60 protein-coding genes (2 of these 60 only partly in view) are annotated in these 55611 nt (G+C 70.0%); 32 read left to right on the top strand and 28 right to left on the bottom strand.

The annotated features are described in order from the left end of the window. On the bottom strand, positions 1 to 676 hold the start of the coding sequence (locus ABD793_RS04340; protein ID WP_344855504.1) for a bifunctional 3-(3-hydroxy-phenyl)propionate/3-hydroxycinnamic acid hydroxylase. Its footprint begins 875 nt before the window's first position; the window shows 676 of its 1551 coding nt (coding positions 1-676); it begins with the start codon at positions 674 to 676; its stop codon lies off the left edge, out of view. A 36-nt stretch (positions 677 to 712) separates the two neighbouring features. Further along, positions 713 to 1675 (bottom strand): NADP-dependent oxidoreductase, encoded by a 963-nt coding sequence (locus ABD793_RS04335; RefSeq protein ID WP_344855503.1) that lies wholly within the window; start codon positions 1673 to 1675, stop codon positions 713 to 715. Between the two features lie 122 nt (positions 1676 to 1797). On the opposite strand from ABD793_RS04335, the gene ABD793_RS04330 reads away from it, so the two are divergent. The 3 genes from ABD793_RS04330 to ABD793_RS04320 all read left to right on the top strand — a co-directional run bounded on the left by ABD793_RS04330 (position 1798) and on the right by ABD793_RS04320 (position 3963). Continuing rightward, complete coding sequence (locus ABD793_RS04330; protein WP_344855502.1) at positions 1798 to 2742, top strand: LysR family transcriptional regulator; 945 nt, start codon at positions 1798 to 1800, stop codon at positions 2740 to 2742. A 98-nt stretch (positions 2743 to 2840) separates the two neighbouring features. Further along, a complete protein-coding gene (locus tag ABD793_RS04325) occupies positions 2841 to 3542 on the top strand; it encodes a Clp protease N-terminal domain-containing protein (protein WP_344855500.1) in 702 nt (233 codons plus the stop codon). A 292-nt stretch (positions 3543 to 3834) separates the two neighbouring features. Next, positions 3835 to 3963 (top strand): hypothetical protein, encoded by a 129-nt coding sequence (locus tag ABD793_RS04320; RefSeq protein ID WP_344855498.1) that lies wholly within the window; start codon positions 3835 to 3837, stop codon positions 3961 to 3963. Positions 3964 to 4068: 105 nt separating this feature from the next. On the opposite strand, the gene ABD793_RS04315 is transcribed toward ABD793_RS04320, so the two are convergent. The 4 genes from ABD793_RS04315 to ABD793_RS04300 form a co-directional block, all read right to left on the bottom strand. Continuing rightward, positions 4069 to 4800: an SDR family oxidoreductase gene (locus ABD793_RS04315; protein WP_344855496.1), complete on the bottom strand. Its 732-nt coding sequence runs from the start codon at positions 4798 to 4800 to the stop codon at positions 4069 to 4071. A gap of 149 nt (positions 4801 to 4949) precedes the next feature. Continuing rightward, positions 4950 to 5711, bottom strand: coding sequence for a FadR/GntR family transcriptional regulator (locus ABD793_RS04310; protein ID WP_344855494.1), 762 nt, complete (start codon positions 5709 to 5711; stop codon positions 4950 to 4952). A 144-nt stretch (positions 5712 to 5855) separates the two neighbouring features. Continuing rightward, positions 5856 to 6731, bottom strand: a complete 876-nt coding sequence (locus tag ABD793_RS04305) for a fumarylacetoacetate hydrolase family protein (RefSeq protein WP_344855491.1) — start codon at positions 6729 to 6731, stop codon at positions 5856 to 5858. Continuing rightward, the gene (locus ABD793_RS04300) at positions 6728 to 7810 is read right to left on the bottom strand and encodes a cupin domain-containing protein (protein WP_344855489.1); all 1083 of its coding nucleotides are present in this window, start codon (positions 7808 to 7810) and stop codon (positions 6728 to 6730) included. Before ABD793_RS04300 ends, ABD793_RS04305 begins: the two co-directional genes overlap by 4 nt. 219 nt (positions 7811 to 8029) lie before the next feature. On the opposite strand from ABD793_RS04300, the gene ABD793_RS04295 reads away from it, so the two are divergent. Continuing rightward, complete coding sequence (locus tag ABD793_RS04295) at positions 8030 to 9691, top strand: FAD-dependent oxidoreductase (RefSeq protein WP_344855487.1); 1662 nt, start codon at positions 8030 to 8032, stop codon at positions 9689 to 9691. A 135-nt stretch (positions 9692 to 9826) separates the two neighbouring features. Then, positions 9827 to 11134, top strand: coding sequence for an MFS transporter (locus ABD793_RS04290; RefSeq protein ID WP_344855485.1), 1308 nt, complete (start codon positions 9827 to 9829; stop codon positions 11132 to 11134). Positions 11135 to 11843: 709 nt separating this feature from the next. Here ABD793_RS04290 and ABD793_RS04285 read toward each other — a convergent pair. Next, positions 11844 to 12119 carry a hypothetical protein gene (locus ABD793_RS04285; RefSeq protein ID WP_344855483.1) on the bottom strand — a complete coding sequence of 92 codons (276 nt, stop codon included), beginning with the start codon at positions 12117 to 12119 and terminating at the stop codon, positions 11844 to 11846. A gap of 193 nt (positions 12120 to 12312) precedes the next feature. Here ABD793_RS04285 and ABD793_RS04280 point away from each other — a divergent pair, with 193 nt between their 5' ends. Both ABD793_RS04280 and ABD793_RS04275 read left to right on the top strand, forming a co-directional pair. Further along, a complete protein-coding gene (locus ABD793_RS04280) occupies positions 12313 to 13488 on the top strand; it encodes a S53 family peptidase (protein WP_344855481.1) in 1176 nt (391 codons plus the stop codon). A gap of 184 nt (positions 13489 to 13672) precedes the next feature. Further along, positions 13673 to 14662, top strand: a complete 990-nt coding sequence (locus ABD793_RS04275; RefSeq protein ID WP_344855478.1) for a hypothetical protein — start codon at positions 13673 to 13675, stop codon at positions 14660 to 14662. A gap of 496 nt (positions 14663 to 15158) precedes the next feature. Here ABD793_RS04275 and ABD793_RS04270 read toward each other — a convergent pair whose 3' ends face one another. From ABD793_RS04270 to ABD793_RS04255, 4 genes are read right to left on the bottom strand one after another with little or no spacing between them, the layout of a single operon-like run. After that, positions 15159 to 15956, bottom strand: a complete 798-nt coding sequence (locus tag ABD793_RS04270; protein ID WP_344855476.1) for an IclR family transcriptional regulator — start codon at positions 15954 to 15956, stop codon at positions 15159 to 15161. A gap of 21 nt (positions 15957 to 15977) precedes the next feature. Then, a complete protein-coding gene (locus ABD793_RS04265) occupies positions 15978 to 16919 on the bottom strand; it encodes a PDR/VanB family oxidoreductase (protein WP_344855474.1) in 942 nt (313 codons plus the stop codon). A 9-nt stretch (positions 16920 to 16928) separates the two neighbouring features. Further along, positions 16929 to 17141, bottom strand: a complete 213-nt coding sequence (locus ABD793_RS04260) for a hypothetical protein (protein WP_344855470.1) — start codon at positions 17139 to 17141, stop codon at positions 16929 to 16931. After that, complete coding sequence (locus ABD793_RS04255; protein WP_344855468.1) at positions 17138 to 18184, bottom strand: aromatic ring-hydroxylating dioxygenase subunit alpha; 1047 nt, start codon at positions 18182 to 18184, stop codon at positions 17138 to 17140. The genes ABD793_RS04260 and ABD793_RS04255 overlap by 4 nt, the downstream gene beginning before the upstream one ends. 189 nt (positions 18185 to 18373) lie before the next feature. Between ABD793_RS04255 and ABD793_RS04250 the strand changes: the two genes are divergently transcribed. From ABD793_RS04250 to ABD793_RS04140, 23 genes are all read left to right on the top strand, one after another. Beyond that, a complete protein-coding gene (locus ABD793_RS04250) occupies positions 18374 to 18847 on the top strand; it encodes a MarR family winged helix-turn-helix transcriptional regulator (RefSeq protein ID WP_344855466.1) in 474 nt (157 codons plus the stop codon). Positions 18848 to 18928: 81 nt separating this feature from the next. Then, complete coding sequence (locus ABD793_RS04245) at positions 18929 to 20320, top strand: MFS transporter (protein ID WP_344855464.1); 1392 nt, start codon at positions 18929 to 18931, stop codon at positions 20318 to 20320. Between the two features lie 30 nt (positions 20321 to 20350). Beyond that, positions 20351 to 21523 (top strand): M24 family metallopeptidase, encoded by a 1173-nt coding sequence (locus tag ABD793_RS04240; protein ID WP_344855462.1) that lies wholly within the window; start codon positions 20351 to 20353, stop codon positions 21521 to 21523. Continuing rightward, the gene (locus ABD793_RS04235) at positions 21520 to 22566 is read left to right on the top strand and encodes an aminopeptidase P family N-terminal domain-containing protein (RefSeq protein WP_344855460.1); all 1047 of its coding nucleotides are present in this window, start codon (positions 21520 to 21522) and stop codon (positions 22564 to 22566) included. The genes ABD793_RS04240 and ABD793_RS04235 overlap by 4 nt, the downstream gene beginning before the upstream one ends. Further along, positions 22563 to 23642, top strand: coding sequence for an ornithine cyclodeaminase family protein (locus tag ABD793_RS04230; protein ID WP_344855458.1), 1080 nt, complete (start codon positions 22563 to 22565; stop codon positions 23640 to 23642). The genes ABD793_RS04235 and ABD793_RS04230 overlap by 4 nt, the downstream gene beginning before the upstream one ends. Before the next feature lie 36 nt (positions 23643 to 23678). Next, positions 23679 to 24191, top strand: coding sequence for a LeuD/DmdB family oxidoreductase small subunit (locus tag ABD793_RS04225; protein ID WP_344855456.1), 513 nt, complete (start codon positions 23679 to 23681; stop codon positions 24189 to 24191). Continuing rightward, positions 24188 to 25468 (top strand): aconitase/3-isopropylmalate dehydratase large subunit family protein, encoded by a 1281-nt coding sequence (locus ABD793_RS04220; RefSeq protein ID WP_344855454.1) that lies wholly within the window; start codon positions 24188 to 24190, stop codon positions 25466 to 25468. The genes ABD793_RS04225 and ABD793_RS04220 overlap by 4 nt, the downstream gene beginning before the upstream one ends. Then, entirely contained in the window at positions 25465 to 26733 is a 1269-nt protein-coding gene (locus ABD793_RS04215) for a 3-isopropylmalate dehydratase large subunit (RefSeq protein WP_344855452.1), read from the top strand. The genes ABD793_RS04220 and ABD793_RS04215 overlap by 4 nt, the downstream gene beginning before the upstream one ends. Beyond that, positions 26730 to 27227, top strand: coding sequence for a LeuD/DmdB family oxidoreductase small subunit (locus ABD793_RS04210; RefSeq protein ID WP_344855450.1), 498 nt, complete (start codon positions 26730 to 26732; stop codon positions 27225 to 27227). The genes ABD793_RS04215 and ABD793_RS04210 overlap by 4 nt, the downstream gene beginning before the upstream one ends. 272 nt (positions 27228 to 27499) lie before the next feature. Continuing rightward, the gene (locus ABD793_RS04205) at positions 27500 to 28477 is read left to right on the top strand and encodes an ABC transporter substrate-binding protein (protein ID WP_344855448.1); all 978 of its coding nucleotides are present in this window, start codon (positions 27500 to 27502) and stop codon (positions 28475 to 28477) included. Positions 28478 to 28489: 12 nt separating this feature from the next. Beyond that, a complete protein-coding gene (locus ABD793_RS04200; RefSeq protein WP_344855446.1) occupies positions 28490 to 29269 on the top strand; it encodes an ABC transporter ATP-binding protein in 780 nt (259 codons plus the stop codon). Then, on the top strand, positions 29266 to 30093 hold the full coding sequence (locus ABD793_RS04195) for an ABC transporter permease (protein WP_344855444.1): 828 nt from the start codon (positions 29266 to 29268) through the stop codon (positions 30091 to 30093). Before ABD793_RS04200 ends, ABD793_RS04195 begins: the two co-directional genes overlap by 4 nt. Positions 30094 to 30097: 4 nt before the next feature. Beyond that, a complete protein-coding gene (locus ABD793_RS04190) occupies positions 30098 to 30892 on the top strand; it encodes an ABC transporter permease (protein ID WP_344855442.1) in 795 nt (264 codons plus the stop codon). A gap of 24 nt (positions 30893 to 30916) precedes the next feature. Continuing rightward, entirely contained in the window at positions 30917 to 32986 is a 2070-nt protein-coding gene (locus ABD793_RS04185) for a hydantoinase/oxoprolinase family protein (protein WP_344855440.1), read from the top strand. Then, the gene (locus tag ABD793_RS04180) at positions 32983 to 34731 is read left to right on the top strand and encodes a hydantoinase B/oxoprolinase family protein (protein ID WP_344855438.1); all 1749 of its coding nucleotides are present in this window, start codon (positions 32983 to 32985) and stop codon (positions 34729 to 34731) included. The genes ABD793_RS04185 and ABD793_RS04180 overlap by 4 nt, the downstream gene beginning before the upstream one ends. Next, positions 34715 to 36070: an MmgE/PrpD family protein gene (locus ABD793_RS04175; RefSeq protein ID WP_344855436.1), complete on the top strand. Its 1356-nt coding sequence runs from the start codon at positions 34715 to 34717 to the stop codon at positions 36068 to 36070. Before ABD793_RS04180 ends, ABD793_RS04175 begins: the two co-directional genes overlap by 17 nt. Before the next feature lie 50 nt (positions 36071 to 36120). Beyond that, a complete protein-coding gene (locus ABD793_RS04170; protein ID WP_344855434.1) occupies positions 36121 to 36909 on the top strand; it encodes a PaaX family transcriptional regulator in 789 nt (262 codons plus the stop codon). An 11-nt stretch (positions 36910 to 36920) separates the two neighbouring features. After that, complete coding sequence (locus ABD793_RS04165) at positions 36921 to 37901, top strand: amidohydrolase family protein (protein ID WP_344855432.1); 981 nt, start codon at positions 36921 to 36923, stop codon at positions 37899 to 37901. Positions 37902 to 38074: 173 nt separating this feature from the next. Next, a complete protein-coding gene (locus tag ABD793_RS04160; protein WP_344855430.1) occupies positions 38075 to 38341 on the top strand; it encodes a hypothetical protein in 267 nt (88 codons plus the stop codon). A 65-nt stretch (positions 38342 to 38406) separates the two neighbouring features. Then, the gene (locus ABD793_RS04155; RefSeq protein WP_344855428.1) at positions 38407 to 39300 is read left to right on the top strand and encodes an AAA family ATPase; all 894 of its coding nucleotides are present in this window, start codon (positions 38407 to 38409) and stop codon (positions 39298 to 39300) included. Then, the gene (locus tag ABD793_RS04150; RefSeq protein ID WP_344855426.1) at positions 39293 to 40459 is read left to right on the top strand and encodes a vWA domain-containing protein; all 1167 of its coding nucleotides are present in this window, start codon (positions 39293 to 39295) and stop codon (positions 40457 to 40459) included. The genes ABD793_RS04155 and ABD793_RS04150 overlap by 8 nt, the downstream gene beginning before the upstream one ends. 37 nt (positions 40460 to 40496) lie before the next feature. Further along, complete coding sequence (locus tag ABD793_RS04145; RefSeq protein ID WP_344855424.1) at positions 40497 to 40781, top strand: hypothetical protein; 285 nt, start codon at positions 40497 to 40499, stop codon at positions 40779 to 40781. Further along, on the top strand, positions 40778 to 41230 hold the full coding sequence (locus ABD793_RS04140; protein WP_344855421.1) for a hypothetical protein: 453 nt from the start codon (positions 40778 to 40780) through the stop codon (positions 41228 to 41230). The genes ABD793_RS04145 and ABD793_RS04140 overlap by 4 nt, the downstream gene beginning before the upstream one ends. 114 nt (positions 41231 to 41344) lie before the next feature. Here ABD793_RS04140 and ABD793_RS04135 read toward each other — a convergent pair whose 3' ends face one another. From ABD793_RS04135 to ABD793_RS04080, 12 genes are read right to left on the bottom strand one after another with little or no spacing between them, the layout of a single operon-like run. Continuing rightward, the gene (locus ABD793_RS04135) at positions 41345 to 41734 is read right to left on the bottom strand and encodes a hypothetical protein (RefSeq protein WP_344855419.1); all 390 of its coding nucleotides are present in this window, start codon (positions 41732 to 41734) and stop codon (positions 41345 to 41347) included. 4 nt (positions 41735 to 41738) lie between these two features. After that, entirely contained in the window at positions 41739 to 42035 is a 297-nt protein-coding gene (locus tag ABD793_RS04130) for a hypothetical protein (RefSeq protein ID WP_344855417.1), read from the bottom strand. A gap of 2 nt (positions 42036 to 42037) precedes the next feature. Further along, positions 42038 to 42277: a hypothetical protein gene (locus tag ABD793_RS04125; RefSeq protein WP_344855415.1), complete on the bottom strand. Its 240-nt coding sequence runs from the start codon at positions 42275 to 42277 to the stop codon at positions 42038 to 42040. Next, on the bottom strand, positions 42274 to 42477 hold the full coding sequence (locus ABD793_RS04120) for a DUF1059 domain-containing protein (RefSeq protein ID WP_344855413.1): 204 nt from the start codon (positions 42475 to 42477) through the stop codon (positions 42274 to 42276). The genes ABD793_RS04125 and ABD793_RS04120 overlap by 4 nt, the downstream gene beginning before the upstream one ends. Positions 42478 to 42487: 10 nt before the next feature. Beyond that, positions 42488 to 42715, bottom strand: a complete 228-nt coding sequence (locus ABD793_RS04115) for a hypothetical protein (protein WP_344855411.1) — start codon at positions 42713 to 42715, stop codon at positions 42488 to 42490. A gap of 18 nt (positions 42716 to 42733) precedes the next feature. Further along, positions 42734 to 42988 (bottom strand): hypothetical protein, encoded by a 255-nt coding sequence (locus tag ABD793_RS04110; RefSeq protein WP_344855409.1) that lies wholly within the window; start codon positions 42986 to 42988, stop codon positions 42734 to 42736. 15 nt (positions 42989 to 43003) lie between these two features. After that, positions 43004 to 43588, bottom strand: coding sequence for an SRPBCC family protein (locus tag ABD793_RS04105; protein ID WP_344855407.1), 585 nt, complete (start codon positions 43586 to 43588; stop codon positions 43004 to 43006). Beyond that, the gene (locus ABD793_RS04100) at positions 43588 to 44553 is read right to left on the bottom strand and encodes an XdhC family protein (protein ID WP_344855405.1); all 966 of its coding nucleotides are present in this window, start codon (positions 44551 to 44553) and stop codon (positions 43588 to 43590) included. Before ABD793_RS04100 ends, ABD793_RS04105 begins: the two co-directional genes overlap by 1 nt. 22 nt (positions 44554 to 44575) lie before the next feature. Then, positions 44576 to 46924: an aerobic carbon-monoxide dehydrogenase large subunit gene (locus tag ABD793_RS04095; RefSeq protein WP_344855782.1), complete on the bottom strand. Its 2349-nt coding sequence runs from the start codon at positions 46922 to 46924 to the stop codon at positions 44576 to 44578. 44 nt (positions 46925 to 46968) lie between these two features. After that, on the bottom strand, positions 46969 to 47505 hold the full coding sequence (locus tag ABD793_RS04090; protein WP_344855403.1) for a (2Fe-2S)-binding protein: 537 nt from the start codon (positions 47503 to 47505) through the stop codon (positions 46969 to 46971). Between the two features lie 28 nt (positions 47506 to 47533). After that, the gene (locus tag ABD793_RS04085) at positions 47534 to 48409 is read right to left on the bottom strand and encodes an FAD binding domain-containing protein (protein WP_344855401.1); all 876 of its coding nucleotides are present in this window, start codon (positions 48407 to 48409) and stop codon (positions 47534 to 47536) included. A gap of 43 nt (positions 48410 to 48452) precedes the next feature. Further along, positions 48453 to 48725 (bottom strand): hypothetical protein, encoded by a 273-nt coding sequence (locus ABD793_RS04080; RefSeq protein WP_344855399.1) that lies wholly within the window; start codon positions 48723 to 48725, stop codon positions 48453 to 48455. 158 nt (positions 48726 to 48883) lie between these two features. Between ABD793_RS04080 and tsaA the strand changes: the two genes are divergently transcribed. Next, positions 48884 to 49438, top strand: a complete 555-nt coding sequence (gene tsaA / locus ABD793_RS04075; protein WP_344855397.1) for a tRNA (N6-threonylcarbamoyladenosine(37)-N6)-methyltransferase TrmO — start codon at positions 48884 to 48886, stop codon at positions 49436 to 49438. 68 nt (positions 49439 to 49506) lie between these two features. Further along, a complete protein-coding gene (locus ABD793_RS04070; RefSeq protein WP_344855395.1) occupies positions 49507 to 50463 on the top strand; it encodes a LysR family transcriptional regulator in 957 nt (318 codons plus the stop codon). Here ABD793_RS04070 and ABD793_RS04065 read toward each other — a convergent pair. The 5 genes from ABD793_RS04065 to ABD793_RS04045 all read right to left on the bottom strand — a co-directional run. Continuing rightward, positions 50429 to 51646 (bottom strand): VWA domain-containing protein, encoded by a 1218-nt coding sequence (locus ABD793_RS04065; RefSeq protein WP_344855393.1) that lies wholly within the window; start codon positions 51644 to 51646, stop codon positions 50429 to 50431. The genes ABD793_RS04070 and ABD793_RS04065 overlap by 35 nt on opposite strands. Further along, on the bottom strand, positions 51633 to 52538 hold the full coding sequence (locus ABD793_RS04060) for an AAA family ATPase (RefSeq protein WP_344855391.1): 906 nt from the start codon (positions 52536 to 52538) through the stop codon (positions 51633 to 51635). Before ABD793_RS04060 ends, ABD793_RS04065 begins: the two co-directional genes overlap by 14 nt. Next, positions 52535 to 54853, bottom strand: coding sequence for an aerobic carbon-monoxide dehydrogenase large subunit (locus ABD793_RS04055; protein ID WP_344855780.1), 2319 nt, complete (start codon positions 54851 to 54853; stop codon positions 52535 to 52537). The genes ABD793_RS04060 and ABD793_RS04055 overlap by 4 nt, the downstream gene beginning before the upstream one ends. Positions 54854 to 54918: 65 nt before the next feature. After that, positions 54919 to 55407: a (2Fe-2S)-binding protein gene (locus tag ABD793_RS04050; RefSeq protein ID WP_344855389.1), complete on the bottom strand. Its 489-nt coding sequence runs from the start codon at positions 55405 to 55407 to the stop codon at positions 54919 to 54921. A 3-nt stretch (positions 55408 to 55410) separates the two neighbouring features. Then, a protein-coding gene (locus tag ABD793_RS04045) for an FAD binding domain-containing protein (RefSeq protein WP_344855387.1) crosses the window boundary here: on the bottom strand, positions 55411 to 55611 show its 3' portion. 675 nt of this gene lie beyond the right edge of the window; the window shows 201 of its 876 coding nt (coding positions 676-876); the start codon falls outside the window, past its right edge; its stop codon occupies positions 55411 to 55413.

The raw sequence follows: 55611 nt of genomic DNA, 5'->3' as shown, positions 1-55611 counted from the left end.
TCGTCGTGGGCTCCTCGGGATCGCCGATCTGCAGGGCCGAGGGCAGGCCCAGTTCCGCGGCGGGACGCCGGAGCTTGAAGTCGCACACCAGCCACGGCTCGGCGAAGCCGAGATCGTCCTGCTCGATGCCGAGCTCCGCCCGGACAAAGCTGTTGCCGCCGTCGCAGCCCACGACGTAGTGCGCACGCACCGTCCCGCCCGCGGCCGTGCCGACCCGGACCTCTTCCTCGGTCTGGCCGAGGCCGGTCACGGTGGCACCGTGCCGGACCTCGACCGTCGGCAGCGACGCACACCGCGCGTGCAGTGCTCGTTCGAAGTCGGGCTGGTGGAACGTGACCATGTCGGGCCAGCCGCTGTCGCCGACGAGCCGGCTCTGCATGCTGAGCAGAATCTCGCCGGCGGCGTTGCTCCAGTCGTAGGAGGTGTGCACGTGCAGAGTGGGCCACAGCTCTTCCAGCGCACCGAGTTCGGCGAGCAGCCGGAGGATCTCGCCGTCGAAACTGGCGGCACGCGGCAGGCCGTAGAGCCCGGGATAGCGCTCCAGCACCACCACGGACCGACCGGCCTGCCCCAGCAACGCCGCCAGCGTCAGGCCCACCGGCCCCGCACCCACCACCGCCACATCGGCGACATCGACACCCGGTGCCGATCCGTCGTCCGGTTCCTGCCCGGTCATCGTCTCGCTGTCCTTTCCTGCCAACCGATCTGCTGATCAAGGGATGAGCACGAGCTTGCCGGGACCGTGCCCGGCGATACCGACCTCGTGCGCCTTCGCGGCTTCGATGAGCGGGAAGGTGGCGTCGACGACTACACGAAGGGCACCGGACCCGGCACGGTCGACGAGTTCACCACGGGCGGCGCCACGGATCTCGGCGCCCGCGTCCTGCCCCGGGCCGTAACCGAGCAGCTTGATACCGGCCTCGGCACGGCGCGGCGACCCGGTGATCGAGGCGATGCGGCTGCGGTCGGCCACCAGTTCCAGCGAGACGTCGAGCGCCTCGTCGGTACCGGCGAAGTCGACCGCTGCACTGACGCCCTGCGGCGCGGCAGCGCGCACCCGGTCGGCGAGCCCTTGGCCGTAGACAACGGGAGTTGCGCCGAGTTCACGCAGCAACGCGTGGTTGCGTTCGGCTGCGGTGGCGATCACCGTCGCCCCTGCCGCGGCGGCCAGTTGCACCCCCATCAGGCCGACCCCACCGGCCCCGCCGTGGACGAGCACCGTGTCGCCGGCCGCCACCCCGGCGGCGTGCAACGCGTGGACCGCGGTGGTGCCGGTCAGCATCAGCGACCCGGCCTCGGCCCACCCCAGCCCGGCGGGCTTGACGAGGATCGAGGTGGCCGGGGCCGTGACGTAGTCGGCGTAGGCGGCCGTCACCGGATACACGATGACCTCGTCGCCGATCCGCACCCCGGTCACTTCCGAACCGGCCTCGGTGACGACACCCGCGCACTCCAGACCGAGCGACGGCATCGAGGCGGCGATCCCGGCGGCGTCCTTCTGGTCGTCGTCGACGGCGTGGAAAGCCCCGCTGTAGAGCTTCCAGTCGATCGGGTTGACCCCGGCCGCCCGGACCTCGACGACCACGCCGTCGAGGTCCGCGTGCGGCGTCGGCGCCTCGGTCACGGCGAGCACGTCGGGCGTGCCGTAGGCGGTCGGTCGCACGATCCTGGGCATGACTGAACTCCTGTCGTTGTCGTGAAGGGCTCCGGTAAAACCAGTATTGGTCCGCCCAGGCATAATTCCCAGTGCATTATTGGTACTGAGTACTTGCGTCGTACGCACGAATGGGGACGGCCGTGCCGGAGGAACTGGATCTCAATCTGCTGCGCGTGTTCGACGCGCTGTTGGACACCGGCAGCGTCAAGGAGGCCGCCGTACGGCTGCACCTGTCCGCACCGGCAACCAGCCGGGCGCTGAGCCGGCTGCGGCGCGTGATGAACGACCCGATCCTGGTCCGCGCGGGCCGCGGGCTGGTTCCCACACCGTTCGCTCTCCGCTCGGCCGGCACGGTCAAAACCCTGCTGGACACCGCGGACCGGCTGCGGACCGAGCCCGCCGGCAGCGACCCGCGCTCCTGGCGGCGCACCTTCTCGATCCGCCTCAACGACGGCCTCGTGCCGGTTCTCGCCCCGCGCCTCACCCGCCGGATCGCCGACGAGGCGCCCGGCGTCCGTCTGCTGTTCGTCCGCCAAGACTCCAAGGAACCCGACCCCCTGCGGGACGGCTCGATCGACCTCGATGTCACGGTCGCCGGCCCGCCACCACCCGACGTACACACCTCCACCTTGTTCACCGACCACTTCGTCGCCGCCGTCGCCGCCGACTCACCACTGGGCCGGATCCCACAGCTGACCCTCGACGACCTCTGCCACACACCCCACGTCTCAGCCTCACGACGCGGCCTCACCCGCGGCCCGCTCGACGACGCCCTCGAACGAACCGGCCGTTCGCGGCACGTCGTCGCCGTCGTACCCACCTACGCCGTGGGTGCACTCATGGCACTCGAACACAACGTGATCTGCCTCGTACCGCGCATAACAGCCACACACCTGATCGAACGAGGCGTCCCCCTACGCCAACACGACGTCCCCGTCGACCTACCCACCTCCGACGTCGAACTGCGCTGGCACCGCCGCCTCCACAACGACCCCCCGGCACGGTGGCTCCGCGACTGCGTCCACGACGCCATCCGCCCGCTCACCACCGCACTCGACCTCGAATCCACCTGGTGCGAAAAGTAGCCGGGGAACGACCTGCAATTTCAATCGCGGTCGGCGGGCATCGCCGGACCGTCAACCTTCGATTGACAGCGGCCGATCGACAACCTAAGGTTGACGGCATGACGCACACCACTACGCCGGTCAGGCTCGACGACCTGATCACGGCGATCACCGAGAGCAACAACGACGCCCTCGACCAGCTGACCGAAGCCATGCAGATGGCCGACCGCATCGGCGAGGTCGCCGACCACCTCATCGGTCACTTCGTCGACCGGGCCCGCCATTCCGGGGCGTCCTGGACCGACATCGGCCGCAGGATGGGCGTATCCAAGCAGGCCGTGCAGAAACGGTTCGTCGGCAAGCCGGCCTCCCCTCGGCCCGCCTTCGACAAGCTCACCAAGCCCGCCCACAGCGCGGTCGTCGCGGGCATGAACGAGGCCAAGCTCGCCGGCAACGCCGAGATCGTGCCCGCACATCTCGTCCTCGGTCTGCTCGGCGCCGAGGGCACCGCGGTCGCCGCGCTGCGGGCCCAGAACGTCGACCTCGGCCAGGCAAGGGACGCGGCAGTGGCAGCCGTGCCGGCGCGCAGCGACGCCGACCCGGTGATGATCCCGTATGGCGCCCGCGCGAAGAAAGCACTCGAACTGACCTTCCGGACGGCGCTACGGCTCGACGACGACGGGGTCGGCACCGGCCACGTTCTCCTGGGATTACTGGAGGAGGAGAACGGAACCGGGTTGTTGCACTCGCTGGGGATCGACGCGGAGGCGGCCGAACAGTTCGTCGCCGAAGCCGGGGACGAAGCGCCCGTCACCCGGTAGCGGAGCCGCCGAGCAGGCGGTATCCGACGGTGCAGAGGCCGTTCGCGCCGTCGACGGTGCCGACCGCGACTCAGTGCCGGAATGCGTCACCGCGAGCGGCCGCCGGTTCCGTCACGCCGGTAGCCGACGCGGTGCCCGCTGCGGCCCGACAGCAAGCTGATCTGCCACGCCCCGGCGCCGCAGGGTGCGCGGCCCGCCCGTCGACGATCTGACCAGCGGGCCGTGGGGCGGGCGGCCGGGCGAGCCAGGACGACGTGGTCGAGGAGACGCCGCGCCTGGAGTCCCGCTGAACATGCAGTCGCCGCGGTTCGCCGTGGAGGCCTCTCCGCAGCAGCTCGACTTGCAGGGCGCGTTCATCATGAACGGGCACCGCACGTTGCCCGTGCTGCCGGCGGCTGCGCCGGTTCCGGCCGCCGCTTGAGCACCGCTCCCCTCTGCCGTACCTGTCCGCAGCGAAGCCGCGGTGGACAGGTACGGCATTTCTCGTGCACCGCCGCGATGTCCGGCAGCGCCGGGACGTGCCGGGTCAGAACACGCCGCCGCCCGCGTGCAGTGCCTGGCCGGTGATCCAACGGCCGTCGTGGCCGGCCAGGAAGGCAACGACATCGGCCACGTCCTGAGGTTCACCGATCCGGCCGAGCGGGACCTCTGCGGCAAGTCGTTCAAGAACCTCCGCCAGCTGGCTGGCGGTGAGTGCCTCGGTACGCGTCGCGCCCGGCAGCACACTGTTGACCGTGATCCCCCGCGACCCGAGTTCCCCGGCGAGTACCCGGACGAGCTCGTCCCCGGCGGCCTTGCTCGCCGCGTACAGACCGGCACCGCGCCGATGCGTGGCCACCACGCCACTGGACACCACGACGATACGACCGCCGTCATTGAGCCGATTCGCCGCCGCACGCAATACCGCAAAGGTGGTACGGGTGTTCATGGTGAAGTTGCGTTCGTAATCCTCGTCAGTGGCCTCGGCAATCGAGGAGAACCACGGCTTCCCGACATTGCTGACCACGATGTCGATACCACCGAATTCCCGCTCGGCAGTATCGAAGAGACTACGAACCTGCCCGGTATCGGTAACGTCACCCTGTACGGACAAGGCATCTCCGCCACCTGCCCGGATTGCGGTCACCACCGATTCCGCCGCGGCCCGTTCCCCGTGGTAGTTGACCAGCACCCGGACCCCGTCGGCGCCAAGCCGCCGCGCGATGGCTCTCCCGATGCCACGCGAGCTTCCGGTAACGATCGCGACCTTTCCTGCCATCCGCGCCCCCGCGTGAGAAACTCGTAACCGGTCGGCTCGCATCCTTTTCTCGTCAACCGGAACGGTCAACTCCTGCCCACTTCATGGACGCACCCGCCGGCGCGGCGCGGCGGAAGCGGCCGCCGAATCCGGCTGCCCCGCCGGGCCGCTCACGCCCCGATTACCCGCTCGGCCGTCGCCATCGACTCCTCCAACGCGATCAGGTGCCGCGTGATCTCCCCGATCGCCGACTCCGAGTCGCCCGCCCGGATGTAGCCGACGATGCGCCGGCGGAGCTCGCCGACCCGCCGGTTGACCGGCGGCCCACCGCGCAACAGCCGCACGTGCACGGCCTGGGCAAGGGAATCGGTGAGGATGACGAGGACCTTGTTGTGGGTTGCCTCGGCCAGCAGCCGGTAGAACCGGGTGATCTGGAAGGTGCGCTGCGCACCGGGCTGGAGCACTTCGCGTTCGGTGACGAGGATGTCGTCCTCAATCCGCTTCAGATCCTCCTCGGTCGCGCGCTCGCAGGCCAGCCGCAGCACATCCGAGGTGAGCAGGATCCTCGCCTCGAGCACGTTCTCCGGAGGGAGCGCACCGAGGGACGCGAGATCGCGCACGGATCTACTCACAGTCTGGGGGTCCCCGGCGGCCACGAAGACCCCGCCGTGCACCCCGATCCGGATCTCGACAAGCCCGGAGGATTCGAGGCTACGGATAGCCTCGCGGACGCCGTTGCGGCTTACCTCGAAGATTTCGGCCATCTCCCGTTCGGTGGGGAGCCGGTCGCCTGGCTTGTACCGTCGGGTGGCGATGGCGTCGCGAACCTGTTCTGCGATGTACTCGTAGCCGCGCTTCGCACGTGCGACCGGGGTGAAGGCGTGCCTGCCGTCGCCGATGGACTCGGCCGCTCCCGGCTGGGACTGCTGCATCGATGCGACCCCCGAAAACGCGCAATTGGCTGGACCATTCTAACACTGAGAACGTCCGACCGTCGGTCGTGCCGAACGGTCGGACGCTCCCGCGTGGAAGACGCGAGCGCTGGTATCGGTCCTCGAGCTGGTCGAGGTGAGGTGTCAGAAGGGGCGCGGCGAAGGCGGCGCTTCACTCACGGCAAGGGTCATCCGCCCGACGCCGTCGACCTCGATCGTCACCTCGTCACCAGGCCGGATCGGGCCCACACCCCGCGGTGTGCCACTCGCGATGAGGTCACCGGGCTGTATGTCGACCACTGAGCTGACGAGCTCGATCGCCTCGTCGACTCCGACGATCATGTTCTTGAGGTCGGCCTGCTGGCGTTGCTCGCCGTTGACGAGCAGCCGCGAGCTCAGTGCCGCGACGTCGGGCACCTCGTCGGCGGTCACGAGATAGGGGCCGACGGGGGTGAAGGAGCGGAACGACTTGCGCAGTGAGCGGTCCTCCTCGAACTCGCCCTTTTCGATGCGCATCGTGATGTCAATCAGGCAGGTGTAGCCGAAGACGTGGTCGAAAGCGTGCGCGCGGGAGATGTTGCGGCCGCCCCGTCCGATCACGACACCGAGTTCGCACTCGTGGTCGAAGCGGCGGGCCGAGCCGGCCGGAAGGGCGATCGGCTCGCTGGCACCGCTGACCGAGCCTGCCGCCTTGAGGAAGAAGCCGGCCTGCTTGGCGGACTTGCCCTTCGCCGTGATCGCACGGGATCCGAGCTCGCCGATGTGGGCCTGGAAGTTCGCCGGGATGGCGAACAGCTGAGGCGGAGCCGGGTTGACCGCACCCAGGGTGACCCGCTCGACTTGCACGGCCGGGTAGCCGTCGAGCTCCGCGAGACGCGGCCCCGCCTCGGCCCAGTTGCGGATGAGCCAGTTGACCCGCTGTTCGGGCCAGCAGCTGTCCGGCACCACGGAGGTGACGTCGTGGATCGTCGTGCCCTGCACGACACCGACCCGCAGGTCGTCGAAGACTGCGATCTTCATCGGCCGTTGTTCTGCTCGGAGGTGTCGAGGATCTGCTCGTGATAGGCGTTGAGGGCACGCAGGATCGCGCTGTCGTCCACGCGGAACAGCCGTGCCTCGGCGTCGTGGGGGTTGCTGTGGCGCACGGTGGACCACGGCGGGACCGCGAGGAAGTCGCCTGCGCCCCAGTCGAAGCGGGAACCGTCGACCTCGGTGACACCCGCTCCCTCGACGACCCAGTACACCTTGCTGCCACTGTGGCGGTGCGGCAGTCCACCGAAGCCGGGACGCAGGATCTGCGACTTCAACGACAGCGCCGGCGTCGCCGGGCGCCCGGTCGTGGGGTCCTGGTACTCGAGGATGACGTCGTCGCACGGGTCCGGCCGCAGCCCCTTGGCCCGCTCGAGCGCCTCGGTGGTCTGTGCGTTGCCGTAGACCAGCAGCGGGTTGACCGCACGCGACTGCGTCGGCCCGACCGGCCGCAGCAGACCCGATCCGAACTCCTGGAACGTGCGCTGCGACTGCCCGGAGACTGGCTGCACGTCCTCCGGGTACGGATCGAAGAACACGTTCTGCAGCGACCGCATCAGCGAGATGTCCAGCACGTCCAGCCAGATCATCGGCTCCGTGCCCTCGTGGACGTGGTCGTGCCAGGCCCAGGACGGCGTGAGGACCAGATCGCCCTCTGCCATGTGGTAGTTCTCGCCATCGACCGTGGTACTGCACCCGGTTCCGCGCATCACGAAGCGGAAGGCCGACGCCGTGTGACGGTGCGCGGTCGCGACCTCACCCGGGTTGATGTACTGGATCGACGCCCAGAACGTGGGTGTGGTGCCGTACTCCAGTCCGGGGTTGGACAGCCGCAGCGTCCGGCGGGCGCCGCCCGCCTCCAGATCCACGACCCGGCCGAGCTCCTCCAGATATCCCTGCAGATCGGCCCAGCGCCAGTGGACGGGCTCCATCGCCGTCTCCGGCTCCCGGGTGAACAGCGGCCGATCTCCGGGCCGGTGGATGGTGATGGAGTCCTTGTGCAACTGCCCAAGCAGTTGCTCGCGGGCGAGATCTCGCTCGTCGCTGCGATGCACGGACGTGCTGGTCATGGCAGGCCTCCTCGTCTGGACGACGTGGGTCGGAGCCTGAGCTCCGCTCTTGACGTTGAAAGGTTCTACCTTTAGCGTCGCGGTCGACGGTGGCGTTGTCAACCGGACGACGGCCCCCGGACTCCGGACTCCGGACTCCGGACTCCGGCGGACGTACAGGCCATCCCTGCCCCAGTGCAGCCGAGAGAGCTGTTTTCGATGCGGAAGGACGGTTTCGGAATGGTCGAGCGTGTGCCCGTACTGATCGTGGGCGCCGGGCCGGTCGGACTGGCGCTGGCCAGCGATCTCGGCTGGCGCGGGGTCGAGTCCATGCTGGTGGAGCGCCGGTCCGGCTCGGTATTCCAGCCGAAGATGGACATGGTCGGCATTCGGACCATGGAGTTCTGCCGGCGCTGGGGGATCGCCGACGATGTCGAGGCGGCGGGCTACAACCGCGCCTACACCCAGGACTGCGCGTGGGTGACCGATCTCAACGGCCTCGAGTTCGGCCGCGAAGAGCTGCCCGCGCCGCAGGACGAGCAGTGCCCGCCGCAGAGCCCGCAGCACCGGGAACGTTGCCCCCAGAACTTCTTCGACCCCGTTCTCAAGCGCTTCGCCGCACACACCGGCAACGTGGATGTCCGCTACCGGACCGAACTGGTCACCTTCACCGACCTCGGCCACCACGTGACCGCGGTCCTGAAGTCATGCGAGACCGGGTACCACTACGAGGTCGAGGCCGATTACCTGGTCGGCTCGGACGGCGGCGCCAGTGCCGTCCGTGAGGCGCTGGGCATCCCGATGCTCGGCGAGGGGACCCTGACCCACAGCACGAACGCGATCTTCCGGTGCGAAGGTTTCGAGCAGCTGCACACCACCCGCCCGGCCTACCGGTACATCTTCATCGGGCCGGAGGGCACCTGGGCAACCCTGGTCGCGATCAACGGCCGCGACCAGTGGCGTTTCTCGCTGATCGGCGACGACCAGGAGCGGGAGGCGACCGAAGAGGAGATGCGGTCGGCGATCGTGCGTGCGGTCGGCCGGGAGTTCGACTTCGAGATCCTTTCCATGCTGCCTTGGGAGCGTCGCCAGCTCGTCGCCCAGTCCTATCGCAAGGGCCGGGCCTTCCTCGTCGGAGACGCCGCCCACCTGACCTCGCCGACGGGCGGGTTCGGTATGAACACCGGCGTTCTCGACGCGGTCAACCTCTCCTGGAAGCTGGCAGCGGCTGTCGAGGGCTGGGGAGGGGAAACACTTCTGGACAGCTACCAGATCGAGCAGCGGCCGGTCGCCGAGCGCAACGTAGGCGAGGCCAGCAAGAACCTGCGGCGCATGCTCGCACCGCGGTTGGCGAATCCGGACCCCGCGCTGTTCGACGTGACGGACTCCAGCCCCGCGGCCGTCGAAGCGCGCCGCCGGTTCGGAGACGAGTACTCCGCCGAGATGGCCCGGGAGTGGTACACCATCGGCATCCACCTCGGCTACCTCTACGAGGATTCGCCGGTCGTGGTGCCCGACGGGACGCCCGCGCCCGTGCCGGCCGTCTCCTCCTACGAACAGACGGCGCGACCGGGCTCCCGGGCCCCGCACGCCTGGCTCGACAGCAATCAGACGAAGTCCACTCTCGACCTATTCGGGCGGGCGTTCGTGCTCCTGCGCTTCGACCCAACCGCCGACGCGGACGCCCTCGTGAGCGCCGCTGCCACGGCTGGCGTCCCGTTCCGGTTGGTCGACATCGACGATGCGGCGATCGCGACGCTGTACGGGTCTGCGCTCGTCCTCGTCCGGCCGGACGGCCAGGTGGCCTGGCGGGCAGACGCGATCGATGACGCAGCGGGGCTTCTGGGCACGGTCATCGGCCGGCCCGCACGGGTGAGCGCCGCGCTCGTCGCCGGTCACTGACTCCCCCGACCCGAGCACTCCACACCGGGACACCTCACCGACTGCCTGGTGAACCGCCACGTCTCGCGTGCTTTGGCGGCTCGGCGCTCTACCTCCCAGTTCACCAACTCGATGAAGAGGGGCTGTGACCACGTCATGAGCGAAGTCGCCGCGGAGAAGCTGCAACCGGCGGTCCCGGAGACGGTGGGCCGCAAGCCCGTCCAGGCCTGGAGCCTGACCGGCATGCTCGTCCTGCTGTACATGATCAACTATGCCGACAAGGCGACGATCGGGCTCGTCGCCCAACCGCTCGCCCAGGAGTTCGGGCTCTCCGCCTCGACCATCGGTCTGGTCAGCGGTCTGTTCTACCTGACCTTCACCATCGGTGGCTTCGGCGCCGGGCTGCTCAATCGGTGGGCCGGGCTACGGTGGTCCATCGCGCTGCTCGGCCTGACGTGGGCAGCGTGCATGCTGCCGATCGCGATCGCAGGCGGGTTCGCGGTCCTGCTCGTCTCCCGGATCCTGCTCGGGCTGGCCGAAGGCCCCTCCAGTGCCCTGCTGCACACCGCGGCCTACTCCTGGCACCCGCCGGAGAAGCGCAGTATCCCCGGCGCCTGGATCACCGCCGGCGGCTCGTTCGGCAAGATCGCGCTCACTCCCCTGCTGGCGCTGGTCATCTTCCACTGGGGATGGCGCGCAGCCTTCCTCGTGATGACCGCCGTCGGCGTCGCCTGGTGCATTGTCTGGCTGCTGACCTGGCGCGACGGCCCCTTCATCCGGGCCAACACCAGCAAAACCGGCGCCACCGAGGGGCCGCAGGTCCCGTGGCGGCGGATCATCCTCACCCCCACCTTCCTCGGCGGCGCCGTAGCGGTCTGTGCGGTGTACTCCTTGGTGACGATCGTGCTGACCTGGCTGCCGTCCTACTTCGAGCTCGGCCTCGGCTACAGCCGGCTCGAGGCGGGGAGCATGTTCGGGTTCCCGAGTATCGCCGGTGTCGTCGCTCTGTTCCTGCTCGGCATGTTCAGCGACCGGGTGCTGCGCCACCTCGGTGGACGCTGGGCCCGTGGCATCGTCCCCGCCATTTCCATGCTGATCAGCGGACTCGCTCTGGCGCTGCTGCCGCTGATCTCCGGTGCCTGGCAGTCCGTGCTCGTCGTGTCCATCGGCTACGGGTTCGGCATGGCCGTGCTGCCGCTGTTCAACGCGGCAATCCAGCAGATCTGCCCGCCTGAGCGCATCGCAGGCGCGCTCGGCGTCTTCCTCGCCCTCATGGCGGTCGGTGGTCTCGTTGCGCCCTACATCACCGGCGCGATCGTCGACGCCGCCGCCAGCCCCGCCGAAGGCTACGTGACGGCCTTCCAGATCTTCGGCATGGTCGTCCTCGTCGGCGGGATCATCGCCCTGCTGACGGTCGACCCCGTCCGCGACTCCGCCAAGATCGGGATCCCCAGCAAGGCCTGAGCGCAGCCACCACGCAGGCGGTGAGCATGCAGCTGAGGTACCTGGTTACACCCTCGACAATGGCGTCCGCCCCGGACGGATTGGAGGTCGGTTGCGCGAGCGGCGTAACGGCGCTATTCGCACACGGAACAGTCACCTCGTCGCCGCTGAATTCCAGGAATAGCGTGGGCATGTGCACGCCGGCCGCGCACCGCTCGAAGTCGGCGTTCGTGCTGATTCCCGACCGAATCGACAGCCACGAGTACGACGTCGTGATCCGGCCGGAGCGGACCTGTCCGTGGTTGACCAGATCAGGCCGCCTGCCGAACAACGAGTCGTAGTGTCGGTCGTTCGGGTCGAGTGTCGCGCGGATCGACGTCGGTGCGGTAGGCGGTGATGATTCGATCGGCCCGGGTGCACCAGACCCAGCCAGCCGTTCACCGGTTCCAGGGCAGCCGCCTCGGGCAGGTACACGTTGTTCGGGTACGCGTCGGGCGCGGGTGAGGGCGGCACCACCATCCGGCCAGCACGCCGGTAATAGATCCGGTGCTCACGAGGCGTCCCCCATCAGCCGCTGACAGTGTCCACAGTGGACATCCCAGTGGCATAATCGATGTGCGGCAGTCCTCTTTTTGAGCTGTTTAGTGTAGTAACCCCATTGTCTCAATAAGCGGGGCGTCGTTTACGGCAACACGACGAACGGTGAGAGTTTATCCTTCGCGAATAGGCCTCATTGACGTGACAAGCGGTCTTCAGCTGATCGCCCCAGCGTATCGTCGGCGCGGAACGCTTCGCCCACCACCGGATGCGGACTGCGCGTGATCACGAAGTACGCGACCGGCGCAAACGGGGCGCGTTGTGGCCGAGGAACCCGGCCCGAACCCAACGTCATGCCAGTGTGGCCGGCTTGATCAGTGCGGCGATCGGCAACGTCCGGCGCCGCGGCGGGCTGCTGCACCCTGGACGGGAGCTCCTTCAACGGCGCACCCGCCATCGTCGGCGCCACCAGCCGACGATGGCGGGTGGCAGGGCAACCCGGACAGCTTGGCTGCCGGACCGGCCGGGACATCACGGAATGCAGTTTTTACGGCTTTACGACTGTCCGTTGAAAGGCACCTACTATCGGCCCGTTGTTCGCCCGGCGCCCCGCATCAATTATTGATGGTGAATTATTCACCACTGAGTCGGGAGCAAAATCAATGCGCAGGAAATTGATCGCAGGCGGCGTCTTCGCCGTCGCGCTCGCCCTCACAACCGGTGGAACTGCCACCGCGCAGCAGTTCTCCGCGGCCCCCGCGGCCACCGGTGGTCCGACGGTGAAAAACGCCTGTGCGCAGGTGCGCGCAGCGGGCCACATGTCCTGCTTCGCACAGGTGCGCACCGACGTCCAGCAGGCCCGGCTCGCCCCGAACGCCGCCCCCGAAGGCTACGGCCCCGCAGACCTGCAGGCCGCCTACCAGCTGAAGGCCGACGGCGGTGAGGGCCAGACGATCGCCGTCACCGAGTCCGGCGATTACCCCTCGCTCAAAGAGGATCTGGCCGCCTACCGCAAGCAGTTCGGACTGCCTGCGGGCGACGTCCAGATCGTGAACGAAAACGGCCAGGAGAGCCCGCTGCCGACCGAGGACCCGGACTGGGCCGTCGAGACTGCGCTCGACGTCGACATGATCGCGGCAACCGCGCCGAAGGCCAAGATCCTCGTGGTCGAGGCCGACCAGGCCAGCACCGACGACCTCGGCAAGGCCGTGGACACCGCAGTGAAGCTCGGTGCGAAGTTCGTCTCCAACAGCTGGGGCGGCGACGAGTCCGACGGTAGCGCGGGCGACGCACATTTCAAGCACCCCGGCGTCGCGATCACCGCGTCCAGCGGTGACAGCGGCTACGGCGCGAGCTGGCCGGCGTCCTCCCCCTACGCCGTCGGCGTCGGCGGCACGACCCTGAAGAGCAGCGGCGACTCCTACACCGAGACGGCGTGGGACGGCGCGGGCTCGGGCTGCTCCAGCTACGCAGCGAAGCCCGACTTCCAGACCGACGCGACCGGCTGCGACAAAAAGGCCATCGCGGACGTCTCCGCGGTCGCCGACCCGGCCACCGGTGTCGCGGTGTACGACACCTTCCAGCAGAGCGGTTGGCAGGTCGTCGGCGGTACCAGTGCTTCGTCGCCGATCATCGCGAGCATCTACGCCGACGCCGGCACCCCGGGTGCGCAGGACTGGCCCGCCCAGTACCCGTGGTCGCACACCGACCAGCTGACCGACGTCACCTCGGGCAGCAACGGCAGCTGCGACACCAAGCAGTGGTGCAACGCGGGCACCGGCTGGGACGGCCCGACCGGGCTGGGCACCCCGAAGGGCACCGCCGCCTTCACCAAGTAGGAATCGACAATTCCAGGTAATTCACCTTAATCGGGCATAATAACGACCAGTGGTCGGGCGGAACAAATAAGACGTTCCCCCCGATCACTGGTCGTTACCTTTGTCTGGACCCCTTCACCCGATAGAGTTTCGAACAGGGGAAGGCGCCACAAGGCACAGGGAGTCGCACCGGAGGTGACGCGCATTGACGCTGCACGATTATTCGAATGCGCTGCACAATCCCGATCAGCGGAACAGCTTCGACTCCCTCGACCCGGCCACGGCACCCGCCGAGACCTCCTTCGCCGAAACGCTGCGCGGCGCGATCGATGCCAGCGGCCTCACCCTGGAACGCATCCGGGCCAGGCTGACCCAGCGTGGCAGCCGGGTCAGCCTGGCCACGCTGAGCAACTGGCAGTCCGGCAGCCGCCAGCCCGAACAACGCCGGTCGCTCGAAGCGGTGCGCCAGCTCGAGAGCGTCCTCGAACTGCCGATGGGCAGGCTGTCCGGCAGGCTGGGCCCGCCCCGGCCGAGGGGCAGGCAGGTCGCCGCCGAGGAGTCCGCGGTACCCGACGAGCAGTGGCTGGATTCCAGCGCTCTGTCGGCGCTGATGACCGACGCCGACATCGCACCGCAGAACGGACTGCGCCGGATCAGCCTGCACCTGCGCTGTCACCTCGATTCCGGGCGGGCTGTGCACCGGATCAGCTACCGGCACGTCCTGCGGGCCGAACGGGACGGCATCAGCCACGACCTCAACCTGCTGGAAATCGCCCCCGGCGCCCGTCGGCGGCCCACGCTCACCTCGACGCACAACTGCCGGCTGGGCCGCCAGTCGGTGAGCGAAGAGAAACATCTGATGGTCACCGAACTGCTCTTCGACAGTGAGCTGCGCCGCGGCGAAACCGTGGTCTTCGAATACGAGGTCGAGCTGTACCCCGAACCGGGACAGCCGTCCGACAACGGCTGGACCGCCAGTTTCCGGCTGCCGATCCAGGAACTGCTGATCGAGGCCCGGTTCGATCCCGGCACCGTCCCGGTCCGCTGCCGGGAGATCCGCCGCCCGTTCAGCGATCCGAGCCCGACCGAACGCCCGGTGCGCATCAGCGAATCAGCCAACACGCACGCCGTCATGCTCGGACTGCGCGCCGGGGTATACGGGCTCGAATGGGACTGGCCCGAGCAACCAGGCTGACCGCGCAAGCCCCCGCGCGGCGGAACCGCTCTCCCCCGCCCGCACCGCCAGCCATGCTCGGCTCCGTCGAAGGTCGGTGGACCTTCGCCGGCTCGTCCGTGGCGCGGCCGGTTGGTTTGCTGGTTGCGGCGTTGGGGAATCGTAGCCGGGGTATGTCGTCGGCGCGGGTGGGAACGGATGGTCCGGCTGGAGTAGCCCGTGTCCGCCAGCGCCCTGTTCGGCCGGGTCGGCGGACGAGCCGAACCCGGACGGCGGAACTCGATTCCCGTTGTGACCTGGATGAACAAGGTGCGCGGTACGCGACCAGCGCCAGAACCTGTTGCAGACCGTCGTCGCCGGCCCGTACCGTTCCCGGCCAGATCAGGTCAGGATCCCGGGCACGGCTTCGTGGCGGTCTCGCGTAGTCGTGGCGGCGTTCCCTTCGACATGAGTGCCGTCGCGCAAGTCGACGAGTTCTCGCACCTTCGTTGAATCAGGTTCGAGTGTGCCGCAGCCGTTACCGCCGGATGCGGCCGCTCGGGAAGACTCGGGTGGCTCCGCCCGACAGCGAGCGGTGGATACCTCGCGCCGCTGCCATCACCAGCGGTGCCAGGGATCCTGGTTGCGCCCCGTCGGCGCGGACGACGAGGGACACCGCGGCCGCGACCGAACCGTCGGCGGCGTGGACCGGGGCACCGACGGACAGCGCGTCGATGGTCACCTGACCGTCGCTCACGGCGTATCCGAGCTTCCGGACCTCCGCGAGCACCCGGCGCAACCGCACGGGGTCGGACACGGTCTTCTCGGTGTAGCTCTGCAACGGGGAACCCAACACCTCCTCCTGCACGGCCGCGGGGGCGTTGGCGAGCAGCACGAGCCCGACTCCGGTGGCGTGCAAGGCGAACCGCCCGCCGACGCGGGTCCAGACCGGCACCGCGTCGCGGCCGGCGATACGCTCGACGAACACCACCTCGAGCCCTTCACGCACGGCGAGCTGCACATTCTCGTGCGTCACCTCGTACAGGTCTTCGAGGAACGGCATCGCGGCGTCACGCAGGCCGAGCCCACGCGGAGCGAGCGCCGCGACCTCCCACAGCCGCAGGCCGACGCGGTAGCGGCCGGCGGCATCGCGTTCCAGCGCGCCCCACTCGACGAGCTCGGCCGCGCGGCGGTGCGCGGTCGCGAGCGAAACACCCGAGCGCCGGGCCAGCTCGCTCAGGCTGAGGTCCGTGGCGTCCGGGGTGAACGCCTCCAGCAGCGCCAGCACCTTGCTCGTCACCGAGGTGCCGGCGTCGCGCTCGGCCCGCCGCGTCATCCCGTCACGCTACCCGGCACGTCACAGATCCAGAACCAACCGCGGACCGGCCGAACGCGATACGCAGATCATCATCACGTCGCCGGCCTCCCCTTCGTCCGGGGTCAGCACGGAGTCGCGGTGGTCGGGCTTGCCGGCCAGCACACCGGTCTCGCAGGTGCCGCACGTGCCTTCCCGGCACGACGACAGCACCGGGACCCCGGACTCCTCCACCACGGCGAGGATCGACCGGTCCGCCGGCACCGCGAGCGTGCGGCCCGACTGCGCCAGCTCCACCTCGAACGCGGCATTCGGCCCAGTACCGGGCTTCGCGGTGAACCGCTCGACGCGCAGCGAATCCGGCGCACACCGCTGCGTCATCGCCGCCAGCAGCGGTTCAGGGCCGCAGCAGTACACGGCCGCCCCCGGCGCGGCGGCCAGCGCCGCGTCCAGGTCGAGCAAGCCGCGCTCGTCCTGGGGCACGAGCTCGACCCGGTCGCCGTAGCGGTCCCGCAGTTCGGCGGCAAACGCCATCGACGCGCGAGTCCGGCCGCCGTACAGCAGCCGCCATTCGGCGCCCGAGGCCTCGGCCGCGGCGACCATCGGCACGAGCGGCGTGATGCCGATCCCACCCGCCACGAACAGGTAGCGCGGCGACGGCACGAGCGCGAAGTGGTTGCGCGGACCGCGGATGCGAAGGGTTGCGCCGGGCGCCAGCTTTTCGTGGACGTAGGCCGATCCCCCGCGGCCCGCCGGCTCTCGCAGCACGGCCACCTGCCACACCGACCGGTCCGCCGGATCGCCGCACAACGAGTACTGCCGCACGAGATCCGGCCCGAGCACAAGGTCCACGTGCGCACCCGGTTGCCACGCAGGCAACATCGCGCCCGACGGATCCCGCAGGCTCAGCCCGACGACGTCGTCGGCGAGCTGTGCCCGCGCGGCCAGCACGAGGTCGAGCTCCAGGTCGGTCGCCACGCTCATCTTCTCCCCCTACGCCCGCGCCGCCGACAACACCGGTTCGCGCGGGAAGACCGGCGCGCCGTGCCCGTTGGGGTGGGCGAGCAGCCACTCCCACAGCTCGACCGGGTCCTCGGACTCGTGTTCGGCGCCGCAGTGGCATACGCCGACGAGCACGTCGGTACCGAGCTTCCAGTGGATGCGGACCACCTTGTCGCCGGACAACATCGCCACGCGTTCGCTCACGACGGCACGACCTGCACCCGCTCGCCGGCCAGTTTCGCCAGGATGCGCCGTGCGGCCAGCCCGCCGGTGTCGATGTTGACCGAAAGCTCCTGGTACCCCTCGGGTTCCGTGGCGATCACACGCTCGAGGATGTCGAGCGCGCGCACGTCCTGCAGCACGACGGTGCGGTTGTTCTCCGCGAGGAAGTCGGACACGCTCTGGTCCTCGAGCGCGAAGTCCCTTGCCACCGCCCAGAAGTCGTGCGTACTGTGCTCGGTCTCCGGGGTGATCGCGTAGACCACCTCGACGTGGAAACCGCCGGGGTCCGCGCCGTCTTCCTCCGGCAGCACACCGACCGGCGCGATCCGGCTGTGCAGCAGGTAAAGACACGGCGGCCGGTATTCGATGTCCTGCCAGCGCGTGATCCGGCCCTCGATGCCGGTGGACTTCGCGTAGAACGGCGGACACGCCGCATCGGCCATGTGCCTGCTCACGTAGATGATGCCCCGGTCCTCGTCCACTTCCGTGGTGATCGGCGTGTTCGCGACCTCCGGCGTGCCGATGTAGCCGCCGTGCAGGTACGTCTCGTGCGACAGGTCGAGCAGGTTGTCCACGAGCAGTTCGTAGCGCGCGGCAAGCGGCTCCATCCCGCTCACCGTGGTGTAGGCCGGATCCGCCAGCCACGGCGCGCGCGGAACCGCCGCCGGGTCGGCCAGTTCCCGCTCGCCGATCCAGACCCACACGAACGAGTCCTGCTCCACCACCGGATAGGACCGGACCCGCGCGGTACGCGGAATCCTGGCCTGCCCCGGCACGAACACGCACGAACCCGCGCGGTCGTAGGTGAAACCGTGGTAGCCGCAGACGATCCGGTCACCGTCGAGGCGGCTCTCCGACAGCGGGTAGCGCCGGTGCACACAGCGATCGGCGAATCCGACGACGTCGCCGGATTCCGTGCGGTAGAAGACAATCGGCTCACCGAGCACGGTACGCGCGAACAGCTCGCGGCCGACCTCGCGACCATAAGCGGCGACGTACCACTGGTTTCGGGCGAACGCTGCCATCGCACCTCAGAGCTCCTTCGGTCGGGGTCGGCATCCGAAGCTCTCACCCGCACCGCAACGGCGGCCATCCGGCTTTTCACTGGCTGAAAGACTCCGTCGGGCACGAAATCACCCCTTCCCAGCGGGCACCCGGCGGACGTACAGTCGGCTCCGACGTTATTTCGGGTACCGGAACGTACGGGGACCAAAATGACTACTCGCGACACCGAGACGTTCGACGAACTGGGTCCGGATGCCACCCTCGGCGAGGTCCTGCTCGCACTGGGCGGACGACTCACCCGGCTCCAGACGGAACTGCTGGCCGCCCTCGAGCGGCCGCTCACCATCCGGCAGTACCGGATCCTGTCGAGGGTCGGCGCCGGCCACACCTCGCTCACCGCGCTGTGCAAGCTCGCGCACCGCAACCCCTCGACCATGTCCGAAAGCGTCGACAAGATGGTCAACCAGGGATTCCTGTCCCGCCGCCCGTCCGCGACGAGCCGGCGCACCATGCAGCTCGAGCTCACCGGCAAGGGGGTGAACGCCCGCGACAGCGCGCGGCGCGCGCTCGACAAGTTCGCCGCCGAGCTCACCGCGGGGCTGCGCCCCGAGCTCCGCGACCAGCTCCTGCCCGTTCTTTCCCAGCTCTACTTCGGCGTCCAGGGCAACCTCGACGACCGCTGACGACGAAGACCCGAGGAGTCCGCAGAGCGCACCGCACCGGGTTTCCAGCCGCTGGTCCATGCCACAAGGAGGTGGCCCGCCATGCCCCCGTCTCCCGCTTCCCCGTCCCGCTCGCTGCTCGGCAGGCTCGACGAGTCGGCGTTCACCGCACGGCACCTGAGGATCTATCTCACCGTCCTCATCGGACACTTCCTGTGCGGGTTCGTGATCAACCTGACCGGCGTGATCCTGCCGGGTGTCGTCAAGACCTTCCACCTCACCAGCGAGACCGCCGGAGTGTTCTCCTCGGCGCTGTTCGCGGGCATGCTCGTCGGCGCAGCCGTCGCGGGCACGGTGTCCGACCGGTTCGGCCGCAGGGTTCCGCTGGCGATCACGGTCATCGGCTACGCAGTGTTCTCGCTGGCCGCGGTGTTCGCACCCAGTTTCGGCACGCTCGTCGCTTTCCGGGCGCTGCAGGGCATCGGGCTCGGCGCGGAGATCGCCGTGGTGCTGCCCTACATCGCCGAGTTCGTGCCCTCGCGCCACCGCGGTCCGCTCGTCACCGCGGCGACCGCGGCGTGGCTGATCGGGTTGCCGACGGCGGCCGCGGTCGGCACGGCGGTGGTGCCCGCATTCGGCTGGCGGGCGATGTTCGTGATCGCCACCGCGGCGATCATCGTCGGCTTCTTCATGCTGGCCACACTTCCCGAGTCGGTCCGTTACCTGCTGCGCCGCGGACGCGTCCAGGCCGCGGAAGCGGTCGTCGGCGCGTTGTGCCCGGATCCCGCGGGGACCACGGCACATCGGGAGTCCGACCTGGTGCCGGAAACCGCCGGCACCGTGCGCACGCTCGTCACCCGGCGCTATCTGCGCTACACGATCGCGATCTGGTTCATGGAGGTCTGCGCCGGCGCGTTCCTCTACGGCCTGTCGAGCTGGCTGCCCTCGGTGCTGGAAGGCCAAGGCGTGGACCTGCTCAAGAGCTTCGGCTACACCGCGATCATCACCGCCGCCGGCGTCGTCGGCGCGATCCTCGCCGGACAGCTGATCAACCGGATCGGCCGGCGGGTGGTGCTCGGCGGTGCATTCGTCCTCAGTGGACTGTTCTGTCTCGCCTGGGGCACCACCGCCGCGACTGCCGCAGTGGTCATCCTCGGCTCGCTCGCCACGTTCTTCGGCAGCGGCCTCGCCGGCAGCACACTGTTCGCCTACGCCAGTGAGCTCTACCCCACCGCGAGCCGCGCGACCGGGCTCGGCTGGGCGGCTGCGTGGCAGAAGGTCGGCGGCCTCATCATGCCCGTGCTGGTCGGATTCGTGCTCGCCCTGCACGCCTCGCAGTTCCTGTTCTTCCTGCTCTTCGGGATCATCTCGATCGTCGCCGGGATCGCCGCGCTCACCGCGACCTTCGAAACCCGCGGGCGCACCGTCGAGCAGATCACCGAGGAGATCGCCGGGCGACGGCCGGAGACCGCGCCCGCCGTCGCCCGCTCCTGAACCGGCCACCCACCACACCGTGGAGGAACGATGACGATCGACCACGCCCCGGCATCCGCCGGAGCGGTCCTGTCCCCCGGCGACCGCGCCGAACTCGAGCTGCGCCATCGCAAGATCCGCGAAGCGATGGCCGAACAGGGCCTCGACGTGGTGCTCGCCTACGGGCCCGCGTGGCGGCGCGAGAACATCCGCTACTTCACCGACGTGACCCCGGCCGGCAGCGCGGCACTCGTGGTGTTCCCGGCCGAGGGTGAAGCGGTGGCCTTTTCGACCCGGCCATCGGACCTCGCGGCGTTCACGGCACAGGGGTGGGTGGACCGTGCCCGGCGGCTGGACCCGGCGAACCCGGCCGGGCTGGGCGTGGTCCTCGAGGAACTCGCACCGCGGCGCATCGGCATCGCGCACCACGAACTCGTGCCGCTCGTGCTCATGGAGACGATCCGCTCCGCGGCACCCGGTGCCGAGGTGGTGTCGGCGACGACGTTGCTCGACACCGCGCGGCTCGTGAAGAGCGAGTGGGAACTGGCCCGCATGCGCCGCAGCGCGGTCGTGTGCGCCGCGGGCTGGGAGGCGTTCGTCGACGTGCTCGAACCGGGGCTGCCGGAGTACCGGATCGTCGCGGAGGTCGAAGCACGGCTGAAGAACCTCGGCGCCGAGGACAACTTCATGCTCATCGCATCCGGCCGCGACGAGGTGCGCGGGATGACCCCGCCCGGTGACCGGCTGCTCGAAGCCGGCGACCTGGTGCGGACCGAACTCACCCCCAAAATGGACGGTTACTGGCTGCAGATCTGCCGTTCCGCCGTGGTGGGCAAGGCCGACGACGGGCAGCGCAAGTCGTTCGACCTGTTCAACGAAGCCGTCGAGGCAGGTATCTCGGTGGTGCGGCCCGGTATCACCGCGCACGAGGTGGCGGTGGCCGAGAACGACGTGTTCCGCAAGTACGGCTACGGCGAGTACTGCACGAGTCAGTACACCCGGGTGCGCGGCCACGGGCACGGCCTGCACCTCGACGAGACACCGATCATCGAGGGTAATCACACGGTGCTGCCCGAGAACTCCGTGTTCATCATCCACCCCAACACCTACACGCCGCTGGCCGGTTATCACGTGCTCGGCGACCCGGTGCGCGTGACCGCGGACGGCTGCGAAGTGCTCATCACGACCGAGCGGAAACTGTTCGAGACAGGAGACGTGGCGTGAAACGAGGTCTGCACGTACTCGATCCCGCGGAGACCCCCGACCGGGAGTGGCAGGAACGCGTCGCCACACTGCAGCGGGCGATGGCCGCGCACGGCGTCGATGTCGCCCTCGTCTACGGCGACGTCTCCCGCTCCGACGACATCGCCTACCTCACCAACCTCTGCATCTACTGGAACGAGGGCGTGCTGGCGATTCCCGCCGAAGGGCCCGTCACCTTCCTCACCAAGCTCTCGCTCCGCGTGCAGAACTGGATGAAGGCCTCGTCGAAGGTCACGGAGTTCAGTGGCGGCAGGAACTTTGCCGACCTCGTCGCGAAGTACCTGCTCGGCCGGAAAACCGGCGTACTGGGCCTGGTCGACGCCGCGTTGTGGCCGGCCGACGTGGCCGGCGAGATCGGGGCCGCGGTGCCCGGCTGGGAAGTTCGCCGCCTCGCGGGGCTGGTGCGTGCGCAGCGGCTGGTGCCGTCGGCGGCCGAGACCGAACTCCTCCGGGCGGCGGGCCGGATCCTGGACCACGCCGCCGCCGCGGCCACCGTCGAGGGGAGCACCGCCGGCAGCCGGGTCGAGACCGTGGAACGCGCGTTGCGCGGCGGCGGATTCCTCGACCTGTACCCGAACTCGCTGACCACTTCGGACGGTGTCACCTCGTTCGGTGTCACCGGCCAGTTCCGCACGGGCTGGGTCCATACGAGCCGCGTGCTCGGCGACGGCGACGGCTGGGCGGGCACGCTGAACGAGGCACTGGCCCAGGCGATCTCCGCGACCAAGGCGGGCGCGACCGTCGGTGCACTTGCCGAGGCGGCCGCCGCGGCGCTGGCGACCCTGCCCGGCGGCGCAACGGCCGAGGTCCGCTGGGTCAACCAGGCCGATCTGTCCACCGGCGGCGAGTTCCGCACGCACGACCCCGCCGCGGTGCTGGCCGACGGCGAGGCGGGCGCGGTGTCCGTGGAGGTCGTGTTCGCCGACGGTGGCAACGCGGCCGTGGCGGAAACCGTCCGCGTCACCGAAGGCGAACCCGAACACCTGACAGGAGCACAGCGGTGAGGATCCTTTCCAACAACGAGATCGAACAGGTACTCACCGCCGGTGAGACGCTCGACGCGCTCGAAACGGCCTACCGGGAGCTCTCGTCCGGTCAGGGCGCCAACCGGCCGCGCAACCACACCTACTTCCCGGTCGAGGACAGCCGCAACCCGGGCTTTCGCTTCCGGTTCAAGTCGCAGGAGGGCGGCAACGTCTCCAGCGGCGTGTGGGCATTGCGGATCACCTCCGACATCGCCGGTGTGGAGACGCTGCCCAGCGGCGTGCAGCGGCGCAGGCTGATCCCGGCCGCGCCCGGTGGCCGGTACGTCGGGCTCGTCACGCTCTACAGCCTGACCACGCTCGAGCCGCTGGCCATCCTGCACGACAGCTTCATCCAGAAGATGCGCGTGGGCGCCACCTCGGCGCTCGGCATCCGCGAGCTGGCTGCCCCGGACGCGACCGTCGCCGGCATGTTCGGCTCCGGCTGGCAGGCCGAAGCGCATCTGGAATGCCTGCTGATGGTGCGACCCGGAATCGAAGAGGTCCGTGTCTACAGCCCCACGCCGGAGCACCGCGAGGATTTCGCCCGCGTGTGGAGCGAAAAGACCGGGCGCAAGATCGTGGCCGTCGACGAGCGGCGCGACGCCGTGGCGGGCTGCCACGTCGTCACCTGTGCCACCGCCGCGATGGAGCCGTGCTTCGACGGGGCCTGGCTGGACCCGGGCACCCACGTCACGGCCATCACGTCACCGGACGGCACCGCCACCCGGCGTGAGCTCGACGACACGACGTTCGACCGCGCGGCCAGCATCACCGTGCTCTCGCGCGAACAGGTGCACCACGACAAGCAATACGACATCCTCGGGCCGGTCGAGCGCGGGCGGATGCAGTGGGACGAGATCCGAGAACTCGGCGACCTGCTGCTGGACGACGCGCCCGCCCGCACGAGCCCAGGGGACATCACCGTGTTCGCCAACAACACCGGCATGGGGGTGCAGTTCGCGGCCGTGTGCGCACGGGCGCTCGCACTCGCCGAGCAGCGCGACCTCGGGCACACGGTGCCGACCGACTGGTTCCTCGAGGAGACCAGTCCCTGACCGGCCAGCACCGCAACTTGGAGCGGAGACCTTTGCATGGGCAGCGAACACCGTGTCGGGGGCAGGATCATCGCCTTCGGCGAAAACGTGAACACCGATGTCATCATCCCCGGCCGTTACCTGGTCAGCATCGACCCGGCTGAGCTGGCCGAGCACGCGTTCGAACCGCTGGGGCCGGAAACGCAGAACCGGCTGCGGGCGAGCGACGTCGTGGTCGCCGGCCGCAACTTCGGCTGCGGCAGCGCGCGGGAACAGGCGGCCACCTGCCTGCTCGGCACCGGGATCAAGGCGGTCGTCGCGGCCTCCTTCTCCCGGGTCTTCTTCCGCAACGCGATCAACACCGGGCTCGTCGCGGTCGAATCGCCCGCAGCGGCGGAAGCGGCCGCCGACAACGGCGAGATGTGGGTCGATTACGACGCGGGAACGGTCGAAACGGACGGGCGGACCTTCCCGTTCAGCCCGTACCCCGAGGTGCTGCGGGAGATCATGGCCGACGGCGGCCTGATCCCGCACCTGATGGCGAGTTTCGCCGCGGGAGGCAAACAGTGACTGGCAAGACGTTCGCGCAGAAGGCGATCGAGCGTGCGTCCGGAGTCGTGGACCTCGCGGCCGGGCAGATCGTCGACGCGTACCCGGACCTGTACATGAGCCACACCGCGAGCTGGCGGTGCATCCGGACGCTGGAGAAGATGGGCGTCGAGCAGCTCTACGACGTCGATCGCGTAGCGATGGTGATGGACCACCTCTCCCCCGCCATGAACGCGAAGACCGCCGCGGACCACGCGCTGTGCCGCGAGTTCGCGAAGAAGAAAGGCGTGCGGAACTTCTTCGACGTCAACAGCGGCATCGCGCACATCGTGCTCATGGAACACGGGCTCGTCCGGCCGGGTCAGTTCATCATCGGCACCGATTCGCACTCCACGATCTACGGTGCGCTCGGCGCGTTCGGCACCGGCGTCGGGTTCAGCGAGATCACTGCTGCATGGGTGACCGGGAAACTGTGGGTCAAAGTGCCCGAGTCGGTGCGTGTCGTGATCGACGGCGACCTCGCCCCGGGCGTCTACGCCAAGGACATCATGCTCAAGCTCATCGGTGACCTCGGCGCCGACGGGCTGACGTACGAGTCGGTCGAGTTCTCCGGCTCCTACGTCGAAGGCATGTCCGTGTCGGAGCGCATGACGTTCTGCAACCTGGCCATGGAGATGGGCGCGAAGAACGCCTTCGTGGCCCCGGACGGCACGACGCTCGGCTACCTCGACGACGCCGGCGTGCCACGGGACGAACTCGAGGTCCTGCTGCCGGACGAGGACGCGACCTACCGCGCGACCGTACGGCTCGACGGGCCGGCACTTTCCCCGCAGATCTCCGTGCCGCACACGGTGGACAATGTGGTGGGCGTCGGCGACGTCGCCGGCACCAAGCTCGACCAGGTGTTCATCGGCTCGTGCGCCAACGCGAAGTACGACGACCTGGTGATTGCCGCCGACGTGCTCGCAGGGCACCGCGTGGCGCCGGGCCTCCGGCTGATCGTCACACCCGCGTCGGCGAAGATCATGGCGCAAGCGTCGGAGAGCGGGGTGCTCACGAAGCTGATCGAGGCAGGCGCGATGATCACCAACCCGGGCTGCGGCGCGTGCGCGGGCAGCGGCGGCGCGATGGCCGACGGCGAGGCCACGCTCTCCACTGCCAATCGCAACTTCCAGGGCCGCATGGGCAGCTACCACTCGAAGATCTTCCTCGCCAGCCCGGCGACGGCCGCGGCGTCCGCGATCCGCGGCGCCATCGCCGACCCACGTGAACTCGTCGCCGCGGCGGTGCTCGCGTGAACCTCGTCGAGAAGATCCTCGCCCGCGCGAGCGGCCGGGAGTCGGTGGAACCGGGCGAGATCGTGGTCGCGAAGGTCGACCGGCTGATCATGCACGACCTGTCCGGTTACCTCACGTCGCAGGTGTTCGAGAAACGCGTGCACACGCCCATTCCCGACCCCGAGCGCGCCGTGCTGGTGTTCGACCACCATTTCTCACCACCCACCGAACAGCAGGCCGATGTGCTGCGGCACAACCGGCAGTGGGCGCACAAGCACGGCATCAAGCTGTACGACTGCGGCAACGGCAACCTGCACCACGCGGCCGTCCGTTATGGACACATCAAGCCCGGCATGATCGTGGTCGGCTCCGACAGCCACACGCCGGTGCACGGCACGCTGGGCGCGCTCGCCGTGGCGCTTGGCAACGACTCGCACGCCGGAACCGTGCTGCCGTACGGCAAAGCGTGGTTCAAGGTGCCGGAGACCACTCGCGTGCATCTGCAAGGCACGCCGAAACCCGGTGTCACGCCGCGCGACGTGGCGCTCTGGCTGGTCGGCCGGATCGGCGAAGGAGAGCTGAACTACCGGGCCGTGGAGTTCGGCGGCCCGTACGTGCGCGGACTGTCCTTCTGGGACCGCTGGCTCTTCCCGCTGCTGTGCGTGGATCTCGGAGCGAAGTGCAGTTTCGTCGAACCCGACGAGGTGACCGAGGCGTTCGTGCGCACGCTGCCCGGCGACGCGCCGGATGTGCTGGTGCACGGCGACGGCGAGGCTGCGCAGGTGCTGCGGTTCGATGTCGGCGAGGTGGAGGTACAGGTTGCGTGCCCGCCGACGGTCGGCAACGTCAAGCCGGTCGGCGAAGTCGCCGGCACCCCGATCCAGTACGCCGAACTGGGCGGGCACGGTGGCGGACGGCTCGAGGACTTCCGCGCGGCGGCCGAGGTACTGGCCGGCCGGAAGGTCCACCCGGACGTCCGGTTCCAGCTCGTGCCCTCCAGCCGTGCGGTGTTCGCCGAGGCCGTGCGCGAGGGACTGGTGCTCGCGCTGCACGAGGCGGGCGCCACGTGGTTCCCGCCCAGCACGGGCTCGAACCAGGCCTACAACATGGGCGCGCTGGCCTCGGAGGAGGCGATGATCTCCACCCACGCCCGCAACTTCCCCGGCCGCAACGGCAGCTCGGACGCATCGATGTACCTCGCGTCCTCGGCGACCGTCGCCGCATCGGCACTGGCGGGAGCCATCGCCGGGAACGTCCGCGGTGGCCGGACAGGAGGCGCTGCGTGAAGTTCGAGGGCCGCTGCTGGCGGTTCGGGGACAACATCCCGACCGACCGGCTGGTGAAGACGCAGTACGTGTTCGAACCGATGGAAGTGCTCGTGCGGCACGTGCTGGAGGACCTCAACCCCGAGTTCCCGAAACAGGTGCAACCCGGCGACATCGTGTTCGCCGGCAAACACTTCGGCCAGTCCTCCGGCCGTGCGATCGCGACCAAGGCATTGCAGGCCACCGGGATCGGCTGCGTGGTCGCGGAAACGTTCGCGCGGACGTTCTACCGCAACTGCTTCGAGATCGGCCTGCCCGCGCTCGAAACCGGGCGCAACCCGGATCTCGCGGCCGACGGCGACCGGGTGCGCGTGGACCTCACCACCGGTGAGTTCACCAATCTCACCACCGGCGTGCTCGTCCGCGGCGCGGCGGCCGACCCGTTCCTGGTGGACATGCTCGACGCGGGCGGTTTGATCAACCTCGCGAAGAACCGGCCGGAGGTGTTCGGCTAGGGACCGTCGCGAGCGGCGAAATCCCCTGGCGGACAGGAACTTCGGTCCGCCGGGGTTTCGTCGTGCCCGCGTCCGGCGCGCCGCCGCGGCGGCCGGCGCCGATGATGTTTCACAACTTGTTGACGCGCGTCCGGGAAGTGCGTAACACTGACCGCTGCACAACGAGGTGCACCTCCTGACGCTTCTCGTGGTCGGCACCTCGCCCGATTCCCGATCCGGGCGCCAGCCCCGCGTCCCGGTCCCCGCTCCGGACATGATCGAGGTTCCCCACCGTGCCAAGGAAAACTCTCCGCCGGTTCCGGCTCGCGTTACCGTTGTTCGCCCTCGCCGCCACCGCGTGCGGTCCGGGTGGTGCCGCCTCGGGCGGCGACACGATCACCCTCGGCCTGCCGGTGCAGGCCACCACGCTCGGCCCGGTCTACCTGGCCGGGGACCAGGACCTCTGGCAGGAACACGGCCTCACCGTCAAGACCGTGACGTTCAAGGGAGACGCCGAGCTCGCCAAGGCGGTGCTCTCCGGCGACGTCGACGTCGCGGTCGGCTCGCCCACCGGACCGCTGACCGCCGAGGAAGCCGGCCAGGACGTCAAGGTCCTCTACGGCGGCTTCGACATGACCGCGTTCTCCTGGTACGCCGTGCCCGAGATCCGCAATGTCGCGCAGGGCAAGGGAAAGAACTGGGGCGTCACCACGATCGGCTCGTCCACCGACCTGCTCACGCGCTTCGCCGCGGCGAAAGCGGGCCTGGACCCCGACCGTGACATCAAGGTCGTGCAGGGCGGGGCGTCGGCGGCCCGGCTCGCCGCGATGAAGGCGGGTCAGCTGCAGGCCAACATCTTCACCGAACCACAGACGATCTACGCGCAGCAGGCCGGCTACCACAAGATCCTCGACCTCGCCGACCTCGTGGACAGCTATCCGATGCACGTCACGTGGAGCAAAGCCGGATTCCTGACCGACGACCCCGGCCGGGCCGGGAAGTTCGTCGACACGCTGTCGCAGGCCATGCAGATGACCAAGGACCGGCCCGACGACGCCGCGCAGTCCATCGCCAAGGCGAACAAGATCAGCGTCGACGACGCGAGAGCCAGCATGGCGGAGTGGATCGACCAGCTGCACCCGGACGGCCGGATGCCCTCTGCGAAGGCGATGGACGACTTCTGGCAGATGGGCCTGCAGGGCAAGGTGTTCCGGCACCGGCTGCCCGACTCGCAGTGGCTCGACAGCCGATTCCTGCCGAAGACCGGCTGAGCGGGGGAACCGATGGCAGACATCACCTTCGCCCGGCTGCAGATCTCCTACGCCGGCAAAGCCGGACCGTTCGTCGCGGTCGACGGGTTCGAGGCGCACGTACGCGACGGCGAGTTCGTCACGATCGTCGGCCCGAGCGGGTGCGGCAAGAGCAGCGTGCTGCTGGCCGCCGACGGCTTGCTCCGCCCGTCCGGCGGGCAGATCCGGATCGGCGAGCAGGTCGTGACCAAACCCGGACCGGACCGCGCCGTGGTGTTCCAGGACGCTTCGCTCCTGCCGTGGCGCACGATTCTCGCGAACGTCGCGTTCGGACTCGAAATGCAGGGCGCAGACAAGACCACCCGGTTCGACCGCGCCCGGCACTTCATCGAACTGGTCGGCCTGAGCGGTCGTGAGGACGCCCACCCGCACCAGCTCTCCGGCGGCATGCGCCAGCGCGTCGGTATCGCCCGCGCGCTGGCCACCGACCCGGAAGTGCTGCTCATGGACGAGCCGTTCGGGGCGCTCGACGCGCAGACGCGTGAGCTGATGGCGGGCGAGCTGTTGCGGATCTGGGACCTGGACCGCAAGACCGTGCTGTTCGTGACGCACGGTATCGACGAGGCCGTGTTCCTCTCCGACCGGGTGCTCGTGATGGGCGGCAGCCCGAGCCGCGTGGTCGAGGTGATCGAGATCGACCTGCCCCGCCCGCGCGACGCCGCGGTGCGTGCCGGCGAAGCGTTCGGCAAATACCGCACGCACCTCGCCGACCTGCTGCTCGGTACCGCGGCAGGGGAACCGGTGACGCCATGACCCACGGGCTGAAGGCACGACCGCCACGAGCGGTCGGCACGGCTCCCCCGCACCACGCTGTGGGCCTGCGGTGGGTGCCGCCGGTACGTGCCCGGTTCGTGCTCGGCAGTGTGGTCGTGGTGCTTGCGCTGTGGCAGCTCGCCGAGCAGTTCGGGGTGGTCGACGTGCAGTTCGCCAGCACTCCGGTGGCGATCGTGCACGCAGGTGGCGACCTGCTGAGCTCCGGTGAGCTGTGGGAGAACGCACAGACCACGCTCGTCGAGTTCTTCGCCGGTTTCGTGCCGGCCGTCGTCGTCGGCGTGCCGGTGGGCATGCTGATGGGCTGGAAGCTGCGGATCCGCCAGACGCTGGAGCCGGCGCTCGTCGCGCTGTACGTGACACCGTCGCTGGCGCTGCTGCCGCTCGTGGTGCTCGCACTCGGTATCGGCGAGGCGTCGAAGATCGCGATGGTCTTCGTCGAAGCCGTGATCACCATCGCGGTCAACGCGATGGCCGGTATCCGCGAAACCGAACCGAGGCTCGTGCAGGCGGCACGGGCGTTCTGCGCGGGCGGCGGCGCGATGTTCGGCAAGGTCCTGCTGCCGGGCGCACTGCCGACGATCATGGCCGGCCTGCGCCTCGGCGCCGGACGCGGGGTGATCGCCGTGATCATCGCGGAGCTCTACGGCGGCACCGACGGTGTCGGCCAGCTGATCTCCAGCTACGGCCAGAATTTCGACGTCGCAGCACTGATGTTCCTGACCCTCGTGGTCGCCGTGTTCGGCTACGCCGTCACCGCGCTGCTGCGGATCCTCGGCAATGTCGCGACGTCGTGGGAGAGGTGAACCGATGACCACCATCGCACGGCCACGCCGGCGGGTTCCGGAGAAGGCGATGCCGATCCTGCTCGGCGGCGGGTTCCTCGCACTCGTCGCGCTGCTGTGGCAGATCGCGGTGTGGGCGGGCCTGGTGAACCCGTTCCTCACGTCCTCGCCCGCGCTCGTCGCCGTGGCGCTGGTAGACCAGATCGGGTCCGGGCTGCTGCTGCGCAGCCTCGGCCGCAGTGCACTCGAGCTCGCGATCGGGTTCGGGACGGCCGCCGTTACCGGCGTCGCGCTGGGGCTGCTGATGGGCCGCTACCGCTACGTCGACTACGTGGTCGAGCCGTACGTATGGCTGCTGTACTCGGCGCCCGTCGTCGCGATGTTCCCGTTGCTGGTGCTGGTGTTCGGCCTCGGCAGCCCCACGGTCGTCGCGATCGCCTTCCTCATGTCCGTGGTGCCGGTGATCGTCAACTCGGCCCAGGGCGTGCGCAACGTCGACAAGGTGCTGATCCGCACCGCCGTGTCGTTCGGCGCAGGCGAGACTTCCCTGCTGCGCAAGGTGCTCCTGCCGGCGTCGGTGCCGACGGTGATGGCCGGCCTTCGCCTCGGTGTCGGCCGCGGGCTCGTCGGTGTGATCGTCGGCGAGTTCTTCGCCGGCGACGGCGGCATCGGCTACAACATCAGTTCCTTCGCCGGCCACCTCGGCACCACCGAGGTGCTCGCCTCGGTGTTCGTGGTCGTCGTCGCGGGCGTGCTGCTCAACGTACTGGCCCGCAAGCTCGAATCCCTCGCCGACTCCTGGCGCACCGAACTTCCCTGACCCGCATTCGAGAACGGGGTATCCATGAAGCAGATCGCCGCCGACATCGGCGGGACGTTCACCGACCTGACCGCCGTGGACGGGAACGGCGTGTTCAGCACCGCCAAGACCCTGACCACACCGCGCGACCACGCCGAGGGCGTGCTCGCCGGGCTCGACCGGCTCGGCGCGCATCTGCCGGGCACCGAACTGTTCCTGCACGGCTCCACGATCGCCATCAACACCGTGCTGCAGCGCGCGGGCGCCCGGACCGCGCTGATCACCACGGCGGGTTTCCGCGACGTCTACGAGATCGGCCGCGGCAACCGCTCCGAACCGTACAACCTGTTCTTCGGCAAACCCGATCCGCTCGTGCCGCGGCGGCTGCGACGCGAGGTCGGCGAGCGGGTCCTCGCCGACGGAAGCGTGCGAACCCCGCTCGACGTCGAGCGCGCCCGTGCGCTGATCACCGAGCTGAAGGAGTCCGGCGTGCAGTCGGTGGCGGTGTGCCTGCTGCACGCGTACGCCAACCCGGAGCACGAGCTCGAGCTCGGCCGGCTGTTCGCCGAGCTGTGGCCCGAGGCCTACGTGACGCTGTCGCACCGGATCATGCGCGAGTACCGGGAGTACGAACGGACTTCGACGACCGTGCTCAACGCCTACGTCGGCCCGGTCGTGTCCCGGTACCTCGACTCGCTCGCCAAGCGGCTCGAAGCACGCGGCTTCCGCGGGCGGCTGCTCATCATGCAGTCCAACGGCGGCATCATGTCCGTGGAAACCGCGCGGCAAAGCCCGGTGCGGATGATGGAGTCCGGTCCGGTCGCGGGCGTGATCGGTGCGGCTGCGCTGGCCGCGGGGCTCGACCTGCCGCGGCTGATCTCGTTCGACATGGGCGGCACCACGGCCAAGACGAGCCTGGTCAAGGACGGTGCGGTCGACATCAGCCCTGGCTACTTCATCGGGGGGTACGCCACCGGCCACCCGATGGCACTGCCGGTGGTCAACATCGTCGAGGTCGGCTCGGGTGGCGGCAGCATCGCGTGGGTCGACGCGGCCGGCGCGCTCAAGGTGGGCCCGGTCAGCGCCGGTGCCGCACCGGGTCCCGCGTGCTACGGCCGTGGCGGCGACCGGCCGACGGTGACCGACGCCAACCTCGTGCTCGGCCGGCTCGGCGCGAGCCGGTTCCTCGGCGGCGAGATGCCGCTGGACCGCGCCGCCGCCGAGGAGGCGATCCGCATGCACGTCGCCGAACCGCTCGGGCTGGACCTGCCGGCGGCGGCGCTCGGCATCGTGGCGATCGCCGACGCACAGATGTCGTTGGCCGTCCGAGCCGTTTCGGTGGAGAAGGGTGAGGACCCGCGCACGTTCGCGCTCGTGGCCACCGGCGGTGCCGGTCCGTTGCACGCGGTGTCGATCGCGCGCGAGCTCACCATCGGCACCGTCGTGGTCCCCGTGTTGCCCGGACAGTTCTCGGCCAAGGGCATGCTCTGCTCCGAGGTGCGCCACGACCTCACGCGCACCTCGCTGGCGAAGTTCGAACCATCCACAGTGGAGCAGTACGCGATCACCATCAAGGCGCTCGCGGCCGAGGCATGGGCGCGGCTGCGCGCCGACATCGGCGATCCGGGCCGCCCGCCGGTACTGCAGCACTTCCTCGAACTGCGTTACCACGGTCAGGAGTTCACGATCCCGGTACCGGTGCCCGAAGCGGGACTGTCCACGGCGAACCACGGGCAGGTGCGTGCGTTGTTCGACGAAATGCACGACCGGCTCTACGGCCACCACGCGACCGACGAGGCCGTGGAAGCGGTCGGCGTCCGCACGGTGATCTCACTGCCGCTCGAAACGACGGCCGGTGCCGGTACCGCGGCCGGGACCGAAACGGCCACCGGCACGCCCGAACCCGCCGAACACCGGCCCGTCGTACTGCACGGTGGCGGACCGGAACCGGTGTCCTGTCCGGTCTACGACCGGGAGACGCTGCGACCCGGCCACCACATCACCGGTCCGGCCGTGGTCCAGGAAGCCACGTCGTCGGTCGTCTGCTACGCCGGCGACGCGCTGAGCGTCGCCCCCGACCTCTCGCTCGTCGTCTCCGTGGGGAGCCCCGCATGACCGGAACCATCGACCCCGTCACGCTCGAAGTGGTGCGCTGCGCGCTCGTGGCGTACTCCGACGAGATGGCCACCGCGCTGCGCCGCGCCGCCTACAACCCGATGATCTTCGAGGTCCAGGACTACTGCGTTGGCCTCGTCGACACCGCGGGCGAGCTCATCGCCCAGAACCTCGGCGGCCTGCCGATCTTCCTCGCCGACCTCGGGGTGTCGGTGGCCGACGGCATCGAGCGCCACGGCCTCGACGGTTTCGAACCGGGCGACGCGCTCGTGATGAACTACCCGTACGTCGCGGGTCAGCACCTCAACAACGTCGTGGTCTACACGCCGATTTTCGTCGACGGCAAAGTCGTCGCGTTCCCCGCCGTGCGGGCCCACTGGGTCGACATCGGCGGCTCACGCATCGGATTCGGCTCCACCGCGACCACCGACATCTACTCCGAGGGCCTGCAACTGCGCTCGATCAAGGTGCTGAAGGCCGGGGAGTGGGACGCCGACGTGCTGCAGATCCTCAAGGACAACATCCGCATCCCCGAGTCGTCGCTGGGTGACCTGCGCGCCGCGATCGCGGCCTGCCGCCTCGGCGAACGCCGCATCACCGAGCTCGCCGAACGCTACGGCCTCGACACCGTCATGGCGTGCATCACCGAAATGCGCAACCAGTCGGAACTCCTTTCGCGCCACGCCGTCGCGCAGATGGCCGACGGCGAGTACACCGCGTCGGCGTGGATGGACAACGACGGCCAGGACCTCGACAAGCGCATCACGCTCGACCTCAAGGTGATCGTCGCGGGCGAGGAGCTCACAATCGACTTCTCCGAGATCAACGAGCAGGTCAAGGGCCCGCTCAACGCGGGAAAATCGGGCGGGGTCGCGGCGGCGCGCGTGGCGTTCAAGATGCTGACCCTGCCGACGCACCCGGTCGACGAGGGCTCGTTCCGCAACCTGCACGTCGTGCTGCCGGAGGGGAAACTGCTCAACGCGAGGGCGCCGGCCGCACTGGGCCAGTGGAGCATCTCGCTGCCCACGGTCGTCGACACGATCATCCGTGCGCTCGCCGACGCGCTGCCGGACCGGGTGCCGGCCGCACACAAGGGCGATATGTCCGGCTTCACCTTCCACGGCATCGACGAGAAGACCGGCGCCCGGTTCGTGTGCCTCAACATCAACGGTGGTGGCTGGGGCGGGCGCCCGGTGGGCGACGGCCCGAGCGCGTGCGTGTCGGTGTGCCAAGGCGATGTGCGCAACATCCCCATCGAGATCCAGGAAGCGCGCTACCCCTTGGTGTTCACCCGTCACGAGCTGCGCACCGACAGCGGCGGCGCGGGCAGGCACCGCGGCGGGCTCGGGCTCGAAATCGACGTGGAACCACAGCAGGCGATGTTCACCAACATCGCCAACGAACGCACGACCTGCCCGCCGTGGGGCCTGCGCGGCGGCCATCCGGGTGCGGTCAACGACACCGTGGTCACACAGCCGGGCGGCAAGCCGGAACACGTCAAGAAGCACACCGGCCTGGCACTGCAGCCGGGGTCCAAGGTCACCTTCCGCACCGCGGGAGGCGGGGGCTGGGGCGAGCCGTTCGAGCGGCCGGCCGCGGAGGTCGCGCAGGACGTGGCCGACGGGTTCGTGACCGCGGAAGCGGCGCGGGCACGCTACGGCGTCGTGCTCACCACCGCCGGGCAGGTCGACGAACCGGAGACCGCCCGGCTCCGGAACGTGCGGGCCGATGTCACTCGTCGATGAGCTCGCCGCCCGAGCGCACTCGGTCGCCACGGAGCCGGTGCCACCTGGGATCCGGGCCACCGTCCGCGCCCACCTCACCGACACCGTCGGTGCCCTGGTCGCCGGCCGGACCACGCTGGGCGGCTCGATGGCCGGGCTCGCGCACACCCTTTCGAGCGAACACGGTGCCGCCCGGCGCACGGCCTTCCTCGCCGGGGCGTACGCGCACGCCTGGGAAGCCGGGGACATCCACCGCGGTTCGGTGCTGTGCCCCGGCTGTGTCGTGCTGCCGGCAACACTCGCCGTACTGGGCAACGCTTCCGCCGACGAGCACGAGCGCGCGTACCTGGCCGGCCATGAGGTGGCGCTCGCCGCGGCGGCCGCGATCGGGGGCGAGCGGCTGATCCGGCGCGGCTGGTGGCCGACCGCACTGCTGGCCCCGCTCGGCGCGGCGGCCGCGGCCGCCGTGCTGCTGGACCGGCCGCAGACGGTCACCGCGTCCGCAATCGCGCTGGCCGCGCAGCACGCGGGCGGCTCGATCGCGGGCGCGACCGACCGCGCGGACGGCAAGTACCTGCTCGCCGGATTCGCCGCCGAACGCGCGATCACCGCGTTCCTCGCCGCCGACTCCGGCTGGACCGGCCCGCTCGACATCCTCGACGATCCGCGTTCCCCGCTACGACGCGAACGCCCCGGGCTGCCCGCGCCGTATCTGCTGCCCGAGACGAGCCTGAAACCGCACGCCGGCGCCAAGCATCTGCAGGGTGCGATCGACGCTGTGCTGGCGCTGCGCCCGCCCGGCGGCAGGCCCCGTGGCGAGGTGCGGCGGCTCACCTGCCGGTTGCCGGCGCAGCTGGCGGGGATCGTCGACCGGCCGCCGCCGTTCTCCTCACCGCTGAGTGCGCTGGGCAGCGCGCAATTCGTGCTCGCGGTTTCCGCACGGCGAGGGCACTGCACACCGTGGGACTTCGACGACGAGGCGCTGCACGACGACGCCGTGCTGGAGCTGGCCCGGGTCGTACGGGTCGAACCGGCCGGCGACCTCACCGCAGCCTACCCGGCCAAATGGGGCGCCCGCGTCGAGCTCACCACCGCGTCCGGGACCGTCGTCGCGGACCGGCTCGACGCCCGCGGGGACCCGGGAAACCCTTTGGGGCACGATGAAATCGTCGCGAAGTTCGGCACGCTCGCGGAGCGCGAGTTCGGCTCCGCACCGGCCAGGGCGATAGCGGAGTCCCTGCTGCGCCCCGGCACGGCGGCCGGGGCCCTGCGCGAACACGTCCTGCCCCTGCTCGGCGGTACGTTCGTGCGACCGCCGGAGAACGCCGCAGCGGGCGCGAGAACAGGGGGTTCGTCCTGACCACCGACCGAGAAGCACCCGACCTGAGCCGGGCGCCGACGCCGCAGACGGTGCTGCTGACCATGATCGGCCGCTACTGCCTCGGCGAGAACCCCGAGATCGCCACCGCGGGGTACATCGACGTGCTGGCCCGGATCGGCGTGTCTGCGCACGCGACCCGGCTCACCTTGTCGCGGATGACCGAACGCGGACTGCTGGAACGCGCACGCCGGGGCCGCGCCGCGTACTTCCGCGCGTCGGAGATGGGGCTGGATGTCGTGCGCCGGCAGCAACAGCGCACCTTCCACGACACCATCGAGACCCCGCACCCCGAGGGCGCGTGGACGATTCTGTGCTTCACCCTGCCCGAGACGCACCGCAAGGAACGGCACCTGCTGCGCAGGAGACTGGCGTGGGAGAGTTTCGGGCTGCTGCGCGACGGCGTGTGGATCGCGCCGGGCGAACGGGACGTCTCGGCGATCCTCGAACAGCTACCCGGCGCGGGGGCCGACCAGCACGTCGAGGTGTTCACCGGCTACCCGAAGTTCGCCGACGTCGAGGGCATGATCTCCCGCACCTGGCAGCTGAGCGAGCTGGCCGCGCGCCACGAGCGGTTCCTGCGCGCGTGGGACGTCGAGGCCCCGGTGCCCGAGGCCACCGACGACCTCGGCCGCGACCTCGTCCTCACGTCCGCCTGGCGGCAGCTGCTGCGCGAGACGCCACGGCTGCCCGCCGAGCATCTGCCACCCGGCTGGCCGGCCGCGCGCTGCCACGAACTGTTCCACGCCCTGCACGAGACCTACCGGCCCGATGCCGACCGGATCTTCGCCGGCATCCTCGCCGAACACCGGATGAGCTGAGGAGACGAGAAATGCGCGTGGTGGACTCGCACTTCCACTGGTTCCCCCGGTCCCACTTCGAGACGATGGCCGCGCGGAGCTCGTTCCCCCGCACCGAACGCGTCGGCGACGGCTACCGGTACCGCTACCACGACGGCCGCGGGGTCATCCCGCTGCCGGCCGTCTGGTTCGACCTCGATCTCGGGCTCGAAACCGCGCAAGCCGCCACCGGCCCGGACACCACCGTCGTCTGCACCACCGGTGTGCTCGCCGGGATGCTCGACCAGATGCCCGCGGCCGAGGCGCTCGACGAGGCGCACGCATACAACGAGGAGATCGCGAAGGCCCAGCGCGCCCACCCGGGCCGGTTCTTCGGCACGGCGGCCGTCCCGCTGCAGGACACCGCCGCCGCGCTGGCGGTGCTCGACCACGCGGTGCGCTCGTTGAACCTCCGTGGCGTCAACCTGCCGTCCACGGTCGGTGCCGAACCCGTCGACCAGGAGCGGCTGGAGCCGTTCTACGCTCGCGTGGCCGAGCTGGGTGTGCCGCTGATCGTCCACCCGACGGACCTCGCGTTCAACGAGGTGCTCACCGGGTACGCCGACGGCCTGCAGCGTTCTCTCGGCCGCCTGCTCGACTCCAGCGTCACCGTACTTCGGCTGATCTTCAGCGGCGTCATGGAACGGCACCCCTCGCTACGCATCGTCCAAACCCACGCCGGCGGCCTGCTTCCGTACCAGGCAGGGCGGATCGACAAGAACGCCCGCGTCGAAGGGTTGCCTGCCCCGCCTTCGCACTACCTTCGGCAGATCTTCGTCGACACCGTCGCGCCGCAGGCGCTGACCATCCGCACCGCCCTGGAGTACTACGGCGAGGACAACGTCCTGTACGGCACGGACCACCCGTGCTGGAGCCCCCGCGCCGCGAACGCCGTTCTCGACGAAGCGAACCTCGGCGAGGACGTGCGCGCCAAGATCTCCGCCAACGCTGCTTCGGTGTTTCCCCTCGAGTGACTTCCACTGTGCACCAGCAGATCTCCCGCACCCGATGTGCGCGGAGAGCACCGACCTGCCCGGCCTCGGGACACGGCTAAAGCAAACCCTTAATCAGCCATCGCCACCCCGGCGGTCTCGGGCTACAGTCGATTGCTGCGGAAAGTCTTGAACGACCACGAAACGAGGCGATCATGACCCCGACCCCGGAGACCGCGGCCGAGGTGCTGCGTGCGGTCTGGTCGGCCGACGGGACGGATACCGCCGCGCTGGACCAGACCTGCGGGACGCGGAAGCAGAAGCAGTGCCGGAACATGAAGCACGTGAGCTTCGACGGATTCGCCGAACCGGGCAGCGACATCGGCACGGCCTGGCGCGAAAAGCTCCGGCGCGAAGGCAAACTCGACACGTCCGGCGGCACGATCCGGGACCTCGTGCTCGGTGCCGAAGCACCGCACTGACCGTCCACCTTCGACGGTGCCTTACCGCAGGCCGCCGGCAGACACCACATGAGGAGCGCCCCCGCATGGATCCTCCCGCCGACGTCGGCGACCTGACCGAGTTGCTGCGCGACGGCGGCTACCTGGCCGACCGGGGTCTGGCGACCGCACTGTTCGTCGCGCTGCGGCTGGGTAGGCCGATCCTGCTCGAAGGCGAGGTGGGGGTCGGCAAGACGGAGGTCGCCAAAGCACTGGCCGAGGTCTTCGCGCGCAGGCTGATCCGATTGCAGTGCTACGAGGGGATCGACACCAGCCAGGCACTCTACGAATGGGACTACGCCCGGCAGATGCTGCAGATCCGCGCGCTGTCCGGACCGGCCGCCGGGTCCGGGCAGCCCTTCGACGAGGACGCCGCCGTCGACCGGCTGTTCGGCCCGAAGTTCTTGCTCGAACGGCCGCTGCTGGAGGCGGTCCGGGCCGGGGACGAAGCGGTCCTGCTGATCGACGAGATCGATCGCGCCGACGACGAGTTCGAGGCGTTCCTGCTGGAGGTGCTGTCCGACTTCCAGATCACCATCCCGGAGATCGGCACGATCCGTGCGGAACGGCCGCCACTGGTCGTACTGACCTCGAACCGCACCCGCGAACTGCACGACGCGCTCAAGCGGCGCTGTCTGTACCACTGGGTCGGCTATCCCTGCGCGGAACGGGAAATCGAGATCGTGCTGACCCGGGTTCCCGGGGTGTCCGAGACGCTGGCGGCCAAGGTGGTCGCCGCGGTGCAGCGGCTGCGCGAGCTGGAGCTGAACAAGCCGCCGGGTGTCGCCGAGACCATCGACTGGGTCCGGTCGCTCGAGGTGGTCGGTGCCACGGAGGTGGACGAGCGCACCGCCGAGGACACGCTCGGCTCGATCGTCAAGGAGCGCGACGACCTCGAAGTCGTGCGCGAGAACCTGGACCAGGTCATCTCCCTTGCCTGACCAGACCACCGACCCCGCTGCCGGCGGCGAGGCGTTCGTCGCCACGCTGGTCGAGTTCGGCAGGCAGCTGCGCGACGAGGAAGTGCCGGTCGGGCCGGGCGACGTGCTGACCTACTGCGCCGCGGTGGCCGAGCTGGTGCCCTCCGACCTGCTCGACGTCTACTGGGCCGGGCGGGCCACCCTGGTCGGCCGGTACGAGCAGATCCCGGTCTACGACCGGGTGTTCCGCCGGTTCTTCCTCAGCTACGACGAGGACCCCGGACCGGACCGGCCGTTCGGCGTCCGCACGCGCGCCGAGGCCCGCTCGGTGCTGCAGGTGCCGGAGACCGAACCGGGCACCGGCGAGGAGCAGGAGGAGCGCGAGGCCGAGCTCGGCCTGGTCGCCTCCGACGCGGCCACACTGAAGGGCAAGGCATTCCGCGCGTGCAGTGACGAGGAGCTGGCCGCGCTGCGCCGGATCATGCGCACCATCCGCCTCGCTCCCCCGCGGCGGCGCAGCAGGCGCAGCGTTGCCGATCCGAAGGGCCGCCGGCCCGACTTGCGCCGCACCGTCCGCGAGACGATGCGTGCCCTCGGCGACCCGCCCCGGCTGCCGCGCCGCGGACGGCGGCTGCGGCTGCGCCCGCTGATCCTCCTGCTGGACGTCTCCGGCTCGATGGCGGACTACTCCCGCAACCTGCTCCAGTTCGCCTATTCGACCGGCCGCGCCGCAGCACGCGTCGAGGTGTTCTGCTTCGGCACCCGGCTGACCCGGATCACCAGGGAACTGCGCCACCGCAAGCCGGACGAGGCGCTGGAGCGGGCGGCGGCCGCGGTCGCCGACTGGGACGGCGGAACCCGGATCGGCGAGTCGCTGCACGCGTTCGTGCGCGATTGGGCCCGGCGCGGGCTGAGCCGGGGCGGTATCGTCGTCATCTGCTCCGACGGGCTCGACCGTGGTGACCCGGCCGTGCTCGCCGGGGCCATGGCGCGGCTGAGCCGGCTGAGCCACCGCATCGTGTGGCTCAACCCGCACCGGCCGGGCGGGCCGGACGGCGGTCGCTACCGGCCCAGCACGCTCGGCATGACGGCCGCCGAGCCGTACGTCGACCGATTGCTGTCCGCACAGGATCTGCGCAGTCTGGAAGAGTTCGCCGCCGTGCTGCCCGGACTGCGCTGACCCGGCGGACGCACAGGAGAACGGAAGGTGGGACGCGGTGAAGTGGAGCGTGGCCGTGATGGCCGACGGTGATCGGGTGCTGACCCGCGAAGAAATCGTGGAGCTGGCCGACGCGGTCGCCGCGTGGAGCGGCATCGCAACCGGGATCGGGACCGGCAGCTATGGCGCCCAGCTGCTCATCGAGGCGGACACCGGCGACGAAGCCGAGCAGCGGGCCCGGGACGCCTTCGCACTTGCGGCGCGGACCGCCGGCCTGCCCCGGTGGCCGGTCCGCAGGGTGAGCATGACCAACGAGGACGACGCAGCGGGGTTCTTCGCGTGATCCGGCTCGGTTCTTTGGCCGGCTACCCGTTCGAGGGCCCGCGGGTGCTGGCCGGCTGGACGGCACCCGCGACGGCCGGGGTGTACGCGATCATGTACCGGCCGGAGGCGGAAACCCGGCCCGGCCGGTACGCGGTGATCTACGTCGGGCATTCCGGGGACCTGTCCACGGAACGGTTTCCGTTCCGTCATCCCCGCAGCGCGTGCTGGGTACGCCGCGCCGGGGACAAGTGGAAACTCTACATCTGCACCTACGAAGTTCCCGGCGGATTGCCTTCGCACCGGGAACAGATCGTGCAGGAATTGTCGGCGGTCTATCACCCGATGTGCAATGACCGGCACTACGACAATGTGTGGAAAGACGAGTGGATCGGGGAATACCGGGCACCGACCGCCGGTCCGCTGACCACCGGCCGCGAACCGGGCCGGGCGGCGCCGGACGCGGAGTGAACCGGCCGTGGCCGGTGCCCGTCCGGACCCGCCGGAGTGCGCGCGGGCGGAACTCGCGGGCATGGTTCGCGAAAGTGCCGCCCGCGCGCGATTTTCCCGGCGTGGCCGGGCGGTTCAGCGACCGCGTGCGTGCGCGTCGGCCAGCGGCGACGTGCCCGCCGGGAGGTAGCCGACTCCGTCGTGCAGGCGGGAGCGGCGCCGTCCGGACGCCGGCCGCGCGGGCCCGCGCTCGGCGGGCACGTCGGGCTCCGGGGTCACGCCCTTCACGATGCCTTCGGCCATGTCGTAGAGCAGCGGCAGCGCACCGGCGACGATCGTGCCCGTTTCGTTGATGTGCCCGACGTCCTGCGAGATCGGCTCCGCATTGCGCTTGATCCGGCGCACCAGATCCCGGCACTCCTCCAGGTTGGCGGCGATGCGGGTGAGCTGGCCGCCCACGATGAACAAGTAGATCGCCAGCCCGGCGATCAGCAGGACGATATCGATGACCGACAGTACGACCACGGGTTCACATCCTCACTTTGCCGAGCACCCGGCCCAGGAACAGGTGGTGCTCAAGACCCTCGGCGAGCACCGCGTCGACGCCGTTCGCGGTCTTCCCGATCAGCTCGGTCTGCGCGGTGTTCTCCGCCGCGGCCTTGAGCGTGTCGCGGACCTTGACCACCCGGCGGTCGATGGTGCGCACGAACACCACGAGCACCGTCAGCAGCGCGGCCACGGCCAGCACCACGACGAACCCGGCGATGATGGCACCCCACCACAGGCCGTTCTCGGTCGAGGTCAGCGCGAGCACTTGCGTTGTCATGGTCAGCCTCCCAGCCTGGTCCGGCCGCGGTGCAGCCCGGCGACGATGACCTCGGCGTGCTCGATCGTCTCGGTCAGCTTCGCCAGCGCGGCGGTGTTGCGCACCGAGTCCTGCAGCGAATCGTCGATCATCTTCGCCTCCTGGCCGATCGAGTGCGCGAGGCGCAGGATCGGCACGACCAGTGCCACGAGCACGAGCACGACGACCACGCCGACGGCGTAGCCGATCACCCAGCCGGTCATGACCGCCCTCCCCCACCGGCCGGGCCGATCTCCCGGATGGTGTTCGCCTCGATGAACTGGACCAGCGACTTGGTCGGCGCCGGGATGCGGTGCTTGACCTTCACGTGTTCGGCCACCTCACTCATCAGGTCGTGCTTCGTCGGCGCGACCAGCCGCTGGTGGCAGACCGGGCTGCCGCAGACGAACTCGTACTGGGCCACAGTCGCCCCCTCAGACGGTTTCGCAGAAATCGCGGACGGGTTTGAGGCTCTGGTTCACCGAGTCGAGCGCCTCGGGCACGGTGCGCGTCTGGGCCGCGACGACCTGGACGCCGACCACGACGGTGCCGAGGGTCCGGCGGATCGCGGCCAGGTGCAGGAGCACGCGGACCAGGCCGAGCACGGCGGCCGCGATGATCAGCGCCGCGATGATCAGGGTCACCACTGCGGCAGCGGGCATGGTTGTCCTCCTTTCCGTTCAGCCGAGCAGCTTGCCGACGGAACCGGCATAGCGCACGGCGCCGACGGCCACCTGATCGATGGTTCGCCCGGTCACGGCGAGCGACTCGGGCAGGTCGTCCAGTTCGCCGGTGAGCGCGACGCCCCCGGCGAGGATGTCGTCGGCGGCACCCCGGATGCGTTCGGCCGCACCGAGAATCCGGTTGAGCAGCGCGATGAGCACGGGCACCACGACGACGAGCAGTACCGCGTTGCCGATCCACCACCACGTCATACGATCGCAGCCTCCTCAGCTCGGGTTGGGTCGGTAGGGGGCGAAAAACCGCCGCAGGACGCGCGCCAGCGCCATCCGCACGGCCTGCATCGCGATCCCGAACCCGCTGGCCGGCGCGACGGTGCCGATCTGGTCGGGCGAGAGGCCCTTTTCGATCGCGGCGATCCGGTTCTGCATGTTCGTCGCGAAATCGCGCATCAGCACCGCGGTGACGTCGGCGACCATGCCCCGGCCGTACTGCGCCGCCGCACCGGAGAGCTGCAAGTCCATCGCCACGTCGACCTTCGAGCCACGAGCGGTCGAAAGGAGGCTCGCGATCACGGACATCGCCGCCTGGCCGCGCCCCTTCTCGTCGGCGCCGGCCGCGTCCACGACGATCTTCCGGGCCGCGTCGTCGCGCTCCTTGATCTCCGCCGTACCGTCGAAGGACATCTTCACCGGGCCCATCCGGATCGCGACCTTGCCGCCGTAGCGGTCGCTGCCGAGATCCTCGGTGAGCTCCGCTCCCGGCAGGCAGGCCGCGACCTGCGGGATGTCGTCGAAAAAGGTCCAGACCTTCTCGACCGGCTCGGCGACCTCGAAACTGCTCTCGATGAGCATCAGGCCTCCTGGTTGTGGTGGGCGAACCCGGCGCCGAGGTAGGCACCGGGGTCGGCGACGAACCGGTCACGACAGCCGACGCAGCAGAAGTGGTAAGTGCGGCCGTCGTGGTCGGCCGGATGCGCGGTCCGGTCCGCGGGCACGGTCATGCCGCAGACCGGATCGGTCTCCTGCGCCGGCGGGCACGGCGGATCGGCCCGGTCCGGAGCCAGCGCCCCGGACGCCCGCAGCTGCACCAGCTCGGCCAGCACCGCCACCGCGATCTCGCGATGTGAGGTGTGGCCGAGGTCCAGCCCGACCGGCACCTCCACCCGGTCCAGCAAGTTGCGTGGCACACCGCGGTCGGCGAGATAGCCCAGCACCGCCTCCCCGCGCCGACGTGAGGCGACCAGCCCGACGAAGGCCGGGAAGGCCAGCACCGCCTGTTCGACGGCCTCCTCGTCGCCGTGGCCCTGGGTGGCCACGACCACGATGGAGCGCGCGTCCAGATCGGCGGCGGAGAACTCCGGCGCGTCGCACAGTTCGCTGTGCCAGCCGAGTGCCTCCGCCAGGTCGCGCAGCGTGTGGGCCATCGGGGAACGGCCCACGATCTTCAGGTGGGGCATCGGGATCACCGGTTCGATGTAGACCTCGAGGGCGCCTTCGCTCTGGCACGAGATGGGCACCACGGCCATCCCGTCGGGCACCGCTGCGCCGAACTGTTCCGGAGTGCCCAGCAGCAGCAACCGCGGCCGGCGATCGCGGATCACCTCCTGCGCCTCGCGGATCACGACCGGTTCGGCGCACGCGCCGCCGATCCAGCCGTAGAGCTGGCCACCGGTCGTGACGATGGCCCGCGAGCCCTGCTGACCGGACGACGGGCCCTGCCGCCAGACGACCGTGGCCAGTGCGAATTCCCGGCCGCGGCGGGAGAGCTCCGCCGCCTGGTCGAGGACGTCCCAGCCGTCGATGCTGTGCCCGCTCATGCCTTCACCGTCCCTCGTGCCGTCAGTCGTTGTTCACCGGCGGAGCCCCGGACACGTTGCACCGCTGGGTGATCGCCTGGTAGACCCGGTCCGGCAGCACCGGCATGTCGATGTTGCGCACCTGGGCTTCGCCCACCGCGTTCACCACCGCGTTGACGAACGCCGCCGGCCCGCCCACCGTCGCACACTCGCCGACGCCCTTGGCGCCGATCGGGTGGTGCGGGCAGGGGGTGACGACCTCGTGCAGTTCGTAACCGGGCGTCTCCCACGCAGTGGGCAGCAGGTAGTCCATGAAGTTCGAGCCGACGCAGTTGCCCTCCGAATCGAACGTGATGAACTGCATGTTCGCCATCGCGTACGCCTCGGTGAGGCCGCCCATGATCTGGCCTTCGACGATCATCGGGTTGATCCGCACCCCGCAGTCGTCGACCGCGACGAAGTTGAGCACGTCCCAGACGCCGGTCTGCGGATCGATCTCGACCGTGCACACGTAGGCCGCGAACGGCCAGGTCAGGTTCGGCGGGTCGTAGAAGGCGGTGGCTTCCAGACCGGGCTCGAGACCGTCGGGCATGTTGCTGTACGCGGCCATCGCGCATTCCTGGATGCTGACGCCCCGCTCGGGCGCGCTCCGGACGTAGAACCGGCCCAGCTCCCATTCGAGGTCCTCTTCGGACACTTCGAGCAGGTGGGCGGCCAGCTTGCGGGACTTGGCCCGGACCTTGCGCGCGGCCATCGCGACCGCCGCACCGGCCACCGGCGTGCTCCGCGACGCGTAGGTGCCCATGCCGAACGGAGCGGTGTCCGTATCGCCCTCCTCCACCACCACGTCGGCGGAGGGCAGGCCCAGTTCGTGCGCGACGATCTGCGCCCAGGTCGTTTCGTGGCCCTGGCCCTGGGTTCTGGCCCCGGTGCGCAGGATGGCCCGGCCGGTCATGTGCACGCGCAGTTCGGCAGAGTCGAACATCTTGATGCCGAGGATGTCGTACTCGCGGCTGTTGCCCGCGCCCAGTGGCTCGGTCATCGTCGAGATGCCGATGCCCAGCAGTCTGCCCTCCTGGCGCGCCTGCTGTTGCTGCCGCAGGAAGTCCTCGTAGCCGACGGCTTCCAAGGCGACGTCGAGACACTTGCCGTACTGGCCGGAGTCGGTCAGGAAGCCGTACGGCGTGCGGTGCGGGAAGTCGTCGTCGCGCACGAAGTTGACCCGCCGGAACTCCGCCTGGTCCATCCCGAGGTCGTCCGCCGCGGCCTGGACCATCCGTTCCTGGAAGAACATCGCCTCGGTGACCCGGAACGAACACCGGTACGCCACCCCGCCGGGCGCCTTGTTCGTGTAGACGCCCCGCGCGGACAGGTGCGCATACGGAACGTCGTAGCAGGCGAACGCCGAATGCATCAGGCCGATCTTGAATTTGCTCGGCTGCGCATCGGCGAAGAACGCGCCGTGGTCGGACACCGTGTTCATGCGGACGCCCAGAATCCTGCCGTCCTTGCGCAAGGCGAGCTCGCCGTGCAGGTACACGTCGCGGCCGAACCCGGTGGAGATCAGGTTGCCGCTGCGGTCCTCGATCCACTTCACCGGCGTTTCCAGCAGAATCGAGGCGAGGATCGACACGACGTAGCCGGGGTACACCGGCACCTTGTTGCCGAACCCGCCGCCGAGGTCCGGCGAGATGATCCGGATCATGTGCTCGGGCAGCTCGGCGATCAACGAGACCGCCGCCCGCACGATGTGCGGCGCCTGACTGGTCAGGTAGACGGTGAGCTTGGAGGTCGACCGGTTGAAGTCGGCGATCGAACCACAGCATTCCAGCGGCGACGGGTGCGAACGCGGATAGTGCAGGTCGATCTCGGACACCAGATCGGCCTGGGCGAACGCCCGGTCGGTGCCGTCCCGGTCACCGACCTCCCAGTCGAAGGCCACGTTGTCGCGTTGGTTCTCCTTGTCGTCGCGGATCAGCGGCGAGCCCTCGGCCAGCGCCTGCTCCGGGTTGACGATCGGCGGCAGCGGCTCGTAGTCGACGACGATGGCCTCACAGCCGTCCTTGGCCAGGTACGGGTCGTCGGCGATGACGCAGGCGACCTCCTGGCCCTGGAAGCGGACCTTGTCGGTGGCCAGCACCGCTTGCGTGTCATAGGAAAGCGTCGGCATCCAGGCCAGGTTGCGGGTGGCCATCATCTCGCCGGTCAGCACCAGCCGCACACCCGGGATCGCGTACGCCTTGCTGGTGTCGATCGACTTGATCCGCGCATGCGCCAGCGGGCTGCGCAGGATCTCCATGTGCAGCATGCCCGGCAGCACCACGTCGTCGATGTAGTTTCCCTTGCCGCGGATGAACCGGTCGTCCTCGACCCGGCGGCGGCTCGCGCCCATCCCGCCGATCTTGATCTCGTCCAGCGCTCGGCTGTCCACAGTGCTCACCCGGCACCTCCGTTCGCACGCTGCCGGTCCGCCGCCCACAGCACCGCCTTGACGATGTTCTGGTATCCGGTGCAGCGGCACAGATTGCCCGACAGTGCCCACCGGACCTCGTCCTCGGTGGGATCGGGGTTTTCGTCGAGCAGCGCCTTGGCGGCCAGCATCATGCCGGGGGTGCAGAACCCGCACTGGAGTCCGTGCTCGTCCTTGAAACCCTCCTGCAGCGGATGCAGTCCGCCTGCCGACCCGCCGAGTCCTTCGACCGTGGTCACCTCGTGCCCGTCGGCCTGCACCGCGAGCATCGTGCAGCTCTTCACCGGCTTGCCGTCGAACAACACCGTGCAAGCACCGCAATTGGTGGTGTCACAGCCGGTGTGCGTGCCGGTCAGTTTCAGCCCCTGCCGCAGCAGATGGGCCAGCAGCAGGCGCGGCTCGATGTCGGCGGTGCGGCGCCGGCCGTTGACCGAGATCGAGACCCGGCGCACCGGCACCTGCTCTCCCGGGTCCGCACCGATCTCCTCGAACAGGCTGGTCATCCGGAAACCTCGTTCCTTGCCGGGTACATCACGCCGCCCGCACCGTCGGGTCGAGCTCGCGGGTCAGGATGCGGTCGACGAAAACCCCGATGATGTGTCGTTTGTAGTCCGCGCTGCCGCGGTGGTCGGACTTCGGCTGGGCCGCGTCGGCGGCGAGCCGGGCCGCGGACTCGATCGACTCGCGGCTCAGCGGACGGCCGGCGAGCGCGTCCGCGGCCTCGGCGGCGTTGATCGTCGCGCCGCCCACGCCGGTCAGCGCGATACCGGCGCGCCGGACGACACCGTCCACAGTGTCGAGGGCCACGGCGGCCCCGGCGGTGGCGAAATCGCCGATCCGCCGTTCCAGCTTGTGATAGCCGCCGCCCGGGATGCCCTGCGGCGCCGGGATGACCGCTTCGATCGCGATTTCGTCGTAGGACAGGGCGTTCTGGAACGGCCCGGTGACGAATTCGCCGATCGGGATGGTGCGCGTGCCCGCCGGCCCCCGCACCACGACGTGGCCACCGAGCGCGGTCACCACCGCGGCCCAGTCGCCCTGCGGGTCGGCGTGGCACAGCGAACCGACGAGCGTGCCGCGCGTGCGCACGATGGGATCGGCGACCAGCGGAACGACTGCGGCCATCGTCGGCTGCCGTTCGGCGAGCAGGACCGAGCGCTCCAGTTCGCCGTGCCGGCACAGCGCACCGACGTGAATGGTGCCGTCGGAATCGGCGCGGTGGTAATCGAGTCCGGGCAGCGCATTGATGTCGACGAGCAGTTCGGGGCCGGCGAACCGCAATTTGAGCAACGGCACCAGGCTCTGTCCGCCGGCGAGCACTTTGGCCTCTCCGTTGCCCGAGTGCAGCAGCTCGATCGCGTCTTCGATCGAGCGGGGCGCCTCGTAACGGAAGCGCGAGGGGTACATCCTCACCTCCGGGTGCTGGGGCGGACGGCCGGACGGCCGGGACTCAATGCGCGTCGCCCTTGTCGGTCTTGGGGTAGTGCCGGAGATCGGCCTCCGGATCGGGCACCGCAACGGGGTTGTCCTCGTCGGTCGGATCCGGCCGGGGGATCTGGTGCGGCGGCCACGGACCCGGCACCGGCTGGCCGGCGACTTTCAGGAAATCGACGAACTCCGGGAACGCCCACACGGTCGGGCTTCTGCCTGTTTTCGGCGCGTTCTCGAACAGGGCGTACAGCCGCGGATTACCGCGGCTGTGGCCGTCGGATTCGACTCGCATGGCTCGCGCCCCTTTCCGGGCGAGGACGGAGCACGGGGCGCCGTCGCCGATGTTGCGCACGTCATAGTTCTCCGCACCGCATTCGGTGGCAACGGTGGATTAAGCCATTGCTTACGTCGGTCTCCCCGCGGACCGGGCGCGACAGGCATGCTGGCCCCATGGCCCCGCACTGTCCGCTCACCGAGATCGGCGTGGTGCACTCCCGGCACACACGCACCGAGCACACGCCGGTACAGTCAGCGCTCAACCTGGCCGAGCACGCGACGGTCGAGGTGTTCCCGCCCTATCTGGACGGAATCCTCGGGCTCGCGGACTTCGGCTGGGCCTGGCTGGTGACCTGGCTGGACCGGGCTCCGGGGACACCCCTGCTGCGGCAGATCCCGTTCCTGCTGCGGCCACAGCGCCGGTCGATGGGGGTGTTCGCGACCCGCAGCCCCGGCCGGGTGAATCCACTCGGGCTCAGCCTGGTCCGGGTGATCGGCGTCGAGGGAGCGCACCTCCGGTTCGCCGGAGTGGACCTGCTCGACGGCACCCCGGTCGTGGACCTCAAGCCCTACGTCAGCAGGTTCGACCGGCCCGACGGCGATCCGCGCTGCGGCTGGTACGACACGGTGCCGATCGAACCCGGTGTCAGACCGGCGGATCTGGGTCCGGCGCCCGGCGCCACGCAGTACGACACCGACTCGCAGCGGATCGGTCCGCACCCGGACTAGAGTCACGTGTTTCGGATCGGTTCCGGATCCGACCGACGCCACCGGCAACGACGACGGAAGGGCAGGGTGTGACGCCGACACAACTCCGGGCATTCGCGGCAGTGGTACGGCTCGGCTCGGTCAAGAGCGCCGCCGCCGATCTGCACGTCTCGGAGGCCGCGGTGTCCCTGCACGTCGGCCAGCTGCGCAAAGAGCTCGGCGACAAGCTCTTCCAGCGCACCGGCGCGGGCCTGGCGTTCACCCCCGGCGGCCTCCGGCTCGCCAGCCGCGCGGCGGAACTGCTCGGTCTGCAGGACCGGACGATCCTGGAAGTGCGCCAGGCCGGCGACGGACGGCGGCTGCTGCGGGTCGCCGCGTCGAGCCTGTTCGCCGAGCACGCCGCACCCGGCCTGATCGGGTTGTTCGCCGACCGGGCCAAGGACCTCGACGTCGAGCTGAGCATCCACAATCCGTCGCACTTCGAGACCCTGCTGCGGACCAGGGCCGTCGACGTGGTGATCGGCCCCCGGCCACCCGCCGGCGACACGACGCTGGCCACCACGCACTTCCTCAACTACCAGATCATCGCGGTGGCGCATCCCGCGCACCCGCTGGCGAAAGCGCCGCCGACCGCGAGTGCACTGCGCGACCAGACCTGGCTGCTCGGCCCGACCGGGGCCTCGAGAGCGGACGTGGTGCTGGCGATGCTGCACCGGATGAACGTGCCCGAGGATCGCCAGCAGATCTTCCAGAGCCACGCGGCCGCTCTGCAGGAAGCCAAGCGGGGCAAGGGAATCGCGCTCGTGGTGTCGTTCGCCGCCGCACAGGACATCGCCAGCGGCGACCTGACCCGGCTGACCGGGAACCTGCTGCAGGCACAGGGCACCTGGAACATCACCATGCTCGGCGGTGGCACCGCGCCCTCGGCAGCGGCCGAGCTCACCCGGTTCATCACCACCCCGCGCGCCACCCAGGCGATGCTGCGCGGCGGCGGCACGACGCCGGGCCGGTTCAAGCCCTCGATCTACGTGACGCTGTGGAACTGACCGGGCCGGCCGCCGCATCGGCGACGACCCCGACGGCCGCGGCGAGCGCGGCGAAACTGTGCGCGGGCAGGAACCGGTCGCAGTAGGGCAGCGCGGCGGCCATGGTCGCCACCCGGGGTTCGAAGCCGGGCACCGCGGCGCGCGGGTTGAGCCAGCAGATCCGGAACGCACGTCTGCGCAGGCGGGCCAGCACCGCCGCGAGTCGTTCCGGCGGATCGGCGTCCCAGCCGTCCGAGGCGATCACCACCACCGCCCCGCGCACGAGCGGAGCCCATCGGGAATGCAGCAGTTCCGCCACGTTGGCCGCGATCCGGGTGCCGCCGAACCGGTCGCCCACCAGTTCCCCCGCCCGCTGCACCACTGCGGCCGGCGGGCCGGTGCCGCGCAGCACCGGGGTGAGGCGGGTCAGCGTGGTGGCGAACGCAAACGCTTCGGCGTCCAGCACCGCCGTGAGTGTGTGCATCAAGTGCAGATAGGCAGGGCTCTGCGCGCGCATCGATTCGCTGAGGTCGGCCAGCACGACCAGACGGCGGCGACGGCGGCGCGGGCCACGGCGGGCCGGGGTCAGCGGTTCCCAGCCGGTCCGCCGGGCTCTGGCCAGCGTGGTGCGCAGGTCGATCCGCGGCCCGCGCGGGCCGGCCTGACGCCGCACGCGCCGCGTCGGCCACCCGCGCGCCGCCTCGGTCAGCAGACCGGCCAGCTCGGCCTGCCGCGCCGGGGACAGCGTTTCGAACGGCTGTTGCGCGTCGGCGGCCAGCGCGCTGGCTGCCAGGTCCGGCACGTCGCGGGTGCGGTCCCGGTCGGTCCCCTCGCCGGCCGCCGGGCGGGACGGAGTCACCCACGGCAGCGGAACCGCCTCGTCCGCGCTGTCGCCGGGTGCGGGATCACGGTTCCGGCCTGCCACCGGGGCGGGCGGCGACGGCAGGGGCGGCCGGTCCAGCACGTCGTCGAGCACGTCGAGGTCGCTGCGCCTGCGCACCAGCGTCAGCCGGACCGCCCAGTACAGCTCCGCGCTGGTATGCGGCGGAAATGCGTCGAGCACGCGGACGAAATCGGCGAGCTGGGTGAGCCCGACCGCCGCACCGCCGCGTCGCAGCCGCACGGCCAGCGCCACCGCGAACGCGGCCCGGTCGACCTGGGCCAGCACCGGGCGATCGGGACGGGGGTGGTCACCGCCGGGCACGGTCCTCGCCTGCCGTCTCCGGGTAGCCCAGTTCGCCGAGCGCCCCGACGATGGTGTCCCGGTCGTCGGGGGTCTTGGCCAGTGCGGCGAGCGAGCGCACCACGTCGTCGCGGACGAGTTCGGCGACCCCGGCGGCGGCGAGCACGGCGAGCCAGTCGATCGTTTCGGCCGGCCCGGGTGGCTTGTCCAGGTCGAGGCGGCGCACCTCGCCCATGAACGCGGTGGCCGAAGCGATCAACGGCTCGGCCGCCGCCGGCACACCGCGGCGCAGGATCCGCGCCATCTCCGCCGGCGCCGGGAAGTCGATCCAGTGGTACAGGCACCGCCGGCGCAGCGCGTCGTGCAGGTCACGGCTGCGGTTGGAGGTGAGCACCACGAACGGCGGACGTTCGGCGGTGAAGGTGCCCAGTTCGGGGACCGTGACCGCGGACTCGCCGAGGAATTCCAGCAGCAGTGCTTCGAATTCGTCGTCGGCGCGGTCGATCTCGTCGATGAGCAATACCGGGGCAACCGGACCGGTATGCCGGACCGCCCGCAGGATCGGGCGCGCCAAAAGGAATTCCGGGCCGAAGAGGTCTTCGTCGGTCAGCTCGGCGGACCGTGACTCGGCGAGCCGCACCGCGAGCAGCTGCCGCTGGTAGTTCCACTCGTAGAGCGATTCGGCGGCGGTCAGCCCCTCGTAGCACTGGAGCCGGATCAGCTCGGTGCCGAGCACCGCGGCCAGCGCCTTCGCCGCAGTGGTCTTGCCGACGCCGGGTTCGCCCTCCAGCAGCAGCGGCCTGCCCAGTGCGGTGGCGAACAGCAGCGCCGAGGCCAGCCCCTCGTCCACCAGGTAGCCGACCTGCTCCAGCCGCGCGCGGACCTCGTCGGCGTCGGCGAACGGGGCGGTCATATCGGCGGTGCGGCGCGACCGGACATCGCGTCCCACACCCGCGACGGCGTCAGCGGCATGTCCGCGTGCCGGACGCCGAACGGCTTGAGCGCGTCCACGACCGCATTCACCACGGCCGGTGGCGAGCCCACGGTGGCCGACTCGCCGATGCCCTTGGCGCCGATCGGGTGGTGCGGCGACGGCGTGACCGTGTAGCCGGTCTCCCAGTCCGGCACCTCGACCGCGGTCGGGAGCAGGTAATCCATCAGGGAGGCGCCAAGGCAGTTGCCCTCCTCGTCGAAGGAGATCATCTCCATCAGGGCCATGCCGACTCCGTCGGTCAGCCCGCCGTGCACCTGTCCCTCGACGATCATCGGATTGATCCGGGTCCCGCAGTCGTCCACTGCGACGAACCGGCGCACCTTCACCACGGCCGTGCCGGGATCGACGTCCACCACGCAGATGTACGCGCCGTTGGGGAAGGTGAGGTTCGCCGGGTCGTAGGTGACCTGGGCCTCCAGCCCGCCGTCCACACCCGGCGGCAGGCTGCCGCCGTACGCATGCCGCGCGATCTCGGCGATGGCGACCGATTTCGCCGGGTCGCCCGCAACCCGGAAGGCTCCCCGGCCCCACTCCAGGTCGGTCGGCGCGACTTCGAGCATCCCGGCGGCGATCAGCCGCGCCTTGTCCCGGACCTTGCGGGTGACCAGCACTGCGGCCGCACCGGACACCGGCGTTGACCGGCTGCCGTAGGTGCCCATCCCGAACGGGGTCTGATCGGTGTCGCCGTGCACGACCTCGATGTCCGCCGGCGGGATGCCGATCTCCTCCGCCACGATCTGGGCGAACGTCGTCTCGTGGCCCTGGCCCTGGGTCTGCACCGACAGCCGCACCACGGCCTTACCGGTCGGGTGGATGCGCAGCTCGCAGCCGTCGGCCATGCCCAGCCCGAAGATGTCCATGTCCGCGCGCGGACCGGCGCCCACCGCCTCGGTGAACACCGAGACGCCGATTCCCATCAGCTCGCCGCGCGCCCGCCGCTGCGCCTGCTCGCGACGCAGGTCGTCGTACCCTGCGATGCGCAGCGCCTCGGCCAGGGTCGCCGGATAGTCGCCCGAGTCGTAGACCCAGCCGGTGCGGGTCCGGTACGGGAACTGGTCGGGCCGGATCAGGTTGCGCCGGCGCAGCTCGACCGGATCCAGGTCGAGTTCGGCGGCCAGCCGGTCCACCATGCGCTCGACGAAGTACACCGCCTCGGTGATCCGGAACGAGCACGCATAGGCCACCCCGCCGGGCGCCTTGTTCGTGTGCACCGCGGTCATCCGGCAATAGGCCGCCTCGATGTCGTAACTCCCGGTGAACACGCCGTAGAAGCCGCCCGGGTACTTGGTGGGCGTGGCCATCCCGTTGAACGCGCCGTGATCGGCGAGCACGGTCGAGCGCAGGCCGAGGATCCGGCCGTCGCGGGTCGCCGCGATCTCACCGCGCATCACGTAGTCGCGGGCGAAGGCGGTGCTGGTCAGGTTCTCGGAGCGGTCCTCGGTCCACTTCACCGGTTTGCCCAGCACCACCGACGCGGTGATCGCGCACAGGTAGCCCGGGTAGATCGGCACCTTGTTGCCGAAGCCGCCGCCGATGTCCGGGGACACCACCCGGATCTTGTGCTCGGGCACCCCGGAGAACAGCGCGTACAGCGTGCGGTGCAGATGCGGCGCCTGGGTGGTCGACCAGATCGTGAGCTTCTCGTCGATCGCGTCGTAGTCGGCGATAGCCCCGCAGGTCTCCAGCGGGGCCGGGTGCACCCGCGGGTAGACCATGTCCTGCAGCACCACGACGTCCGCGGCCGCGAACGCGGCGTCCGTGGCCACCGCGTCCCCGGTCTCCCATTCGAAACACAGGTTGTCGGCCTTGCCCTCCAGGTCGGTGCGGATCACCGGGGCGTCGGACGCCAGTGCGGTCCGCACGTCCACGACCGCGGGCAGCTCCTCGTAGTCGATGTCGATCAGCTCGAGCGCGTCCCGCGCGGAGTACCGGTCCTCGGCGACGACGAAGGCGACCTCCTGGCCCTGGAAGCGGACCTTGTCGGTGGCCAGCACCGCCTGCACGTCGTGGGACAGGGTCGGCATCCACGCGAGGTTCCGCGCCGCCAGGTCGGCGCCGGTCATCACCAGTTTGACCTTGGGATGCGCCTCCGCGGCCAGGGTGTCGACCCGGGTGATCCGCGCGTGCGCCAGCGGCGAGCGCAGAATCGCCAGGTACAGCATGCCGGGCAGCTGCCGGTCGTCGACGAACCGGCCGCGGCCGCGGATGAACCGGCGGTCCTCCTTGCGCAGCATCCGCCCGTGTCCGACCGGCTTCCCGTCGTTGTCCGGGAACGCCGTCGGGACGCCGTCCGCCGCTGTCACGGCCGGCCCTGCGTGGTACGGGTGCCGGCCTGCTCCGCCGCGGCCCACTGGACGGACCGCACGATGCTGGCGTAGCCGGTGCAGCGGCAGATCTGCCCGGCGACGGCCCGGCGGATCTCCTGTTCGGTCGGGCTGGGGTTGCGGTCGAGCAGCGCACGCGCGGTCATCAGCATGCCCGGCGTGCAGAATCCGCACTGGAGGCCGTGGCAGGCCATGAAGCCGCGCTGCACCGGGTCGAGCTCGCCGTCGAGCTCGAGCCCCTCGACGGTGCGCACCTCGTGCCCGCCGGCCATCGCGGCCAGCACAGTGCACGACTTCACCGGCTCGTCGTCGAGCCACACCACGCACGCACCGCAGTTGCTGGTGTCGCACCCCCAGTGGGTGCCGGTCAGGCCGAGCTGGTCACGCAGGAAGTGCACGAGCAGCAGCCTGCCCTCGATCCGGCGGGTCACCTCTTCCCCGTTGACCGTCATCGTGACCTCCACGCTTCACGCCCCGCCTGCGCGCGCGACGGCCCGCCGGAGGGTGCGGTGGGTCAGCTCGGCGGCCAGGTGGCGTTTGTACTCGACACTGCCCCGCTGGTCGGCCACCGGACGGCAGCCCGCCGCTGCGAGCTCCCCCGCCCGGGTGTAGAGCTCCTCCGACGGCAGGTTGCCCCGCAGCGCGGCGGAGATCTCCGGCATGCCCGT

It is taken from the genome of Amycolatopsis ultiminotia (genome assembly GCF_039536925.1).
Lineage (GTDB): Bacteria > Actinomycetota > Actinomycetes > Mycobacteriales > Pseudonocardiaceae > Amycolatopsis > Amycolatopsis ultiminotia.
Note: the sequence above shows the minus strand (reverse complement) of the source record. Positions and strands in the feature narration are given on the sequence as shown.

Bases quoted from the DNA above. Each gene is read 5' to 3' on its own strand.
- ABD793_RS04335 (WP_344855503.1), bottom strand. From the start codon at position 1,675: ATGCCCAGGATCGTGCGACCGACCGCCTACGGCACGCCCGACGTGCTC.
- ABD793_RS04325 (WP_344855500.1), top strand. From the start codon at position 2,841: ATGACGCACACCACTACGCCGGTCAGGCTCGACGACCTGATCACGGCG.
- ABD793_RS04320 (WP_344855498.1), top strand. From the start codon at position 3,835: ATGCAGTCGCCGCGGTTCGCCGTGGAGGCCTCTCCGCAGCAGCTCGAC.
- ABD793_RS04315 (WP_344855496.1), bottom strand. From the start codon at position 4,800: ATGGCAGGAAAGGTCGCGATCGTTACCGGAAGCTCGCGTGGCATCGGG.
- ABD793_RS04310 (WP_344855494.1), bottom strand. From the start codon at position 5,711: ATGCAGCAGTCCCAGCCGGGAGCGGCCGAGTCCATCGGCGACGGCAGG.
- ABD793_RS04305 (WP_344855491.1), bottom strand. From the start codon at position 6,731: ATGAAGATCGCAGTCTTCGACGACCTGCGGGTCGGTGTCGTGCAGGGC.
- ABD793_RS04300 (WP_344855489.1), bottom strand. From the start codon at position 7,810: ATGACCAGCACGTCCGTGCATCGCAGCGACGAGCGAGATCTCGCCCGC.
- ABD793_RS04295 (WP_344855487.1), top strand. From the start codon at position 8,030: ATGGTCGAGCGTGTGCCCGTACTGATCGTGGGCGCCGGGCCGGTCGGA.
- ABD793_RS04290 (WP_344855485.1), top strand. From the start codon at position 9,827: ATGAGCGAAGTCGCCGCGGAGAAGCTGCAACCGGCGGTCCCGGAGACG.
- ABD793_RS04280 (WP_344855481.1), top strand. From the start codon at position 12,313: ATGCGCAGGAAATTGATCGCAGGCGGCGTCTTCGCCGTCGCGCTCGCC.
- ABD793_RS04270 (WP_344855476.1), bottom strand. From the start codon at position 15,956: ATGACGCGGCGGGCCGAGCGCGACGCCGGCACCTCGGTGACGAGCAAG.
- ABD793_RS04265 (WP_344855474.1), bottom strand. From the start codon at position 16,919: ATGAGCGTGGCGACCGACCTGGAGCTCGACCTCGTGCTGGCCGCGCGG.
- ABD793_RS04255 (WP_344855468.1), bottom strand. From the start codon at position 18,184: ATGGCAGCGTTCGCCCGAAACCAGTGGTACGTCGCCGCTTATGGTCGC.
- ABD793_RS04250 (WP_344855466.1), top strand. From the start codon at position 18,374: ATGACTACTCGCGACACCGAGACGTTCGACGAACTGGGTCCGGATGCC.
- ABD793_RS04245 (WP_344855464.1), top strand. From the start codon at position 18,929: ATGCCCCCGTCTCCCGCTTCCCCGTCCCGCTCGCTGCTCGGCAGGCTC.
- ABD793_RS04240 (WP_344855462.1), top strand. From the start codon at position 20,351: ATGACGATCGACCACGCCCCGGCATCCGCCGGAGCGGTCCTGTCCCCC.
- ABD793_RS04225 (WP_344855456.1), top strand. From the start codon at position 23,679: ATGGGCAGCGAACACCGTGTCGGGGGCAGGATCATCGCCTTCGGCGAA.
- ABD793_RS04200 (WP_344855446.1), top strand. From the start codon at position 28,490: ATGGCAGACATCACCTTCGCCCGGCTGCAGATCTCCTACGCCGGCAAA.
- ABD793_RS04195 (WP_344855444.1), top strand. From the start codon at position 29,266: ATGACCCACGGGCTGAAGGCACGACCGCCACGAGCGGTCGGCACGGCT.
- ABD793_RS04190 (WP_344855442.1), top strand. From the start codon at position 30,098: ATGACCACCATCGCACGGCCACGCCGGCGGGTTCCGGAGAAGGCGATG.
- ABD793_RS04185 (WP_344855440.1), top strand. From the start codon at position 30,917: ATGAAGCAGATCGCCGCCGACATCGGCGGGACGTTCACCGACCTGACC.
- ABD793_RS04180 (WP_344855438.1), top strand. From the start codon at position 32,983: ATGACCGGAACCATCGACCCCGTCACGCTCGAAGTGGTGCGCTGCGCG.
- ABD793_RS04175 (WP_344855436.1), top strand. From the start codon at position 34,715: ATGTCACTCGTCGATGAGCTCGCCGCCCGAGCGCACTCGGTCGCCACG.
- ABD793_RS04165 (WP_344855432.1), top strand. From the start codon at position 36,921: ATGCGCGTGGTGGACTCGCACTTCCACTGGTTCCCCCGGTCCCACTTC.
- ABD793_RS04160 (WP_344855430.1), top strand. From the start codon at position 38,075: ATGACCCCGACCCCGGAGACCGCGGCCGAGGTGCTGCGTGCGGTCTGG.
- ABD793_RS04155 (WP_344855428.1), top strand. From the start codon at position 38,407: ATGGATCCTCCCGCCGACGTCGGCGACCTGACCGAGTTGCTGCGCGAC.
- ABD793_RS04130 (WP_344855417.1), bottom strand. From the start codon at position 42,035: ATGACAACGCAAGTGCTCGCGCTGACCTCGACCGAGAACGGCCTGTGG.
- ABD793_RS04125 (WP_344855415.1), bottom strand. From the start codon at position 42,277: ATGACCGGCTGGGTGATCGGCTACGCCGTCGGCGTGGTCGTCGTGCTC.
- ABD793_RS04115 (WP_344855411.1), bottom strand. From the start codon at position 42,715: ATGCCCGCTGCCGCAGTGGTGACCCTGATCATCGCGGCGCTGATCATC.
- ABD793_RS04110 (WP_344855409.1), bottom strand. From the start codon at position 42,988: ATGACGTGGTGGTGGATCGGCAACGCGGTACTGCTCGTCGTCGTGGTG.
- ABD793_RS04105 (WP_344855407.1), bottom strand. From the start codon at position 43,588: ATGCTCATCGAGAGCAGTTTCGAGGTCGCCGAGCCGGTCGAGAAGGTC.
- ABD793_RS04100 (WP_344855405.1), bottom strand. From the start codon at position 44,553: ATGAGCGGGCACAGCATCGACGGCTGGGACGTCCTCGACCAGGCGGCG.
- ABD793_RS04095 (WP_344855782.1), bottom strand. From the start codon at position 46,924: ATGGGCGCGAGCCGCCGCCGGGTCGAGGACGACCGGTTCATCCGCGGC.
- ABD793_RS04090 (WP_344855403.1), bottom strand. From the start codon at position 47,505: ATGACCAGCCTGTTCGAGGAGATCGGTGCGGACCCGGGAGAGCAGGTG.
- ABD793_RS04085 (WP_344855401.1), bottom strand. From the start codon at position 48,409: ATGTACCCCTCGCGCTTCCGTTACGAGGCGCCCCGCTCGATCGAAGAC.
- ABD793_RS04080 (WP_344855399.1), bottom strand. From the start codon at position 48,725: ATGCGAGTCGAATCCGACGGCCACAGCCGCGGTAATCCGCGGCTGTAC.
- tsaA (WP_344855397.1), top strand. From the start codon at position 48,884: ATGGCCCCGCACTGTCCGCTCACCGAGATCGGCGTGGTGCACTCCCGG.
- ABD793_RS04060 (WP_344855391.1), bottom strand. From the start codon at position 52,538: ATGACCGCCCCGTTCGCCGACGCCGACGAGGTCCGCGCGCGGCTGGAG.
- ABD793_RS04055 (WP_344855780.1), bottom strand. From the start codon at position 54,853: ATGCTGCGCAAGGAGGACCGCCGGTTCATCCGCGGCCGCGGCCGGTTC.